This window comes from Paraperlucidibaca baekdonensis, from assembly GCF_003387535.1.
Taxonomy (GTDB): domain Bacteria; phylum Pseudomonadota; class Gammaproteobacteria; order Pseudomonadales; family Moraxellaceae; genus Perlucidibaca; species Perlucidibaca baekdonensis.
Genome location: NZ_QUNR01000002.1, coordinates 463,686 through 521,356, shown reverse-complemented (window position 1 = coordinate 521,356; position 57,671 = coordinate 463,686). Strand labels below are relative to the sequence as shown.

The window sequence follows — 57,671 nt, the reverse complement described above, 5'->3', positions numbered from 1 at the left end:
TGCGGCAGACATCACCACTCTAGCGAGGGTGCAAACCGAGGTCGATAGGTATAGCGTAGAGATGAACAGATGAGGAGATTGCCATGCAAAGTGTTCATCATTCCATGAGCGAGCTGTTTAAGCAGCTCGGCCTACCCGACTCCGATGCGCAGATTCAACAATTCATTGCGACGCATCGGCCGATTGCCGATACCTGCCCACTGCCGGAGGCTGTGTGCTGGTCGGACTCGCAAGCCAGCTTTCTGCGCGAAGCGGTGGCGCTAGACTCTGACTGGGCGGTGGTGGTTGACCAGCTCAGCCAGGCCTTGCGCAGCGCAGACTAGGGTTTCGCGACGCGACAGTTTGCAGGAATCTGGCGCGCCGCCGTGAGTACGCCATTGAGAATGTGCGTTTTGAAGCTGTTCAGGCGATACATATTGTCGCCATGACCGAGTGCGGTATACCACGCCACGCCGCCTAAATTGTCATGACACCAAACCATCGGGTGGTCGCCCATGGTCCCCGACTCGCCAAATGGAAAGCTTGGCGAACCCGGCAAATTGGTGGTGTTGGGCGACTGCAAATAGCTCGATTCATCAATCGACATGAGCACGTTCACGCGCTCACGTGGGTTGCTTTGGAAACTGTAGAACTCCTCGTAAATCGTCCAACGCAACGGAATCGAGCGCATGCTCGGCTCAGTAGGCGCCTCGTTAATCAACGTGGCATATTGCTGCAATGGATGACATTTAAAGTAAGCCCCCACGAGCTGCTCATAAAACGGCCAGTCGTATTCGGTGTCAGCGGCCGCATGAATGCCCACATAACCGCCACCACGGCGAATAAACTGCTCAAATGCTTGCCGCTGAGACTCCTCCTCAAGCACCGTGCCGGTGGTGTTTAACCACACAACGGCTTGGTATTGCGCTAGATTCTCGGCCGTGAAAGCGCTCGCATCTTCCGTGGCATCGACACCAAAGTTATTTTCTAGGCCTAAGGCATTGAGCAGACGAATACCCTCGGGAATGGCGTTGTGGCGAAAACCTGCCGTTTTCGAGAACACCAAAATCTTAAAGTCCGAGCGCTCAGCACTCGCCACAGAGCTTGCCGGTGGCGCACTATCGCCCTGGCAGCCCGCCAGCAACATCACCAATACCACAAGCAAACGAGTCATGGTGCTACTCCGCCGGCTAAGGCTCGGCTAATCCGTAGTGAATTAGCTAAAATGGTCAGCGTTGGGTTGAAGCCAGGAAAGGTAACAAAGGTCGAACCATCGACCACGTGAACATTGTCAACATCGTGTAGGCGGCCCAAACGATCACACACCGAGCGCTCGGGATCGAGCCCCATCCGCGTGGTGCCCGCCTGATGGAATGTGGTCGGAGCGGCATCACTGAGCAATGGATTGGGCAGCACAGCCGCGGCAATAGCGCCGGGTGCAGCCAAACACATCAGCTCTAAACGCGGCGCCAAATAAGCCGCCGCCGCTTTTTCATGGGCATGCGGCGCATACGTCACGCGCGCCGCTGGCAGACCGCGAAAATCCTTCACGGTAGGGTCTAAATCGATACGGTTATTGGCCTGCGGCAAATCCTCGCCGACCATTTGTAGACCCGCAATACGCAGCCGCATAGGCGAAAGTTTCATGACCTGCTTATGCAGCAGACCATCGAGACCAAAACCCAAATAGTTCATCGCCTCAGTGACCAACGGCAAGCCGCTGCCAAGCTGCACAATCGCACCTTTAATATAGGGCACGCCCAAGGCTTTCACCTCGGGACCGGTAAACGGCCCCACAAATTCATCGACCTCTAAAGTCGTGCTTTGCGCGCGCAGACTTTGGATGTCTCGCGCAAAAATCGCACCGCCCATGGTGAAATTATGAAACATCATATTGCGGCCAACTTGATCTGAGCGATTACCCAGTCCTGTCGGATGCGCTGCATTGGCTGACATGAGCAGCAAGCGTGCGGTTTGAATTGGGCTCGCCGCCAGCAAGATATGGTCGGCGCTAATGCGCTGCGAGCGGCCCGCTTCATCGTAATAATGCACCGCCGTGGCCCGTGTGCCGAGACTATTCGTTTCAATTTTATAGGCCAGCGCACGAGCAATCACACGGACTTTTTGATTCAGCATGGATGGGTTCAAGTAGGCCGTGAGGCCATCATTACGGGCATTGATGGGGCAACCAAAACCCGAGCATAAGCCGCAGGAGTTACACGCTGGACGGCCATCGAAGCTAACCGAGTTGACCGCTGCCGGGTAAGGATAGGGTTTATAGCCTAGGGCCTTAGCGCCCTCCGCCAACAGTTGTGCAGCATAACCGGTGGGATTCGGCGGCATGGGGTAGTCGCGCGTACGTGGCGATTGCGCTTTGACAAACTCAGGGATTTTTGACAAATCACCCTGCACACCGAGGTGCTGCTCCACCTCATCATAAAACGGCGCAAGGTCATCGTAGCTAATCGGCCAGTCGGCCACCGTGGCGTTATTGACGGGGCCAAGATCACTGAGCTGCGTAAAATCTTGCCGCCAAAAACGAGGAAACTTGGCGTTGTAATGCATGGCCGTACCGCCCACCGCCGCGCCCATATTGACCACCAAGCCTTGAGCACTGCGGTCTACGCCTTGGGCGGCCTCAGATTGCGTGCGCCCGGTCATCGGCTCCATGCGTGGGTCCGGGAAGCCAAAGGCGCGCAGACCCTTGAGCTCATCACTGCCATAGAGGGTGCCTAATTCCGCACTCGGCTTTTCGCCCAAGCCCGGTCGCAAATTTCGACCACGCTCGAGCATCACCACCTCCCAACCGTTGCGCGATAGCTCCCACGCGGCGGCACTGCCAGCAGGCCCGGTACCAATGATAATGGCGCTCTTTCTCATGAGCCTTCTCCCGGTGCCTTTGGCTGTTTGGCAGTCACGAACGCAGTAATGCGCTCGCGGCTAGATTGACCATCAATCATCATCGCCAAACTAAATTCGTCAGATCCCATGGCAATAAGCCGCGTCAAAATCGCCGTAATAATGGGCACATCGGTAATCTCCGGCACAGGCAATAAAGCGCCTAATCGCGGCGTGTTACGCGGACCACCAACGCCCTGATTTTCACCGCGACGAATACCCAACAGTTCCAGCAAGCCGGGGTTATCGGGCTCAATCACTTGCTCGGGCGTATAGCCGGTGGGTTGTACATCGCCCTCATATTGCGTGTATCGCCAGGCCACCAAGTCGGCATTGCCGCCGTATTCGGGCGCGCCATACATAAACTCCATGGTCTGCGTCACGGCAATATCCATCATGGCGACAATCGCCGCATCGCTCGTGGTTTTCAGCAGCAGTGTTTGCGTGATGGCGGGCATCTGCACAAAGCGTAAGCCCAGTGGCGACAGCCCATCAAGCGCAGCTAAGCCCTCGCGATAAATGCTCTGCCAGCCGCGCTGCTCACCATTAAATGTGCGCTCGCTCTGCCCTTGCGTGCCTTCAATGCGCAGCTTCCAAGCCAGCGTTTCATAGCTATCGAGCTCAATAAATTGCTCGAAATGATTGACCGATGAACCCGCGCGATTTGAAAACGGCCCGCCAGCAAAAATCATCGGCGGCGAAAAAGAAAACGCCGACAACAAAAGCTGAATCGCCTCCGCACAGCCCGCGCTATCGGCGCCTGGGGCGGTGTCGGCGGGCACAATGGTGGCCACCAATGCACGCAGCTGTTGCATCTCGGCGTCGCTCAAGAACATCGGCCCGGTTTGCATGGGTAGGCTCAGCTTTGCCGTAGGCAAGCGCCGATCAGGGCGGCTCGTTGAGTCATCTTGGCAGGCTGTGAGCGGAATACCCACGAGCGGCACAGCGGCGGTAGCTAATGCCGTCTTTAATAATTGACGACGGGGGATGGCGGGTAACGTCATGTGGCACCTATTGTTATTTTAAGTGAGTACCGATGGGTTGTGCTGTTAAGCCACGGCAGCCTCATGCATGGCATCGGCCGCGGCGATGGAGTCGCCGGTGCGCTCAAAGGTCTCGAGCCAGGCGGCGTAGTTATGCACGGTGGGGATGTGATTGGGATGAAAGCCGGGGCGATAGTAACTCGCCAACATGGGCAATAGACGCGGCAAAATGCCCTTGCGCGGACCAAACATCCAGCCTAAGTGCTTGCCATAGAGCTTCAGACGCTCCGTTTTCGAATAGCCATCCATCGCCAACATAAACCACGGTGACACCACGGTGTAGAGCGAAAACAGCACACTGGCATGCGTCATGGCGGTCACACGTGTGGCGTAACCCACACCAGCGACTTGCTGCATAACATCAAAAGCCACGGCCTTGTGCTCCATCTCCTCAATGGCATGCCAGGCAAACAATGCGCGAACGCGCGCATCAGCGCCCTGCATCATAGTTTTTTCCGCAAAAAATAAGTCGGCCATCATGGCGGTGAAATGCTCAAGCGCGGCCGTCATGGCGATGTTGTATTCCGGCGATAGATTTTTTAGGCGACGTTCCGTGATGACCCGAGTGCGCCGTGTAAACGCATCAATATCAATACCTTGGCGACGCAGTCGGTCGTTGTAGCGGGTATGAACCTGGCCATGCTGGCCCTCTTGCTGCGTGAAATCTTTCACGTCGGCAAGCAATTTAGGGTCCGTGATACGATCGCGAAATGCGCGAACGGCCGAGATGAAATAGCGCTCGCCATCGGGAAATGTCGACTGCACAGCGTCGAAGACACGCGTCATAAAGGCGTCACCCGCCATCCAATAGCGCGGAATGTCATCGTGACTGAGCCCGAAATCTAAATCTCGACGCACCACAATCGCTTCTTGATACTGTTGACGTGCCATGAGCTATCTCCCGCAAAGTTAGGTAACACCAACATACTAGGTGGTAACTTACGGCTCTAAGGCTATTATTACGACAGCAAAGGAGCATATAACGACAGTGAGCCATCTATTAAATCTGCATTTTTTGAGCTTACTGACCACGGCGGCGGCTCGCTCAGGCAGCGATTTACGCGCCGTGCTGGCCAGTCTTGAGCTAGGCATTCACACCGATGAAGGCAAAGCGCCAATTTTGCCGCTGTCGGTGCTCGTGGCGCTGTTTGAGCAATTGGAGGCTCGCGCCACCACCGGTCGATTTTTGTTCGCCTATACCGACATCTACAATTTTGACACCATTCCAGCGCTCTCCGCATTTTTGGCCAGTGCGCAAAGTTTGCGCCAACTCAAGCCGGTGCTCGACTGGGTGCCTGTGTTGGTGCATCCCGACTTAGTGTTTGAGATCAATGATCATGGCGACGCCATGAGCCTACGCCCGAAAGTCACGGCCAATGACCCGAGACTCGTTGATCACCCGCTCTTGATTGAAATGATGATGGCCATTGTCATGCGCATGGGCCATCAAATTGCCGATTCGCGCGGCTACATCACGCAGATCCGCTTTAAACATCGTCCACTGTGTGACCCCTCAGCGTATGAAGCCTACTTCCAGTGCCGCATTGATTTTCAAGCCAGCGACAACGCCATGGTCGCCGACAGCCATTTGCTCGATGGCGCACTGCCCGGCAGCTTACCGTTGGCACACAGTCGCGCCGAGGCGAGTATTCGCCAATACGTCTTGGGCGATGGCATCGCACCGCCGTTGGCCATGCAGGCCGAGATGCAGTTACGCCAACACCGCGCGCTGCTCGGTGAGGGCCTCGATGGGCTGGCTCATGCCCTACATATTCAGCCGCGAACGCTACAACGCGCGCTGAAAAAAGCCGGCAGCAGTTATTCGCAATTGCTCGCGCAGGTCAGAAAAGATATGGCCACGGCGATGCTGCGAGACAGCGACTTAGACATCGACAGCATTGCCTTGAAACTAGGCTTTAATGAGCGCCGCAGCTTCACGTTGGCCTTTCGACAGTGGCAAGGCATAACACCGACTGCCTATCGCATAAAACTCACTCAATGAATCCGCCGCTAAAAAAACAAATGCCGCTGGCCCTCGCGCGATAAAAGCGCCGGCCGATACCCCCAATGCGCCTCAATGCTGTCGCGAGTGAGAACCTCCGGCGGTGGCCATCTGCTCACTGCGTCATGCGCATCACATCGCGTAGGCGAGCGCGCGCCGTGGTTGCCGACATGCGCGATGGCCATACAACACGGGCAGTGGCATAAGAGACGCTGGTTGATGCCATCAGTCGCGAAGCAAGCTCGCCTTAATAGAAGGTCACGAGCTTTTGTCGTGACCAATGCGCAACAGCAAGCTGTGACTGTGCAGGAAAGGCATTGGCATGAAACCGGAGATACGTCAGCGCGGCATTGAGCGCTTGCTTGGCGGTCATAAAAATCGGATCCATGGTTTCGTGCAGGCGCTCCATGCCGTTGTTGATCACCAGCGTGCATTGCCATTTGTTGGTTACCGATAAACGGATACCGATCTCGATACAAATACGTGACTCACAAAGATTTAATTTGTAATTCATGGCGATGACCAAAATAATCAATGCAATGGAAATAAGCGCAAGCACATTTTTACGAACCGGCGTATTTTACGCTGCACAGACGCCATAACATTTTGACAATTCCAGACAGACTCGTAACGCATTCGCTCAACATCGGCTGTGGTTTACGTGAGTGCCTCACCACTAGAATCCCGCCAGCGCTGAGGCGGCATGCCGGTCCAGCGACTAAATGCCCGTGTAAATACGCTATGTTCTGAATAGCCCAAAAGCCAAGCGACTTCATTGAGCGACAAGCGCCTGTCGCGCAGATGAACTTTCGCCAAGTGCACTAATGTATCGTCACGAAGTTGGCTAAACTTTAGCTCCACTCGCGCTAATCGTCGGTGCAGCGTGCGAGATGTGATGTGCATTTGCTCAGCCACCTGCTCAATGCTGACCTCGCCTGAACGCGCCAAATTCGCCACGGCTTCGCGCACACCACGCTCCAAATGATCCATTGCCGGCATACTGGCCAGCAGCGTGCTGACCTGGTGCTCCATCATGGCCAGCAAGGTGGCATCGGGCTGTAACACGGGTTGTTGCAATAGGCCGAAATCAATCCGCAAACTGGTGACCGGCTGCGCAAATCGCACCACACCACCGAAATAGGCTTCATACGCGCTGATGTCTTTTGGCGCAGGATTGACAAAACAAACCTCGCTCACCGCCGCACATTGGCCAATGAGTCGCCGCGAAAACTCGACAATCGCAGTCAGTGCGGCCTCGTCGATTAACGGGCCTAAGTCCTTAGGCGCATTAACAAACACAATTTCAACGGCAACGGGAGATAAGGTCAGAACGGAGGTTTCCACATTGCTGATCAAGCGCTCGTATTGCTGCCAGCGCAGCAATGCCGCGCCTAAATGTTGGCACGCCGTAAAAACGTAACCGAGCGCACCTAATGTCGCCGGTTCAATGGTTTGGCCAACGTGAAGGCCTAAGAGCGAGTCATCCAACGCTACCGCGGCGCGTTGCAATAAACATTGCCATTGCGCACCGGTAAACACCTGCAGGCTGTTGCCACCTGATGGGCGTGGCTCGCCCAGCACGTCTTCGGCATTCAGACCTTGCGCTGCTACATAGTCAAATAGCAAGCCAACGTAGTTGCTTGCGTAGTAAACCGTTTGCAGGGTGGGCTGAATTTTTGACATGTCTGAAAATGTCAAAACACTGTCGCCTCTGCAAGCAACCGCATTCATCAATATCAGCCATATGACCCATATCATAATCAGCCAAATGGCCTATCTTTTAGTGTGTCGCAAGCCCTAGAGTGACGAGGTCGAAATCTCACAGGAAGGAAGCATCATGAAACGTGTCGTCTTAGCAGCCGCCTTAATGGCTTTTTCGGTTTCCGGCTTTGCCCGTGACATCACCAAACCCTTAAACGCTGAAACCCAAGCCGCACTCACGCCAACGGAAGTCGTGCAACTCATGAAAGATGGCAACAAGCGCTTTCTCGACGACAAACCCCTAGAGCGTAATTTTGCTGAGCAAATCAAAGCGTCTGCCGGCGGCCAATACCCCATGGCCACGGTACTCGGCTGTATTGACTCACGCGTGCCGCATGAAATTGTCTTCGATAAAGGCGTTGGCGATATTTTCTCCGCCCGAGTTGCTGGCAACTTCATCAACTCAGATATTTTGGGCAGCTTGGAATTCGCCACGGCCGTGGCTGGCTCCAAGGTCATCGTGGTTTTAGGCCACACCGAGTGCGGTGCGGTGAAAGGCGCTTGCGATAATATCCAAATGGGTAACTTGACCAGCACCTTGTCTAACATTGCCCCCGCGGTGTATTCGGTTGGCCACAAGCACGAGGTTAAAACCTCGAAAAACAAGGCCTTTGTCAATGACGTCGCACATGCCAACGTCGACTTAACGGTACGTAATATTGCTGACCGCAGCCCGATCATTCGTGATCTGATTGCCAACGGCAAACTCATTGTCATCGGTGCGATGCACAATGTTAGCACCGGCAAAATCGAGTTTTTTGATGACAAGAAGCTCGACCATAAAAGCATATAAGCGGTAATAAAAAGGCTTCCGGCGCCTAGGCGTCGGAAGCTTTTTTATAGCTAGTTCACCTTCAATCGGCGGGCAAACGCCGTGTAGAGGCTCAACGGCAAAAACCGTTTTAAATACACCGCAATACGCTCTTTGCCGGCAATCATTACCTCTTCTTGATCACGCTCAACCGCCTGCCAAATGCGCTCAGCGCAGGCACTTGGCGCCATGCCCTTGCCAATATCGGGGTCAAGCTCACCAAAGGCTTTGCCATCGGGGCCTAAGGCATTGATCGATACATTGGTTTTCACGAAGCGTGGGCAAGCCTGGCGCACTCGTGCGAGCTCCGATTCACGCCGCGCCGTTAAGATCAACTTCGCGCCACGCGCCGCCGCGGCGAGCGCCAACGCCTCGCCAATGCCACCGGACGCGCCGGTGATCCATACCACTTTATTTGTCAGTTGCGTCATGCGCCTAGTTCCTGCAATGCGTTTAACTCGGCGAGCAAGCGATTGTGTAAACGCTGCGTGAGTATTGGCTGGAGGCGATCGCTGGGATAGCAACGCGAGAGGCCAACGTGCGAAATGTTGTCATCGCGGGTGAAGGCAATATTTTCGATGCGCGTGGTCTCAGCCAGAGCGCTGACTAAGTTGTCGTCGTGTCGGCGATCAGAGCCCATGACATCGCCCTCGGCAAAATAGTTCAGGCACAGCGTGACATTTTCTGGCACATGGCGCATATCGGCACCCCAGCGGCGCGGCAGTAAACGCCCGATGCCACGCGCCGCAATGAGCACCATCAAGTCAACGCGAACGCCGCGCTGCTTCAGCTCGCGCGCCACGGTCATGGCCTCAAAGCCGCCTTGACTGAAGCCAATCAGCACAATGGGTCGTCCCTGACTCGCGGCCTGTTGCAGATCATCGGCCATCAAGCGTGCTTGTGCATGACCATAGAGCGTGGTGTCGGAGTAGCCCGCCGCACGCACAAAGGCAAGCAAATGCCGCTGCATATGCTCACGCGAGGCAAAGCCATAAATCGCGGCAATACAAGGACCACGAGCGGCCTCTACGCGCTGAGGACGGTCTGGAAACTGCAGGATAGACAACATGATTTTATGTCCTTATCAGAGCGCGGCTTCAGCGCGCCATGGGTCACCGACTTTGCCAGCGCATCGCGGCAGCATAGACTGATGCATTTGCGCTGCAGCGCAGATCAAACGCACAAAAGGATAATACCTGCCGATGGTTAAGCCAAACGCGCTCTGGCACAGACTCGTCTCTGGCCGTCACAGCCTCGATTTTTGGCTGCGTTCAATGCCCGCGAAAGCGCCGCGCCTGCCTAGCCTCGCCGACATGCGCGCCGGCCTGCCGAATGCACCGGCGCTCAACCCGACCCAATACGCTCATGCGCTGGCACAGCAGCAGCGGCTATGCGCGAGCCATCCGGCGATGGCGACCTGGCCCACCGACTTGCCACCGCAAGTGCTGGCCGACAGCTTAAGCGTTGTTCATCACGGCCATGACTGGCTGCTGCCGGCACTCGCCCCGCGCGCAGAACAGCCGCTACGCTGGCTTGATATTGGCTGCAAAAATGCGGCCTATGCGCTCGGCTTGGCCACGCTGGCGCTGGCGGCGCTGCCCTCGCCGCGGCAAGGCTTGCAGCTCGATGCCCTCGAACTCGATGGCGGCCGGCGTTACCGTGATGGCTTTACGCGCGCCGGCTATGCGCAGGCGCTCTTGGCGTTGACGCAGGATTGGCTGCGCCAGCAACGCCCCGCCGCCGATCTGCACGGCCGCTTCCTGCAGCGCGATATTCGTGACCATGCCGAGTCCTACAACGTCATTACTTGGCTGATGCCCTTTGTCTTTACGAAACCGCATTTATCGTGGGGGCTGCCGCTCAATTACTTCGATCCCGCGGCGCTCACCGAGCATGTACTGGGCCTCCTCAAGCCAGGGGGGGTATTAATGACATTGCACCTCAACCCGGCGGAGGCCCACGCGCAGGCGGCCTGCTTTCATCAAGCCCGTGTTGCTCACGAGATCATTGCGCACGGCCCAATAGATGACCCGTGGCTATACCTCGGCGGGCAACGTCAAGTTTTCGTCGTCAAACGGCGCTAAGCACAGGCATTCGGACGCCGTTAATAGCCGGCTTTGGCCTACCGCCAGATCGCCTAATGACAGGCCACCTACCGAGCGCCGATGCAAGCGCATCACGCGGTTGCCAAGCGCCGCAAACATGCGTTTGACTTGATGATATTTGCCCTCGGTCAACGACACCGTGGCCGTGTAAGGCGTGTGAATAATCAGCTCAGCGGGCTGCGTGGTGATATTTTCATAAGCGAAATACATGCCCTGCGCAAACGCGGCAACGGCACTTGCGTTCAGCGGCTGCGCCAGCGTCACTTCGTAGCACTTAAGGCAGCGACTCGCCGGCAGGCTGATGCGCCGTGACCAAGCACCATCGTTGCTGAACAACAGCAAGCCGGTGGAGTTGATGTCTAAGCGGCCAACAATATGCAGCTGATCTTTGTGCGGATGATCGATCAAGTCGAGCGCAGTGCGGTGCTGGGCATCTTGCGTGGCGCTGACAACGCCTTGCGGCTTATGCAGCATCATATATAGCCGCTCACGACCATCTTGCAGGCATTCGCCATCGAGCGTTATGCGGGAAAATGGTGTGACCACTTGTTGCACAGAATGCGCACACTGCGCATCCACTTGAATGCGCTGTTGGGCGATGAGCGCGCGAACGGCGCTTTGCGGAAATGAACTGTGGGCGCGGATAAAGCGATCCAAGCGCGTGGCACTGCAGCGCATAGGCCTTGCATCACGTCAAACCAATAATGGCAGGAATTAAAATACAAATCGGTGCCAAAGGCTACCGAGGCCAACTTGCCAACCTAACAAACCGATTATCAATATCCACGAATAAAATAACGCTTTCATCTACTGACTTCCTCTGACACAAACGGGTTAGCTGATTGCGTGTTTTCAGCGGCGCGGATGGTAATTGAGGCAGTATTTGAGCGTCTGTCTTGGATTTGTTTTTGGCGGCCATTAGAGTGGTAAAGATGTAAGCGCCTGTAGGTGTTTTGCAACAATGCACCCACAAGCGCCCACGGGTTAGTCGCGCTTAGCGACTAGGTTTGGCAAAGCGCAGGTAAGGTAACTGAATGTTTAAATTGCCAAAACGCTCAGTGGCCTGCGCATCGTTGAGGCTCAAACCAACAATGACATCTTCACCTGGTACCCAGCCCGCCGGCGTCGCAATCGGCACACCATCGGTGATTTGAATCGCATCTAAGGCACGCAAAATCTCAGCAAAGTTACGCCCCACAGACATCGGATAAGACATCGTCAAACGGACTTTTTTGTCGGGACCAATAATAAATACTGTGCGCACAGTAGCGCTATTTGCTGGCGTACGGTCATTGGGTAAATACGCACCGGCAGGCAGCATGTCATAGAGTTTTGAGACCGCTAATGACGTGTCATCAATGATCGGGAAGTCCGCTGGCGCGCCGGAAAACGCGGCAATATCACGCTGCCATTTGACGTGCTCTTCAACGCTGTCGACTGACACCCCCATGACCTTGGTATTGCGCTTGGCGAACTCCGGCGCCAGTTGGGCTACCGCACCAAACTCCGTGGTGCACACCGGCGTGAAATCTTTTGGATGCGAAAATAAAATCGCATAACTTTCGCCCATCCACTGGTGCAGGCTTAACTGGCCAATGGTGGAATCGGCAGTGAAATCAGGGGCAATATCATCAAGACGAATAGACATAGTTACATTCCTTTTTAAGTGTTTTTTGATTCTGCCAGTCACACTGTCATTGGGCAATCTTCATTTTAGATAGATTTTAACTATCGCGTAGATACCGCTCAAATGGTCAATGCGCTGACGGACTTTTAGCGAAAAATAGCTGACTCACAGAGAGAATCACGCGCGCCAAAATATAGCCAGTATCGACATTTGCCACCGACTCATTGCCCGCCTCCACACGTAACTGCACGCTAGGGTGCACCTGTACACCGACCGTGGCGCTGCTGCGATACGCCGGCTCATAAGCCAATAAACCCGCTTCATTGACGAGTAAAGCGGCGCCCACACCGCTAAGCGTATGCGACGCCTCCAGCCGCTCTACACGCACACCGGCATCGACGCGCGGCGAAAACTGCCACAGCGCATCCAGCCACCCACCGTAGGTATCACCCTGATACGCCACCGTGCCATTACGCGAAAATAGCGCGCCATCGTCTTCGCGCCACCATGCCGCCGCGGACACCGTCAGTGGCCACATGGCAGCCTGCCACTGACCGCTCAGGCCAGCTAAATGCGTATCACCGCTAAAACACACGACTTCAGTGAGCGCAGCATCGCAGCGTGGGCTGACATGCGTATGGCCACCGGGCGCATTAGCAACTCGCGCGCCACGACCTTGCGGTCGCAGCGCCGCATAAAACGCATCAAGCACCAAGCCCGGCTGCGCAACCGATAAATGCACAGATGGCGCCAAGCCAGCATGGTCACGAGCACCAGGAAAGGCACGCCCTTGCCATAGGCCAAGGTGTGTTTTAAAGGTGCTCTGCCCATGCTGGTGCTGCCAAGCAAGCTCGGCACCGTCATCAACCCAGTCACCATTGACAATGGCCGCCTTCGCCAGCGGCACAAGACCAAAACGATCGAAATGGCCGGCAGCCGTGAGCACCTGGCCAAGCTCAGGCCGCTGGCGCCCCAGGCTCAATGACCAGCGATTATTATGGTCATCGCGAAAGCCCATTTGTATGCGAGCAACCTGTGTTTCAAGCGGATCACTGTAATGCTGACCGACAGCGTATTGCACACCTAGATGCTCTGAGAAGCGATAGGCTAAATCGACTGTCGCATGCTCCAAGTTGACGCCATCAATGGCCTCGCCGGGGTCGCCCTGGACTACAAAGCCGCGCAAAGCCTGCGAAGGCAACACGCGCTCATCAAGGTCCAAATAAGCTGTGGCGACCGTGGCGCTGACTAACAAACCTGGGGACTCGGGCAAGGCGCTCGCCGCCCCGCCCCCGTGCGCAAACGCAAAGATTGGCAGCCACGCAAGCGCTGCGCCAACATGACAACACCGTATCGACATATATGTGCGGCCTAAAAAGGATTACTGAAGGCGGAGTTACTGACAAACTCGTGATCGGTCAGTGTTTTTAAGAACGCCACAATGTCGCTTTGCTCTTGTCTCGATAAATTGATCAGTGTCACCAAGTCGCTTTTGTTAGGGTGCATGCGCCCATCCCCCGCGTTTGGACCACTGCTGATCACCCGCCCGCCCGCCGCGTAAAACTCCAGCACCTCCTCTAATGAGCTGATGCTGCCATCGTGCATGTAAGGCGCTGTTAACTCGACATTACGTAATGACTGGGCGCGGAATAAGCCGCGATCGCGCGCTTGTGCCGTGAACTCAAACAGCCCCTGATTACCCTCAGGGAAATTGCCTGTGCCGGCAATGTTATAGAGCCCTGTGTTATGAAATGGCGTGTCGAGCACGCGCGTGGAAGCGTGCACCACTTGATCATTGAAGTTAAAGCCGACGTGACAATGAAAGCACTCCGCCTTTTCGCCAAAAAACAGATTTTGCCCACGCTTCTCCGCTGCACTCAGCTGCGTTTTACCCTGCAGGGCTTGATCAAAGCGGCTGTTACCCGAGATCAGCGTGCGCTGAAAGCTGGCAATGGCACGGGTGATATTGCCAAACGTAATGGGTGACTCGAGCGCCGGAAAAGCTGCCTGAAATAGCGTCGTGTAGCGTGCATCGGCACCAATACGCGCCAACACCTCGGCCATATTTGACTCATTGATACCCATCTCGATGGGTTCCTCGCCAAACAAAGGCACCTGCATTTGCGACTCAAGGCTAAGCAGTGACGGGTTCGCCCACGTAAAAGTAATGTTATAGACCACGTTGGCGAGGCTTTGCGCGTTGCGCGGATGCAATGCCTCAGTGGAGCCTATCGAGCGTGCCAAACCATCGGTAAAGGCTTTGTCTTGATGATGACAACTGGCACACGACTGCGTGCCATTGCCTGACAGGCGCTTGTCATAAAACAGAAACCGTCCGAGCTCGACCTTTTCAGCGCTCAAGGCGTTGTCGGCGGGTAGGCGCGGGGCGGGGAAATTAGCGGGCAGCACCATCACGTCATTGCTGGTGCTGTCGTCTTGCACCGAGGTGCCGCCGCCACCGCACGCCGAGAGTACTAGGCCAAGTACGAGCCAAATCGATTGTTTCATGGCGCAGCGACTACGCTAAATACACGCTGCTGCCCCGTGACGGCTGGGCTGCCTGTGGCGTTATCGAGACCGAGCGCTTTGAAGACATCATTACATTCGGGATCGGCTTGTGCCGACATACAGCCTGATGGGCCGCCGGCATTTTGGGTGACATCGTTTTGACCGGCAAAGGCCAGCACATCGAGACCAATGCGCTGCGTATCGGCATCAAAACGCTCAAATCGTATGGTCATGCGATTGGGTCGATTACAGCCGGCCACTTCACCGGCGGCGGTATTTGCCGCTGATGTTGAGCCAAAGCAATCGGTCGACCCTAGATGTAAGTTGTAGGTTGTCGGCGTCCACGTGGGCACCTCGGCTATATCCGTTAACTCAACTCGTGTGAATTTTCGTCCACCAGCCCAAGACCACGCCATGCCGGGGTTGACGCCGTTATTAATGACGGCAGGCGTGACCGCGGTGCCAGCGCTTTGATCGCTATGGTTAAACGCAAGCGGCACCCCCAGCGTCATGGTAATGCCCACATAATCACCGTCAGCCACGCTGCCATTGATGCGCTTGTTCATCGCCACGGTGCCGGCACAGGCGCCGGTTTTGTCCTCGAGATCGATGAGCGTTACTCGATCTTTGCCGAGCGTGGCATTCCAATCATCATTAGGCCCAAGCTCTACGGGCTGCAGAGCACCACTGCGCGTAATGAGCTTTACGTTGGCAATATAGAAGCGCAGATCTTTGATACCACCGGTGGCGTTGGTGCTGCCAATATTGGTGATGACATCGCCACAGGAGACAGGCTCGCTGCCCGCCATCGCGACAAACTCCACGGATACCGCACGCTGCGCACCGGCGCTTGGCGCATCAGCACGGCCTGTAGCCACCGTCTCGCGCTCACCGCCGCCCCCCCCACACGCGCTCATGACAACAACGGTCAAAAAACTGCTGGCAACAAACCATAGCGCGCGGTACTTTTTCATTAGTCTCTCACTTACATTATTTAAGTTATGTAAGCACATTAAATGAAAAGCAACGTCGCACTGCGCGACAAATTGTCGCAGTTTGCCGGATAGAATATCGCCACGATGGCTCAGGTATACTGTCCCGCTAGTGCAAGCACTTACCGAGCTGCAGCGAGGCTCTCGCGCACTTTTTCGCCGCTTTTAGGATCCCTGCATGGAAAAAATTATCGAACGCTTAATGTATGCCTCACGCTGGATCATGGCGCCTATTTATTTGGGCTTAAGCCTGGTTTTGTTCGCCTTGGGCATCAAGTTTTTCCAAGAAATCTTTCATATTTTGCCAATCATTTTTGAGATCGGCGAAGTCGATTTGGTGCTGGTCACCTTGTCATTGATCGACATTGTCTTGGTTGGCGGCTTAATCGTCATGGTGATGTTTTCGGGCTATGAAAACTTCGTCTCACGCCTCGATGTGCACGAGGATGCCGAAAAGCTCGGCTGGCTCGGCAAGCTCGATGCCGGTTCGTTGAAAAACAAAGTCGCCGCGTCGATCGTGGCCATTTCATCGATTCATCTGCTGAAAATTTTTATGAATACCGAGAACATCGATAACGATAAAATTCAATGGTATTTGCTCATCCACATCACCTTTGTGGTGTCGGCATTTGCCATGGGCTATTTGGATAAAATCACCCGCGGAAGCGATTAATGTATCGCCTCATAACCGCGCGCCAGGCGCTCGGGCTGAGCAAATGCTTGCACGCAGAAATCAATAAATAGCCGCACGCTAGGCAATAAGCCACGGCGGCTAGGAAAAGCCAAATGCAATAAGCCGGGGCGTGGCTGCCAGCCCGGCATCACCTCCACCAAACGGCCCTCCCGCATAGCCTCGCGCGCCATCACCAGCGGCAACGCCGCCACGCCAACGCCTTGCAGCGCCGCGTGGTAGAGCGTGCTCATGTCATTGGCCATGAGTTTAGGCTGATGGGTAATGGTCAACGCCCGATCATCGGGGCCGAGCAGATGCCACTGCGCCTGACCATCGCCCAAGTGCAAACTCGCCAAGTCACTAGGCTGCACTGAGCCATCGGCCGCAAAGCACGATGCCAGCGCCTGCTGCGCCGCCTCACGCTTTACAGGGGCCACCAACCAGCGCTGACTGCTCCACGCCAAATGCCGCACCACCAAATCGCTGTCGGCAAGCGGCGGGAAACGCACGCGAATCGCCACGTCCAGCCCCTCGCGCTGCACATCGACCATGCGATTGCTGACCTCGACCTGCACATTGACGCGCGGATACGCTGCCATAAAGGCCGCCAAAAGCTCGGCAAACTCACTGTTCATCAGTGCCGGCGGACAACTCAAGCGCAGCGTGCCTTGCGGCTCCACCTGCAACTGCGCGATTTGCGCATCGGCGGCATCGGCCTCAATGAGCATGGCTTGGCAATGCTGAACATATGCCTGACCTTGTTCGGTAAGCCGAAACAGTCGACTGCCCCGATGCAAAAGCTGCACATTCAGACGCGCTTCCAAAGCTGCCACGCGCCGACTCAGTGTAGCTTTCGGCACACCGGTGGCTCGGCTCGCAGCGGCATAGCCGCCATGCTCGGCAACCCAGGCGAAGTACTGCAGTTCATTGAGATCACGCATGATTTATCGCCCAATTAACATCCGCTAATTGTTCCAAATACGCAACGATAAGTCTATTAAATGACTATTTCTAACTCGGCGTTCCAATAATACAGTAGCTACATATCAGAGCAGGAGCGCATCATGAAACAGATTAAAGGCATCTACCCACCACCGCGCCGCCACTGGGTCGGCGATGGCTTCCCAGTGCGCACGCTATTTAGCTATAACGGCCACGCCAACGACATCAGCCCTTTTCTTCTGCTCGATCACGCTGGCCCTGAGCATTTCACCGCCAGCGATACCCCACGCGGGGTGGGCGTGCATCCGCATCGGGGCTTTGAGACCGTGACTATTGTTTATGATGGCGAGGTCTCGCATCGCGACTCGGCCGGCCATGCCGACACGATTTACACCGGCGATGTGCAGTGGATGACGGCCGGTGCGGGCATCTTGCACGAGGAGTTTCATAGCCAGCGTTTTACCGAGCATGGCGGCAGCATGGAGATGGCGCAGCTGTGGGTGAACCTGCCGGCCAAAGATAAGCTCACGCCGCCGCGCTATCAGGGCATCAAGGCGCAAGCGATCCCACAGGTGGCGCTCACCAAGGGCCATGTGCGCGTAATCGCCGGCAGCTATGGCGATCAGCACGGGCCGGCACTGACCTACTCGCCGCTGTCGGTTTGGGATGTCACGCTGGCCAGTGGTGCCTCGCAAGACTTTTCAGTGCCCCCAGGCCATAGCCTCATTGTGGTGGTGTTGCGCGGTGAGCTGCGAGTCAATCGTGAGCATGTGGTGAGTACCGACCACAGCGTTATTTTCGCGCAGCACGGTAGCGACTTCAGCCTAGATGCACTGGCCGACTCGCAAGTGCTGATGCTGAGCGGCGAACCGCTGAATGAGCCCATTGAGGGCTACGGTCCGTTTGTGATGAACACGCGGCAAGAAATCAACCAAGCCGTTGATGATTTCAACCACGGCCGCTTTGGCCACCTGTAATTGACATGAAGAGGACGCCCTGATGAAACCCATCCACGTACTGACTATTTCCGGCAGCCTGCGCAACGCCTCACTCAACACCCAGGCTTTGCGCGCTGCCGAGCAATTAGCGCCCGATGGCATGGTATTTAGCCACGCCGACCTGCATGGCCTGCCCCACTACGACCAAGACCTGCGCGATGCAGAGATTCCTGAGGCGGTCATTCGCCTCGATGCTCAGGTGCGCGCCGCCGATGCGCTGCTAATTGCCACGCCTGAATACAACTACTCGATTCCGGGCGTATTGAAAGATGCCATCGACTGGTTATCGCGCATGCCTGACCAACCGCTCAATGGCAAACCGGCTGCCCTGCTGAGCGCCAGCATGGGCGCACTCGGCGGCGTGCGCGCGCAGTATCATTTGCGCCAAATGTTGATCTATATCAATGTTCATGTGCTCAATCGGCCTGAAATTATGATTGCTAGTGCGCATGAGCGTTTCGATAGCCAAGGCCAGCTTATCCATGCCGCCACCGCCGAGATGATGCGCGAACAACTCGGTGCCCTAGCGCAGTGGACAAACACACTACGCGGCAACTAACGCTTACCGGAATCACGCACAGGCCACAGGCGCTTACAGACTTGCTGTAGACGCCCGTGGTCATTGACAATTTTTTGCAATCCTCTGCTGTATTTCTCCCTAATAAATCAGTCATCTAGACATATTGTGTAGATATGCCTATTTGAGCTGATTTTTCGCTGGCCGCGCCAGTAAGGGAGTACGTCATGACCACTGCAACACCACAAAACCTATTGGCCAGTGCCGAACAAGCGGTCCTGCAAAGTCATTACTTAATGCTCATCGACAGCAGCAAAAAGCAGATCATTAGCGTTAGCGATAATCTCGCAGCGCGCTTGGGCAAAACCGTGGCTACGCTCAACGGTGCGTCTCTAAACGATGTCTTTGCAAACAGCCCTATCGACGGACTCATTAAGCAGCTGAAATCACAGACCAGCGTTGAGCAGCTCATGCAATTGACGCCCAAAGAAGAAGCGCCATTTTGGCTAGAATCTAAACTCACCGCCACGACCGAAAAAAACCAACTACTTTGGATGGCTCAAGAAGTGAGCCAATCGGCCAAAGAGCGCAATGAGTTACTTGGCAAATACAAGGCGGTGAATCGCGCCCAAGCCGTGATTGAGTTTGATTTAGACGGTCTGATTCTCACCGCCAATGATAACTTTCTAGACTTAGTGGGTTACAGCCTCGATGAAGTCAAAGGCCAGCACCACCGTTTATTTTGCGAGCCCAGCTACGCCGCCAGCGACGAATACAACACCTTTTGGCAGCAACTGCGCTCCGGCCACGTCGAAGATGGCGAATACAAACGCCTAGCCAAAGGCGGCAAGCCGGTATGGATTCGCGCCACCTACAACCCCATCCTCGATCTCGATGGTAAGCCCTACAAAATCGTCAAATACGCCCTCGACGTCACGCCCAGCAAACTCTCGGGCGTGGAGCAGTCTGGCAAAATCAATGCTATTAACCGCAGCCAGGCCATTATTGAATTCGATATGAGCGGTAAAATCCTCACCGCTAATGACAACTTCTTGTCGCTGATGGGTTACTCCCTAGCCGAAGTCCGCGACAAACCGCACAAGCTATTTTGCGAGGATGAATACGCCAACAGCCCCGACTACCAGCTGTTTTGGGCACGCCTGCGCGAGGGCGAATTTGAAAGCGGCGAGTTTAAACGCGTCGGCAAAGGCGGCCGTGAAATCTGGATTCGCGCCACCTATAACCCCATTTTAGGGCTCGATGGCAAACCCATTAAAGTGGTGAAATACGCACTCGATGTCACCGATTCAAAAGCGCGTAACGCCGAATTTGAAGGCAAGGTGCAGGCTATTAGCCGCGCACAGGCGGTCATTGAATTCGATCTCAATGGCACCATCATCGATGCCAACCCAAACTTCCTCAAGCTCATGCAATACAGCCGCGAAGAAGTCATTGGTCAGCATCACCGCCTATTTATCGATGAAGACAGCGCACGCTCACCGGCCTACCAGCAGTTTTGGAAGAAACTCTCGCGCGGCGAGTTCGATGCCGGCGAGTACAAACGTCTGAATAAATCCGGCCAAGAAGTCTGGATTCGCGCCACCTACAACCCGATTTTCGACCTCAACGGCAACCCCATCAAAGTGGTGAAATTCGCCATGGATGTTACCGAGTCGAAAATGCGCAATGCCGAGTTTGAAGGCAAAGTGCGCGCCGCCGAACGCGCGCAAGCGGTCATCGAGTTCGATATGTCGGGCAATGTCATCAATGCCAACGACAATTTCGAGAAACTCACCGGCTACACCGTGGCTGAAGTGCGCGGCAAACATCATCGCTTATTTGTCATGCCCGGCTATGCCAATAGCGAGGCGTATCAGGAGTTTTGGCACAAATTAGGGCGCGGCGAATTTGATTCCGGCGAGTACAAACGCGTCGGTAAAGATGGTCGTGAAATCTGGATCCAAGCCACCTACAACCCCATTTATGACCTCAATGGCAAACCCTTCAAAGTGGTGAAATTTGCCACCGACATCACCCTCGACAAGCTGCGCAATGCCGAATTCAAGAGCAAAGTGCAGGCGCTGGAGCGCGCACAGGCGGTGGTGGAATTCGACTTGAAAGGCAACATCATCGACGCCAATGAAAACTTCCTCAACCTCATGGGCTACCGCCTAGAGGAAGTGCGCAGCAAACATCACCGCATATTCTGCGACTCCAGCTATGTGCAAACCGAGGAGTACAACAGCTTCTGGGACAAGCTCAGCCGCGGCGAATTCGACGCCGGCGAGTACAAACGTGTCGCTAAAAATGGTAACGAGATTTGGATTCAAGCCACCTACAACCCCATCATGGACATGGATGGCCGCCCGGTAAAAGTCGTGAAATTCGCCACCGATGTGACCATGTCAAAGCTGCGTAATACCGAGTTCCAAAGCAAGGTCAACGCCATGGATCGCTCACAAGCGGTCATCGAGTTTGATCTCGAGGGCAATGTCGTTGCCGCCAATGAGAACTTTCTGCGCACCATGGGTTACTCGCTGCGTGAAGTGCTCGGCCAACATCACAGCATGTTCTGTCAGCCCGACTACATCACCTCACTGGAATATCGCGACTTTTGGCTAAAACTGGCAAAGGGCGAGTTTTTAAGCCAACGCTTCCAACGCATTGGCAAATACGGCCGCGATGTCTGGCTGCAAGCCAGCTACAACCCTGTGCTCGACCTCAAAGGCACGCCCATGAAAGTGGTGAAATACGCTGCCGACATCACTGAACAGGTGCATATGGAGCAGCGCGTTTCCACCAAAACGGCGGCCATGTCGAGCTCGGTGCAAAATCTGGTCGATGCCATTAACGATATTTCAACGAGTACCAGCGAGGCCACCACGCTCGCCGATGAAACCCAAACCAACGCCACCAATGGCTTTGAGGCGCTACAAAAATCCATTGAATCGATTGCCATGATTCAACGCTCGTCGGTGGAGATTACCGAGATCGTTAAAGTGATTGGTGATATTGCCGGCCAGACCAACCTGCTCGCCTTCAACGCCGCCATTGAGGCGGCGCGCGCCGGTGAGCACGGCGTCGGCTTCTCGGTGGTCGCCGGAGAAGTACGTAAGCTGGCTGAGCGTGCCAGCACGGCAGCACGGGAAATCAACAAGCTCATCGACGAGTCATCAAACCGTGTCAATCAGGGCTCGGTGGTCTCGCTGCAAGCCAAAGAGGCATTCGAGCACATTGTTCGCAGTGCCAATAAAACCAATGACTCGATTCGTCGCATTGCCAGCTCCGCCATCGTGCAACAAGAGGTGTCTGGGCGCGTCAATGTCCTCATCAATGAGTTAGTGAAAGGCTAAGGTCATGAGCGCAGAAGCAGGCGAAAGCACCTACGGCGTATTACGTATTGGCGAGGCGCAAGTGGCGCTGCCGATTAGTCGGCTGCGCGAGGTGGTGCCCTGCCCCAGCCATTTTGCCAAATTACCCACGCGGGCGGCTGGCCTGCTGGGCGCCATCAATGTTCGGGGCAAAGTACTGCCGGTGTTTGATTTGCGCGAAACCCTGGAGCAGTCGTTAAGCTTGTCGGAGACACAAGTAGTGGCCTTGTTATATCAGGAAGGCAAGGCATTGGGGCTGGTTGCCGACAGCTTGGCGGGGCTGACGATTGTTGAGAATGAGCAGATCAATCGCATGGCGGCGCACAGCGGCGAGCTACTTTTTTCCGGCAGCTTTGTGCGCCACGAAGATCACAGTATTGTCAGTGTGTTATCGATTCAGGCGCTGATGTCGCAGCCAGGCATTCCGCTGCTCAATGACGCACAGGTCGCCAATATGCTGGAGCCAAAAGTCGCCATTGGGCAAACCCGTGCCCTGATGCTGCTACGCTGTGGCGAGGTCGGTATTGCTATGGATGTCACCGATATTCATACCATTTTGCCCATCGTCTCTGTCACGCCCTCATCGCTCAATAGCGCCGTGTGTCGCGGCGTCATTACCCATGCTGGCAAAGAGATTCCCGCCGTTGACCCGTTAGCGTTGATGTCTTTGGGGCAGACGCCACCAGAGGCGAGCTGTCAGGCCTTAGTGATCAACTATGAAGGCGGTTTGGTGGCGCTGCTGGTCAATCAGGTCATTGAAATTGCCCACGCCCGCCCGGAGGAGCTGCTGCCCATCCCCGCGCTGACCGTGAAGCGCCGCGACATGTTATCGCACACCCTAACACTGCCCGATCGTGGCCAGTTTTTGGTGCTTGCCGACAACGCATTGGCCAATGATGCCCAGCTCACGGTACTGGCCTCGCTCAATACCGAGCTGGCCAAGCAGCCTACACAGGGCTTGAGCTTAACGACATCGGGCGCGTCTACGGTTGATCGCAGCGTGAATTATTCGGTGATTACGTTTGATTTAGGCAGCGAAGTGGCGGCCAAACTCGATCATGTGGTGGAGGTCATGAAGCTGCCTGAGCACTTCGCTGAGCTGCCGGGCATGCACGCTGCGGTGAAAGGCTTGGTGTCATTGCGCGGACGTAGCATTGCCTTGGTTGATTTGGGCGAGGCACTGAATCTCCAGGCTGCTCACGATGATGACGCCTCACGCGTGTTGGTGGTCAAGCACGAAGATATGCACTTTGGCTTTATCGTGCGGCAACTGCATCATGTTGAAAATGCCACCTGGGAAGAGCCAGCACGCGAGGCCACTAAAGCTGCGAAGTCGCCCAATCCGCTCAATCGCCATGCCATTGTTGAGCTCGGCGTGGGCGAGAGTCAGCGCACCTTGCCATTGGTCGATCTGAAAAAACTCGCGGCCACACTGGCGGGCACGCAGGCGAGTTGCGCCGCCTAGCTTTTTGCGCGGCGCTGTGGTCTAAGTGGTCAGATCTTTTGCGATGAGCACTGCCATGACCCACCCCACTGCGCCTTACTCGATGGCCGAAGAAGTCGCCAACGCCTTAACCCACGGCATCAGCATGGCGGCGGCCATTGTCGCCACCACGCTGCTGCTGGTGAAAGGCATGCCTACGCTGAGCGGCGCGCAGCTCGCCGGCGTGGCGATCTATGGCGCCAGCTTAATTCTGCTGTTTTTGTGCTCCACGCTCTACCACAGCATCACCCACGGGCCGAGCAAAGCCGCGTTTAAGCGCTTGGACCATTGCGCGATTTACCTGCTGATTGCCGGCACTTATACGCCACTGCTGACCATCACGCTGGCCGATAGCGCCTACGCGAAAATACTGTTGGTGGTGATTTGGCTGCTGGCGTTTGCCGGCGTGCTGTTTAAGGCGTTTTTCATCCACCGCTTTAAAAAGCTCTCACTGATCGCCTATTTGCTGATGGGCTGGCTGTCGCTGGTGTTGATCAATGAGCTATGGGCAAGTCTTGCGCGGCCGGGCTTTTGGCTACTCATTGGCGGCGGTCTGTGCTTTACCGTGGGTGCGGGGTTTTATGCGGCTAAGCAGCTGCCCTACACACACGCGATTTGGCATGTTTTTGTGGCGGCTGGCGCGGCCTGTCATTGCGCGTTGATTGGCCTCTATGTGCTGCCTTAGCGGCTTAAGCCGGCAAGGCCAACATGGGCGCATCGAAATGCCCGACCTTCACGTAAATCAGCGCGCCCTCATCACGCGTGAATGGCGTGTGGCGACTCCAGCGCGGGTTGCGTAGCCAGCTGCCGGCGGGGTAATCGCCCTGCTCATCGCGAAAGACGCCCTCGAGCACGAAAATCTCTTCGCCGCCAGGATGCGTGTGCGGGTTGAACTGCGTATTCGGCGCCCACTTCACCAGCGCGGTATCGACGCCATCGCAGCTGTGCAGCGGCAACACGCTCAAGCCCTCGACCATGCCTTGGCGCCAGGCCATAGCGTGCGTGTTGAGACGCACGGACTGGTCATCGGCCTTGGTAAACTGCCAGAGCTTGACCAATAGCGTGCAGCCCTCACGCGAGAATGGCGCATGCGCGCTGCCCGGTGGGTTGCGCAAATAACTACCGGCCGGGTAGTCGCCCTGCTCATCGGAAAAGATGCCCTCGAGCACAAAAATTTCTTCACCGCCGCCATGCACATGGGTAGGAAACTGCGCGCCCGGCGCATATCGCACCACGCTGGTGGCACGCGCGACCTCACCGCCGACGCGATCGAGCATGTGGCGTGTCACGCCGCCGCTGGGCGAGACGTGCCACTGGGCATCGGCGGCGTGGCAAACTTCGCGCTGAGAGAAGTCGGCTCGAATGAGCGGCTGAGTTAATGATTTCGTCACCAGATGACCACGCTTAATGAACTAAGATCTAAGCTTGGCCCGCACGCAGCGGGCTTTCAATAGCACACGACCAATCGCTGACCCGCGATGCCCTGAGTTTCGTTACACTAGGTCGCATCTTTTCTGGAGTCGCTGCATGAATCGCCTGAAATCTGTGTTTATTTCGCTGTATATGACCCTGCTTGCGGCCGGTATTTTTTATTCGGCGTTTCGCATTGCCATCGAGGGCCCAACGACGCCGTGGATGGGTCTAGCGATTGCCTCGATTGTGCCCGGCGCGTTTTTCATGCGCTTATTTTTGGCGCCGGTGGCACGCACCAGCGAGCGCTTAAGCTGGATGCCGCTGATGGGTTTTATCGCCGCCTGTATACCGGCCACCCTAGCGCCCAACCAACCGTGGGCGTTGATCTCAGCACTGATCAATGGCGTGCTGGGCCCGGCGCTATACATTCGTTGGTACTCACGCTTTGGCACCCGCGACAACGCCACCTTAGCCACCGGCAAACGCTTGCCGCGCTTTGATCTAGTCGATGCCTCAGGCCGGCGCGTGACTAGCAAAGACTTGAGCAAGGGCACCACGCTCTGGCTGTTTTTTCGCGGCAATTGGTGCCCGCTGTGCATGGCACAAATCCAAGAAATCGCCTGGGATTATCAGGAACTAGCTGCGCGCGGCGTGCGCGTCTGTTTGATTAGCCCGCAGTCAGAAAAAAACACGCAAAAACTCGCCAAGCAGTTCGATGTGCCGATGGAGTTTTTCACCGACCCCAATAACGCCGCAGCAACTGCGCTAGGCATTTTAGCTAAAGGCGGTCTACCCGCTGGCTTGCAGGCCTTGGGCTATGACTCCGATGTGCCGATGCCGACCGCGCTCATTACGCGCGCCGGTGGTGAGATTATCTACAGCGATTTGACCGAGAACTATCGCCTGCGGCCTGAGCCACAGGCGTTTATGGCGGCCATCGATGCGGCGGGGCTTGGCAACGTGAGCTAAGCCACAAGCAAGGGCTGCGGTGAGCTCGGAAAGGCATGTGGCTGACTCGTCATTCACGCCGCTGACTGGTCGCCATTAGGCCGCCATGAGATACTATGCGCCACTTTTTTGCGGCAGTTCGCCTGCCCTGTTGGAGTCTCCATGACGCTCGTGCTCGATGGCAAAGCCTTATCTCTGCAAATGGAAGCGCAACTACTCGCGCGCGTGACACGCCTGCGTGACAGCACCGGCCGCACGCCAATTTTGGCAACTATTTTAGTCGGCGATGACCCCGCCTCCGCGACCTATGTGAAGATGAAAGGCAACGCCTGCCATCGCGTTGGCATGGACTCGATCCGCCGCACCTTGCCCAGCGACACCAGCACAGAGCAGCTTTTGGCGGAAATCGCCGCGCTCAATGCCAACCCCGATGTGCACGGCATTTTGCTGCAACACCCGGTGCCTGAGCAGATCGACGAGCGCGCCTGCTTCGATGCCATTGCGCTGGAAAAAGACGTCGATGGCGTGACTTGCTTAGGCTTTGGCCGCATGAGCATGGGCGAGCGCGCTTATGGCTCGGCCACGCCTGCCGGCATCATGAGCCTGCTCAAGGCGTATGATGTAGCACTGGCCGGCAAACACGCGGTGGTGGTGGGCCGCAGTGCGATTTTGGGCAAACCCATGGCCATGATGCTGCTCGGTGCCGATGCCACGGTGACCATTTGCCATTCGAAAACACTCGACTTACCGGCGCTCATTAAACAGGCCGATATTGTCGTCGGCGCCGTGGGCCGGCCTGAGTTTATTAAAGCCGAATGGATTAAGGATGGCGCCGTGGTGGTCGACGCCGGGTATCACCCCGGTGGCGTTGGCGATATTGAATTAGCCCCGCTGATGGGCCGTGTGAGTGCCATCACACCGGTGCCGGGCGGCGTTGGACCAATGACCATCGCCACGCTGATTGAGCAGTCGGTGAGCGCCGCGGAGCGCTAGATCAAGCGCTGAAAACTCAAGCCCGCGTGCTCGCTGAGGCGTTGCTGTAGGCGGTCGCCCATCAAGCTCGCGGGCGTCCAGAAGCCGCCAGCAAAGTCGGCTTTTGGCGTATCGAAGGCCAAGCACATGGCCGCTTGCGCGAGCATTTTGCCGGTGGAGCCGTAGCCGGGATCTTTGTCGCCAACAACTTTCACGGTCATGGACTGACCCGAGGCCGTGCGGCCAATAAAGCGCAGATCATAGAAGCCATTCTCTTGCTCCTCCGGGCTGGGGCCCTCGCCGGGTGCTGGCAGCACTTTGCCGAGCAGCGCGCGCGTGGGCGAGAACGCTGAGCCGACCATGACGCCGGCAATGCCAGCGGCCATCACGCCAGCAGCCAACGCGCCTTTGGCGCCAACACCGGTGCACATGGCTTCGTCGTAGGTGAAGCCTTCGCCCCATGGGTGGCCTTGCAGGGCATGGCTGCGATGCACCACGCGGGTGTTCACGGTGGCCATCACGAAGGGGCCGACCCAGCGCTTAAAGTCGGCGTCGAACTGCACGCCTTGCACATTCGGTTGGCGCACGCGCTTGGCGCCATCATCGGGGCAAATGGCATAGGGGTCGGCCATTTCGCGGCGCACCGCGGGGTCAGCGGCGGCTTCTTTGACGGCGTTCATGAGGCTGGCCACGGTGCCACCGGAAGCGCCACCGCGCATCTTGTAGACACGCATTTTTACCGAGTTGCAAGGCTCGCCTAGGCTGGCCTCGGCTTGTCTCTGGAGAAAATGCACGCCTAAGTCTGAGGGGATCGAGTCAAAGCCGCAGCAATGCACAATGCGCGCGCCGCTGGCTTTGGCCTGCGCCTCATAGCGCTTGATCATGCGGCTGGCCCACTGAATCTCGCCGGTTAGATCGCAATAGTCCGTGCCGGCCTCCACGCAGGCGCGCACGAGCGGCTCGCCATAGAGCGCATAGGGGCCAACGGTTGAAGCAATGACCTTGGTTTGTGCGCATAGCGCCTTGAGCGAGGCTTCATCGCTAGCATCGGCAATGAGTAAGGGCACATCGACGCCAAGCTCAGCGCGCAGTGCATCGAGCTTGGTTTGCGAACGCGCGGCCATGGCCCAGCGCAGCGTGCCCTCGGGCTGACCCGCCAAATAGCGACTTAAAATCTGACCCACAAAGCTGGTGGCACCAAAGACGATGACATCGTAGGACTTGCTCATATTCATCTCCCATTAGCCTGCTATTAGCAGCGTTATTCTTTTTTAAAAAAGCCTATAAAATTAAGCGCTGGGGCGACTCACCAGCAGTTTATCGATGCGCATGCCGTCCATATCAACGACCTCCATGCGCAGTCCCTGCCACGTTAGAACATCGCCGGTTTGCGGAATACCGCCCACCTCAAACAGCACCAAACCCGCTAGCGTTTGAAAGTCGCGACTGGCCTCGAGCTCTTCCGCTTCAAGCGGAAATAAATCACGGAAACGCTCAATCGACAGCGCACCATCGAGCAGCCACGAGCCATCGTCGCGAGTGACCACATCGGGGTCGCGTGAGCTGGCCTCCGAAGGCAGCTCGCCGACCATGGCTTCGAGCAGGTCCGTGAGCGTCACAAGCCCTTGAATATCGCCATACTCATCGACCACCAACGCCATGTGTTGACGGCGCGTGCGCAGCAACTCCAGCAAGGCCATCGGGGTCATCCCGACCGGCGCAAACAAGCCCGGCTTGGCCAGCAGTTCAATATCCCAACCACCACCTTGCAGCTGATGCTGGAACAGCAGTGGCAGAGACATCACACCGACAAAATTACCTCGGCCATCACGACAAACCGGCAAATGGCTGTAGGGCGTTTGCGCGATCAATGCTTTTTGCTCATCAATACTGTCGGCAAGATCCAGCCACGTAATATCAGGCCGCGGCGTCATGATTAGGCCAAGATTCCAGTCGTCCATACGGAAGACATTGGCTACTAGCTCGCGCTCACTGTGATCAAAAATTCCAGCCTGCGCGCCTTCGGCCATCAGCACCTTGATTTCCTCTTCGGTCACCGGTGGGTCATCGACACGTTTTACGCGCAGCAAATCCAGTACCAGCTCGGTCGACCAACTCAAAAAGCGCACCGCTGGATGCGTAATAAAGAGCACGCCACGCATAAATGGTCCAATGACCCGAGCGATACGTTCCGGCGATTGCATGGCCAAGCGCTTCGGCACTAACTCACCGATAATTAACGAGAAATAAGTTATTGAGATAACCATGCAAGCGGTCGCCAAGGGGCTGGCATAGGCCGCTAAGACCGGGATACCCTCGAAAATGGGGCGCAGGCGATCGCTAATCGCGCCCTCGCCAAAAGCACCGCTCATCACGCCAATTAAGGTGATGCCGATTTGTACCGTGGAGAGGAAAAATGTGGGTTGCTCGGCGAGTTTAAGCGCGGCTTTTGCGCCTTTGTCGCCGGCATCCGCCATGTGTTGCAGACGAATACGACGCGACGACACAATCGAAATTTCGGAAAGTGCAAAGACACCATTGAAGGTGATTAACAACAGAATCAGCAGTATGTCCATGGATGGCGGCGGGTAGTGACCGGTAGCGTGGATACGCCGCGCGGGCATCATAACGCGCCACCGCGGCAACGCCTAGCGCTGTGCGACTGACAGCACTCAGGCCGCGAGTCGCACAGCGGCTATTAGTCGCTGGCTTTTAGTCGCTGGCTTTGCGCCAACGCACGCCGTCGCGGCTAAACTCCACGGCCACGCCCATGTCGGCGAGTTGCGCGCGCAACTCATCGGAACGTTGGAAGTTTTTCGCCTGACGCACCTCACGAATTTCCGCCACTAAGGCTTCAACTGTTTCCGCAAATGCCGCATCGCCGGCACCAGCTTGGCGGAACGCCTCAGGCTCATGCTGCAACAAACCCACTATAGCGCCCAAGCGCTTCAGCAGATTGGCGTAGGCGCTGGCCTCTGCACGCGCACCGGCTTTATCGCAACGATTCGCCTCGCGCACCAACTCATACATCACCGCCAAGGCTTCTGGGGTGTTGAAGTCGTCGTTCATGGCTGCTGTGAAGCGCGCCTCGAACTCCGCGGCGTTGGTCGGCTCGCCCTGTGATGGATCGACCAACGCCCCGAGCGTGGCGTAAAACCGCTCCAAGGACTGGCGCGACTGATCGAGCGCGGCATCGGAATAATTCAGCGGACTGCGGTAGTGGCTGGCGGCAATGAAGTAGCGCAACACCTCGGGGTGATAGTTTTTGAGCACTTCACGAATGGTGAAGAAGTTATTCAGCGACTTCGACATTTTCTCGGCATTGACCTGCACAAAACCGACGTGCATCCACGCGTTCACATAAGTCTCGCCGGTGGCGGCTTCCGATTGCGCGATTTCATTTTCATGATGCGGAAACAGCAAGTCGCCGCCGCCACCATGAATATCAAAGCCTGAGCCTAGGCAGCAGGTCGACATCGCGGAACACTCGATATGCCAACCCGGACGCCCCGCGCCCCACGGCGATTGCCACGAGGGCTCATCGGGCTTCACGGCTTTCCACAAGACAAAGTCGAGCGGGTCGGTTTTTAGCTCATCGACCTCCACGCGCGCGCCAGCTTGCAGGTCATCGAGCTTTTTATTCGATAAGCGGCCGTAGCGCGGGAAACTCGAGACATCGAAATAGACATCGCCATTTTTCGCCGGATAGGCATGGCCCTTGTCGACCAGCGTAGTGATCATATTCAAGATGTCATCGACGTGATCGGTGGCTTTGGGTTCTAGCGTCGGCGCCAGTGTGCCGAGCGCGGCCGCATCGTCATTCATCGCCGCAATAAAACGCGCGGTGAGCGCGTCGATGCCCTCGCCGCTCTCATTGGCGCGGCGAATGATTTTGTCGTCGATATCGGTGATGTTGCGCACATAAGTGACCTTGAAGCCAAGGTGGCGCAACCAGCGCGTGATGATGTCAAACGACACCATGACCCGCGCATGACCGATATGGCAGTAGTCATAGACCGTCATGCCGCAGACATAGAGGCTGACCTCGCCCGGCGTGCGCGGCACAAACGGCTGCTTACGGCGCAGCTCGGAGTTATGCAGCACTAACTGTGTGGCGGCAGGATTCACGAGGCTTTACCCCAGGTATCGCGCAAGCTCACGGTGCGATTAAAGATCAAGCGGCCATCGGCTTGATTATCCAAGCAAAAATAGCCTTCACGCTCGAATTGATGGCCCTGCTCGGGCGCGGCATTGGCCAATGACGGCTCCACGCGGGCATCGGCGTAGACCACCAGCGACTCTGGGTTCATCAGCTCGCGATAATCCACTTCGCTGCGATCTGGCGCGGCATCCATAAACAAGCGGTCATAGACACGCACCTCAGCCGGCAGCGAATGACTCGCCGAGACCCAATGCACCACGCCTTTGACTTTACGATCGGTCGGATTCACACCTAAGGTGGCAAGATCGACCGAACATCTGAGTTCGGTGACTAAGCCATCGGCGTCTTTCACGACGTCATCGCAGCGGATGATATACGCGTTACGCAGGCGTACTTCACCGCCCGGAATGAGGCGCTTAAAGCCCTTCGGCGGCACTTCCTCGAAATCGCTGCGATCGATAAAAATCGTTGGCGTGAAGGGGATTTCGCGCTCGCCCATATCGACGTTCGGGTGGCGGCTAGCATGCAACATCTGCAGATGATCTTCGGGCAAATTGGTCAGCGTGACGGGTAAAGGCTTGAGCACGGCCATGGCGCGCGGGGCGGTGAGTTCGAGCTCATCGCGCATGCAAAACTCCAACATGGCCATATCCACCACGCCATCGCTTTTACTAATGCCAACACGCTCACAAAAATTACGCAGCGCCGCCGGTGGGCAACCGCGCCGGCGCAGGCCCGAGATCGTGGGTAGGCGCGGATCATCCCAGCCGCTGACTAGCTGCTCATCGACCAATTGCTTGAGCTTACGTTTGCTAGTCACCGTGTAGTTCAGGTTCAGACGCGCGAACTCGATTTGCTGTGGATGCGGCAGCTGCGGCAACTTGTTAAGTAGCCAGTCATAGAGCGGTCGGTGCGCCTCAAACTCGAGCGTGCACAGCGAGTGCGTGATGCCTTCAAGTGCATCGGAAATCGGGTGCGTGTAGTCATACATCGGGTAGATACACCAGGTATCGCCAGTCTGGTGATGCTGCTGATGACGAATGCGATAGAGAATTGGGTCGCGTAAATTCATATTGCCCGAGCGCATATCGATGCGGGCACGCAAGACCAGCGCGCCATCGGCAAACTCGCCGGCTTTCATGCGGCGAAATAAATCCAGGCTCTCGGCCACTGGGCGCTCGCGATACGGCGAGTCCATGCCGGGCTGCACCAATGTGCCGCGGCCTTCGCGAATTTGCTCCGGCGTTTGCGAGTCCACATAGGCATCACCCTGCTCAATGAGCTGCTCGGCAAAAGCGTATAGCTGATCAAAATAGCTGGAGGCATAGCGCACCGCACCGCCCCATTGAAAGCCCAGCCACTGCACATCCTTGGTAATAGCATCGATGTATTCTTGCGATTCTTTTTCCGGGTTGGTGTCATCGAAGCGCAGATTGCAAACGCCTTCGGCCTCGCGCGCCACGCCAAAATTCAGGCAGATGGATTTGGCATGACCAATGTGCAGATAGCCGTTGGGCTCAGGCGGAAAACGCGTGACGACTTGCGCGGTTTTACCACTCGCCAGATCGTCGGATATTCGGGTTCGGATGAAATCGCTAGCTTCTAACATGGTCTGACTGGCAAAATTAAAGCAGGGAGTCTACCCCGCGGCTTATCAGCCACTCAACCAATAAGGCGCTTTTGCCGCCGCTAATCACTTTGGAGCACTCGCATGAAAGTTGCGCTCAACACCAACTACGGCCAAATCGTTTTAGAACTCAATGCCGATAAAGCCCCAAAAACCGTGGCGAACTTTGTCGAATACGTGAAAAGCGGTCATTACAACGGCACGATTTTCCACCGCATCATTGACGGTTTCATGATTCAAGGCGGCGGCTTCGACGACAAAATGAAGCAAAAATCCACCAATGCGCCCATCGAAAACGAAGCCGACAACGGCCTCACCAACGACATCGGCACGGTCGCCATGGCGCGCACCATGGATCCGCACTCCGCTTCGGCACAATTTTTCATCAATGTTGGCAACAACGGCTTCTTGAACCACAGCGGCAAAAACCCCCAAGGTTGGGGCTATGCGGTGTTTGGCAAAGTCACCGATGGCATGGATGTGGTCAATAAAATCAAAGGCGTACCCACGGGCAATGCCGGCGGCCATCAAGACGTACCGCGCGATGGTGTGGTGATTGAATCGGCTGAGCTGCTCTAAGCCGTGATGAGTTTTTGCTTGCAGGTACGCGCATGAGCCAGACGCTACTGGTCTCCGATGTGCACATCAGTGCCGATCTGACGCGCGTCAACGCCGGCTTTATTGGCCTGCTTGATGCGCTGCCAGCCGACTGCCAGCGCGTCATTGTGCTCGGTGATTTGTTTGAGGTGTGGGTCGGCGATGATTTCAGTTCGACCACGTTAAGCGCGGTGGAGGCGGCGTTTTCGCGGCTCAGCCAGCGCGGCGTGGACTTGCTGTTTTGCCATGGCAACCGCGACTTCCTCATCGATGCCGGGCCGGCAGGCGCAAAGCCATTTACCGAGCGCGTCGGTGGCCGGCTATTGGCTGAGGCCGAGGTCATGGATTTACATGGCACGCCGGTATTGCTCATGCACGGCGATCAGCTCTGCATCGATGACGAGGCCTATATGGCCTTTCGCGCGCAATCGCGCAGCGAGGCGTGGCAGCACGGCATACTCTCGCAGCCGCTGGAACAACGCGTGCAAATTGCCGAGTTCTGGCGTCTGCAAAGTCAGGCGGCCAACAGCAATAAGCCGGAAAACATCATGGATGTGAACGACGCCGAGGTCGTGCGCGTGCTGACTGAGGCCGCCGTGACGACTTTGGTGCATGGCCACACGCATCGCCCGCAACAACACAAACACGTATTAGCCGATGGCCGCGACGCATCGCGCTTTGTCTTAGGTGATTGGCGTGAGTCTGAGGGCAGCGCTGTGATCGCTTGGGCTAATGACAGCGGCGTGCATTTGCAGGACTACCGCTTCTAAAGGCTCAGCCCTCTTTCGGTGGCCGCAAATCCAGCAAGCCGTTAACGTCTTCTGCCGGATCTTGCATCGGGAAGATCTCCGCTGGCGCTTGCGCCGCCGGGCCGCGCGCAGTTTCGACTACCGCCAGCACATCAATCGTGCACAAGGACTGAATGGATTGGTCCTGAATCCGCGCATTGACCTCTTTAACGATTTGATCGCGTACCACCGGATGCACCAGCTTCATTTTATCGAGCACTTCGCTGGGCGGATTTTCGCCAACCAAAACAATATTGACACTTTTGCTGGTGACTAGGTGCGGCACTAAGCGCAGCATCACCGGCTCATACGTCTCGACATCAATATTGACCGAAATGGTGACATCGAGGGCATAGCGCAGGCTCACGCCAAAGATTTCAACATCGAGTTTGAGCGCGCCCTGCACGGCCAGTAAAAAACTGATTTCTGGCAACTTCGCCAAGTCCGGATCGACACGAATATCTTTCAACTCAAAGACATACGAGACGACAAAAAGCTCAGCCGGCAGTTTGCGAATGGAGCCAGCAATGGTGGACTCCAGCGCGGCTTCAATTTCAGTACCAATGCGCCGTGCCGTGACCACCTGATGAATAAAGTTGTGGCCAAACTCCGCGTAACTAATTTTTTTACCCATGCTCACCAATCACATCGTATGTTTTTATAAAGCAGCATTGTGCGCTAATCCGACAGCGGTTTAGTTAACACTAACACGCTAAAAGCTGCCTCGGTGTTCAAAGTTGCCATCGCGGCGACCTGCCTACGGCGCTCAGGACTGGCCTTGTAGGCGTAGGGCGTCATGTCCAGCAAATCAATGATGGCGGCCTGATTGAGGCCTATGTCGTAGCGAATCTCCTGCTGCGACACCATCTGAAAGTGCGGCTGGGAGGCCTCGGCGAACTTGCTCGGCTCATGGTCACGCACCTGCCCAAACAGCGCCTCACGGTAGGCAAACAAATGCGCCGGTGCTGGCGTCACGATCAATGCTCGGCCGCCCGGCTTGAGCAAGCGCCGCATTTCCGCTAAGGGCACCGGCGCGAAAATGCTGGTCAGCACATCGGCGCAGGCATCGGGCAATGGCACGGCCGCGCCGCTTGCCACCGCACATCGTAAGTCAGGGTAGGATTTTGCGGCCAAACGCATGGCTGGCTTGGCAATATCAAAGGCAATAACCTGTGCAGCAACAGTGGCCATCGCCGCACTGTAATAGCCCTCGCCACAGCCCACATCAATGACCACATCGGCGCTGCTGAGGCGTTGCGCGAGGTCATCACGCAGCGGCTGATAATATCCGCCCGCTAGAAATCGTCGGCGCGCTTGCAGGCTGGCGAGCGTGTCACCCGGTGATAGTGACTTTTTCTGCTGCACTGGCAGCAAATTCACATAACCCTCGCGCGCCACATCAAAGCAATGACCGGCGCCGCAACGATAGCTGCGCGCCGCTCCATCGGCACTTAATGCCAGCGCCTCATCAGTCGCGCATAGCGGGCACTGCCACGCGATCATGCGGCCACCTGCGGTATTGGCACGCCGCTGTGAAAGCGCATTTCGGTGTCCGGCTGGTCAATAAGCGCCGCTTCAACTTCACGAAAAAATGCCACACGCTCACCAATCGGCTCGTCGCTATAACGCTCTGCCAGCCCCAAATAATGCGTGAAATGGCGCGCTTCAGAACGCAACAAAAAGGTATAGAAGCGCTTGAGCTCATCATCGAGGTGCGCCGCCACAGCAGCAAAGCGCTCACAGGAACGCGCCTCAACAAACGCGCCAATAATCATCAGGTCGACCAAATGCGCGGGCTCATAGGTGCGCACATGCTGGCGCAGGCCATTGGCGTAGCGGCTCGCCGACAAAGGCTTATAGCTGATGCCGCGCTTGGCCATGAGCACGCGCACCTGCTCATAATGCAGCAGCTCTTCACGCGCCAATTGCGTCAGCTCAGTTTGCAGCTGTTCGCGGTCGTTGTAGCGAAACAGCATGTTCATGGCCGTACTGGCCGCCTTTTTTTCACAATTTGCATGGTCTTGCAGCAGCGTCGGCACGTCGGCCACTGCCGCCTGCACCCAGGCATCGGTTGTTGCCACACCGAGAAAGTCGCGGACCGGCTGAAGAAAATCACCACTCATGGTTTTGCCATCATTGCTTCACAGGCGCGCAGTATAGCGAATGTCGCCACTGACTTGGGCGCAACATCCGCCTGACCGCCAGCCCTCAGCGCGGTGGTCGATCTTGGTGCACTGCCAATCATCGTCTATGCTTGCGCGACTCGATTGGGTATTTTTTATGACAGACACCTCGCTTTCGCCAAATGACTTGGCTTTCAAAGACCGGCTATCGATGATGGCACTGAAGTGGTTGGCCAAGTTGCCACTGCCGTTATTACAGCGCTTAGGGCAAGTGATTGGCCAATTCGTCGCGCATTTTCCGCATACCGGCATGCATCAGACGGTCTTGCGCAATGTCGAACGCGCCTATCCGCAGCAGAGCCGCCAATGGCACCTGAACACCACCAAAGCCAGTATTGTCAGTACCGCCATGACGGCGCTGGAGTTCACTAAAACGTGGGGCATGCCACCTGCCTTTAGTTTGTCGCAGGTGCGCGAAGTGCATGGCCAAGCACTATTTGATGAAGCGCTAGCCTCCGGCCGAGGCGTGATGTGTATCGTGCCGCACTGGGGCACATGGGAAGTCCTCAATGCCTGGGTCAACAGCTTTGTCGCGCCAACTATTATGTATAAACCCGGCAAACAACCTGGTGTCGATGCGCTGGTGCTCGAAGCGCGCGCCCGCCTGCGTGCCACTATTGTCCCTACCGATGACAGCGGCGTGCGAGCCACCTTTAAAACCCTGAAAAAAGGCGGTTTCACGGCGATTTTGCCCGACCACACACCGAAAGATAACGGCGGCATCTTTGCCCCATTTTTTGGCACATCAACATGGACTGGGGTCATGGTGCCGAAGCTCATTCAGCGCACCCAGTGCGCCGTGGTTGTCCTCGGCTGTATGCGCCGAGCAGATGGCCAAGGTTATGATGTCTATGTATTGCCGGCAGACCCCGCCGTCCACGACGAGGACTTAGCCAGCGCGACGGCGGCCATGAACCGCTCCATGGAAGCATTAGTTGCTATCGCGCCAGAGCAATACCAATGGACCTACAAGCGCTTCAAAAAAAATGAGCATGAGCCAGATTTTTATCGCAAGCAGGTGTAGTCGGCGAGCAATATATTAACTGTAACGTCTGCAATGACTTAGGCCGTAATGATCAGCGGGTGTTGCGGTATCGTGGCGATATTTTAGCCAAGCCTTATAGCAAAATAATCTATCGTGTCGCCTCACATTGGCGCCAATTTCTTACAAGCTCAAATCTAAAACAGCGACTTAAGCCGGCCTATCGACCTAAGTTTCATAGCACGATTTGTTTTTGGTCAGCCGCTCAGATCCGTGCCACAGTGACATCTCTTGACTGAACGGGAGAGCCAAATGACGGTGCTGATGGGTGTGGGCGTATCGATGTTAGTGGCTTTTAACGTGTGGGCAATGATTGCAGAGCCCATTGAGAGTAATCGTTTTACAAAACCGAAGGCGTGAAGCAAACCACTGATCATCCGACCAGTGGCAGTCAAACTCTCTTGTGACGCGTGCCTATCTCGCTATACTGTACACATGAACAGTATAGCGAGATAATCTGATGAATAGCCTAGCCTCTGCCCTCACCCTTATTCTTCTCATGACCAGTGTTTGGGCCCTCATTATGAATAAGCCCGACCTAACGCCCTCTACCGACAACACCAGCGCAAAAAACTAAGCACGGCGTGCAGCGCTGCGCTAACCTCATGCGATTTGTCATTACACCTAGACCCACTACAGCCGAGTAAAGTGCCCTCACACGCTGACTAAATTATTGGTTGGTTTTGTATAAGACACTTTTACTGCACGAGCTGCTAGGATGCAAAAAATAGCAATAAGGACGCATCGTATGAGCGCTGTAACATTTACCCATCTTTGTGCCCGCACACCTGCCCTCGATACCCCAGATACCGCCAGCCTGCGTGAGCAAATTCGCTTCTATTTCGACAGCACCTTCACACTCTATGAGCGCTTGTTTGACACGCTCGCCTGCGATGAGGCCTATTACAAGAAGCCCATCAGCCTGCGTCATCCGCTGATCTTCTATTTCGGCCATACCGCAACTTTCTTTATCAATAAGTTTTTGCTCGCGCGTCTTATCGATACTCGCATCAATGCCCGCTTTGAATCGCTCTTTGCCGTTGGTGTTGATGAAATGAGCTGGGACGACCTGAACGATGCGCACTATGACTGGCCCACCGTGGCCGAAGTCGCCGACTACCGCAAACGCGTTCGCCAAACAGTATTGTCCATCATCGACAACACGCCACTCACCGGCCCGATCACCTGGGATCACCCATGGTGGGCCATTATTATGGGCGTTGAACACGAGCGCATCCATTTGGAAACGTCGTCGGTATTGATTCGTCAACATAGCCTCGACATGGTGAAACCTCAGGCCGCGTGGGCGCCTTGCCGCCAACACGGCCCCGCACCAAGCAACCGTCTGCTGCCAGTAAGCGCCGGCGACGTAGCACTGGGCAAAGACTGGCAAGATCCCTACTACGGCTGGGATAACGAATACGGCCACCATCAACCCCATGTGGACACCTTTCAAGCCAGTGAATTCTTAGTCAGCAACCAAGAGTACCTCGCCTTTGTTGAGGCTGATGGCTACAGCCAAGCACAGTATTGGAGCGATGAAGGCTGGCACTGGCGAACCTACAGCTGCGCGACCATGCCGACTTTTTGGCGTCTCGATGGTGACCAATATCGCCTTCGCCTGATGACCGAAGAAGTGGCGATGCCATGGAACTGGCCAGTAGAGGTTAACTGCCTGGAAGCCGAGGCTTTTTGTCGCTGGCTCAGCGCCACATCGGGTCAGCGCATTCAGCTGCCCACAGAAGATCAATGGCATCGACTAGCTGATGTCAGTGAGCGCCGCGAAGTCCCCCTGCGCACAGCCGCCAACGCCAATATTCATCTCGACCATTACGCATCGTCGTGCCCCGTAGATCAGTTTCAACACGGTGATTTCTACGACGTCTCCGGCAATGTCTGGCAATGGACACAAACACCGACCTATCCATTTCCCGGCTTCGATGTGCACGGCATTTACGACGATTTCACCACGCCAACCTTCGATGATCGTCATAATTTAATGATGGGCGGCTCGTGGATTTCCTGCGGCAATGAATCGCGTCGCAGCGCCCGTTACGCTTTTCGTCGCCATTTCTTTCAACACGCCGGCTTTCGCTATGTGCAAAGCTCACAGGAGCCCACCGTGACCCCGCAATACTACGAAACCGACCGCCAGCTCGTCGAATACGCCGAATTTCATTACGGCGATGAGTACTTTAACGTCGCCAACTTTCCCAAGGCGCTGGCCGATATAGCCATTGCCGCTTGCGCTGGTCGTCCCATGCGGCGTGCGCTTGATTTAGGCTGTGCAACGGGTCGCTCCAGCTTCGAGCTAGCGAAAGCCTTCGATGACGTCACCGGCATTGATTTTTCAGCGCGATTTATAGACCTGGCGGTGAACTTAGCGACTAGCGGCAGCGTGCGCTACACCCTCGTCGATGAAGGCGAACTCGTCAGCTATAAAACCCGCACACTCGAAGCGCTCGGCCTCGCGTCAAATGCTGCTAACGTGCAGTTTAGCCAAGGCGACGCGTGTAATTTGAAGCCGCACTTCACTGGCTATGACTTAATCTTAGCCGCGAACTTGATCGACAGACTCTATGATCCTGCGCAATTTACACGCCACATTCATGAGCGCTTAAACATTGGCGGCGTCTTGATGATCACCTCGCCCTACACGTGGCTGACCGAACACACGCCGCGTGCTGACTGGCTCGGTGGCTTCAAAAAAGATGGTGAAACCTACACCACACTCGATGCCTTACATGAACACCTCAGCGCCCACTTCGAGCCATTACAAGCCGCGCAAGACGTGCCCTTTGTGATTCGCGAAACACGGCGCAAATACCAACACAGCGTTAGCGAGGCGAGCTTCTGGGTTCGTGTGCGGTGAGCATCGACTTCGATCAGCGCATTAACCGCGCCGGTACCGGTAGCGAAAAGTTTGATGCGCGTGAGCGTATTTTTGGTCGCCACGATGTCATTCCGCTATGGGTCGCCGACATGGATTTTGCCGCGCCGGCCTGCGTGGCAGAAGCAGTGCAAGCGCGCGCCCTACACCCGATTTATGGCTACAGCGTGGTGCCCGAGCGGCTTTTTCATCACCTCTTAAATTGGCTCGATGAGCGCTTTAACTGGCAGCCAGCCCGCGAGGACATACTGCTTTCGCCGGGCGTCGTGCCCGCGCTCTATGCCGCGGTCAACGCCCTAACAGCGCCGGGCGACGGCATTATCGTCATGCCACCCGTGTATCCGCCGCTATTTCGCGCAGTGACTGACAATCAACGCCAACTCATTCTCAACCCGTTGCGACTGGTAGAGGCCAGCGGCCACGCACCGCACTACGAAATCGACTGGGATGGCCTTGAGCAATGCGCCACGAAAGCGACAATGTTGCTGTTTTGCTCGCCACACAACCCCGTTGGTCGCGTTTGGCGGCGTGATGAGCTCACTCGGCTGCTCGATATTGCCGAGCGCCACGACCTCATTATTGTCTCCGACGAGATTCACGCCGACCTCACGTTCACGCCACACACGGTATTGGCCAGCCTGCCCGGCGCGGCGCGGCGTGTCATCACCACCATGGCACCGAGCAAAACATTTAATGTGCCGGGCTTAGGTCTGGCTTGGCTGGCTGTCAACAATAGCCACCACCGTAGCGCCATTAGTAGGCAATACGCAGCGCTTGCCATCCATGTCAACAATCCGCTGTCTTTGGTTGCTGCGGAGGCAGCCTATGGTCATGGTCAAGCCTGGCTGAATGCCCTACTCACCTACATTAAAGGCACGCACGACCACGTGGTGGCGCGCTTGGCCGAGCACCCACAGTTGCCGCAAGCCATCGCCGCTGAGGGCAGCTACTTACTTTGGCTCGACTGCCGACACCTCGGCCTCACAGATGCCCAACTACATCAACATTTTGTAGAAAAAGCAGGCCTCGGCCTCAGCGCTGGTGTGTTTTTTGGCGACGCCGGCAGCGGCTTTATGCGCCTTAACCTCGCCTCGCCTCGCGCAGTCATCGACACGGCCATTAGCCAGCTCATCGACAGCTTTTAGGCAAATAATCGTTGCCAGAATCCACTGCCTTCGCTATCATGCGCGCCACTTAGACGCTTAGCTCAGTTGGTTAGAGCACTACCTTGACATGGTAGGGGTCAGCAGTTCGAGTCTGCTAGTGTCTACCAAATACCGAAACCCGCTAAGCCTTGCGCCTAGCGGGTTTTGTGCTTTCTGGGGTTTGAAAAATCTGCAGGCCGCGCAGCCTTAAAAGCCATCTGGACCAAATCTGGACCAGATCTTGACCATTATTTCTGATTAGCTTGAGGGAGTTGATCAACTCCCTCAACTTCGTTGGTCAGAAGATGACCAACTTTGACCCCTACCCTAAAATGTCTTTTCTGCAGCTAAAGCGCGTGAAAATCATTCAGCTTCTTTTTGAGGTGCACTTGAGTCGAACTCGAGTAGATCTTTAACTTCGCACGCAAATAGACGGCAAAGCTTATCTAGCGCATCCATATCCAGTCGTTGCACTTCATCTTTGTACATCAGCGTCAGCATTGTGCGTTTGATGCCTGTCTCTCGCATCACATCAGCAATGTTCATTTTACGCTCGCCCATTAAGCGCCCTAGATGACAACGAATCATAGATAAATCCAAATAATTACACTTAGGATGAAAAAAGTACTTGCAGAGTCTAATTGATTCAGTTAAATTCAACTTAGAGTGAAATTTTGCTAAATCAATAGCACTTTCTCCACTCAGTTGATGATCAACCAGAGGGTACAGATATGCAAGACCTAACGTTTTTGACCACCGAAGAGCTAGCGAAAAAAATCCGCTACTCAGCGCGCTACATTCGTCGCCATCTTGTGGATTACAAGCTACATGAAGGCGTGCATTACACACGCCCTTTTGGCGGAAAAAAAATGCTGTTTATTTGGGAGCGCATTCAAGAAGAGATGAATGTAGACCAAATGAGCATTCCTCTCGCATCAGGAGGAATCTGCCATGGGTAACATTCGCGTGCAGCCAAGCGGCAAGCTGTATTTTGATTTCCGCTATCTTGGGAAGCGTTGCCGCGAGGTGACTGCTCTGCCAAACACAGCTCCTAATCGCAAACGATTAGAAGCTGTCATGGGAAAGATCGAAATCGAAATTGGTAATGGCCGCTTTGATTACGCCGCCTACTTTCCAACGAGTTCGTTTCTGAAAACAATTCTGCTAGAGCAGAAGCGTTCTGATCAGGGCCGCCTTGGAGAAGAGCTTCCAACATTCGAACGTATGGTCAGATCTTGGCTTGCCGAGCATGAGGTTGAATGGCGTGCTAACTATCGAAATACGATTTTTAGTCTTTTCGAAAAGCACATCATTCCTTTTCTAGGTGGCCTGCCAGTTGATGCCATCACTCGAGATGACCTCGTGGATTTTCGTAACTCACGAGTGAGGTATCGCACCCCAGGCGGGATTGCTCTTCAAACCGGCTCGATCAACCGCATGATGACGCTAGTCAAAGCGGTGATTGAGGAAGCTTGTGCTCGCTACAAGATTCCAAACCCTTACGAGCGTATTAAGAAGCTCAAAGAAGAGAAGCGGCACATCACACCATTCACGCTCGATGAGGTGAGTCGCATCCTTGAGGATGTACGAGCGGACTTCCGAGACTACTTGATCATCAAGTTCTTTACCGGCATGCGAACGGGTGAAGTCCATGGGCTACGCTGGAAGTGTGTCGACTTTGACCGGGGCTTCATTGCCGTTCGTGAGACACACGGAAAGTCCGGGTTTGAATACACCAAAAACGACCCATCACAGCGTGACATCCGCATGTCCAGCAAAGTGCGTGAAGCTCTACAACGACAATTTAAGATCACCGGCCATTACGGGCGTGACGGCTTAGTGTTCTGTAATAGAAACGGCCTACCAGTCGATGATAAGAACTTCTGCAATCGGATCTGGAAGCCGATGCTAGAAGACCTAGTCATCCCCTACCGTCGGCCTTACGACACACGCCATACCGCTGCCACGCTGATGCTCGCCTCCGGTGAATCACCAGAATGGATTGCTAATCAGCTCGGTCATAGCAACACCAAGATGCTGTTCTCCGTATACAGCAACTTCGTCCCTAATCTCACACGCAACGACGGCAGTGCGATGGATCGACTCATCACCACATCCGTATCTAATCTCTAAGGTGCCCACTATGAACGTGATCAACCTCGATGCAGTTCGTCTGCAACATCGCAAAGAGTGCAGTAATCGCATTGTGCTTCGAATGGCACAAGCACTGCTCAACACCTATTCAGTGAGCCCATTGCTAGACCTTGCTGCTGTGCTTGGTTACGAGCAATCACTCACCAACCAAGAAGCACTGACTCGATACATCAAAGAGCAAATGCGCATGGTTGATGAGCCACTGGCCAGTGCTGTTTTCAACATCATGTGCGATCGCCTTCAATACACGCTCAGTCGCCTGCCTTCACATCAGCATGGAGGACTTTGATCATGCTGATTAATACCTCCCAGCTTCACGATCACGTCGGTGACTCGATCTCCATCCAGGGGCGATTAGTAGGCCTTGAGCAATGCTTGGCGAAGAATGGGCATAGCTACTTTCGGCTCAAGCTTGTCGATAGCGCAGGAGCCATTAAAGCCTATGTATGGCCTGAAGCATCGCTTTATGAGTTCATTGAAACCATCAATGTTAGTGAGCAGCATTTAGTTGAGCTAAATGGCCGAGTAACCCACTTGAATGGGTGTCATTTTTTGAAGCTCAGCGAGCTGTATGTCGTTTCAGCTAGCCATGTGCGCAATGGTGCTGCCCTGCTCCCTTTGCCATTGGTTCCTGTACGCGCTAGAGAGGCCTTGGACTGGCTTATTAACTTCATTGACGAGCTAAGCAATGAGCCACTTCGTGCCTTTCTGACCGGCATATTGATGGATCCAACCATTGGCCATCGATTCATTCGCTGCCGAGCCAGTGCTAGCTATCACAGTGCGTACCCTGGCGGATTACTTGTGCACTCCGTGCAGGTAGCTCAACTAGCAGGAAGTTGGGCGGTAATGCTCGGTGAATCGGAGCTCTTTATTGCACTCACTCAAGTCGCTGCGTTGCTACATGACTTAGGCAAAATCGATACGGTCGGCGAGAAGAATCCACGCCCGATGAACCCCTCGTTGTACCAGCACGAAATACAGACCGTTCACCTCTTGGCACCACACATAAGTCGGTTAATAGCGGATGCGCGTATTGAGGGTATGGTGATATCACATTTGATAGGCCGCCTTGCCTCTACCAAGCACTATAGAGAGCAGTCGATGATCGAAGAGCTTGTTCGGTTTGCCGATCAGGCATCCGCTGGGCACCAGCAAAAGCAGTCGCTAGAGCAACTGATTAAGCTGCTCCCGCAACAATCTAGCAATGATGATAGCTTCTATAACCGCTTCTGTGTCTAGTCAGACAACATTGTGTGACTAGCGCCTTCGCCTAAATTAGTGTCTATAGAAATAGGTCCGTATCACAACGGCTCGCCACAAGTAGTGCTGCTTTCCGTTTATCCTGATAAATACCTCATCAAGATATAATGTATCACCGAACCCGCCATGCTTTTGTTTATGTCTGCAAGCATAGGCAGGCCCGAATTTGACACACCACAATCGGATCGCCTCATAACTGACAGAGATACCCTTCTCTGCCAGCAAGCCTTCGATATCACGAAAGCTCAGGTTAAAGCAGTAATAGATCCAGACTGCGTAGCTGATGATGCTGGGGTGAAATCGATGACGCTTGTAGGTACTCATGGCAAATTATCTCAGCAGTCGAGTTAACTTGTCAGTACCGTGCTACTCCTGACTTAATGTTTATCCGGAATAAAGGACATGGCACGCTCAGCCAGAGCAGTGATGGTGAGGCTTGGGTTTACCCCTAAATTTGCCGCAATTACTGACCCATCAATCACATACAAATTTCGGTAGTTAAACACCCTGTGCTTCGCATCTATAACACCGTCTTCTGCGCTACTCGCCATGTTGCAACCACCCATGCAGTGAGCCGTCATTGGGACATTAAAAAATATTTCGCTAAGAGAGCTCATGCCTACTCCACCCGTGGCAGCGGCAGCTTTTCGTGTAAATTCATTTGCCGCAGGGATAAAGGTAGGAATGGGCGCGCCATGAGTGCTTAATGTCTTCTTAAAAGGCCAATACCACGGCCGAGTCCACCGCATATCGAGATGACCTTCCAGAGCCTGCATCACTAGGAAAATTACCGTTTCACGCGAGAAGCGATAAGGAAGTACAGAGCGAATTGCGGTAATTGGGCGAGTTAAAAGCAGGCGAATAAACGCCAAGAGCCAGTACAACGGTCGGCTGGCTCCCTGTCTCCCTGCCGTCAGAGTTGTTAGCAAGCTGCTCAATAGATTGGAGCCATCCGCGTAACGAACAGCTTCAACATGTGTATGTTGATCTATATAAATTCCAGAGCCGATTGCCACACCTTTGGACATATCTTCTTGGCTGCCGGGATAGCGGACACCCAAAATAGATTCAGCATTTGTACGAACACGTTTGCCAAGGCTGACAGAGATATTTGGTAATGACCCAGAGTCACGCAATGAAAATAATAGTGCCTGACTACCCAGTGATGATGCTGAGAAAATCACCTTGCCTGCTGTTATATGTCGAACTTTAGGCTTCCAACGAGAGAATGTTGGAACAGTAGAAACGACATAACCATCAGCACCATCCGCGCAGTCATTCAAAGGCCTCACATCAATAACTTTTGTTTCAGCGCAAACAGTTACGCCTCGCTTCTCTGCCAAATAAAGGTAATTTTTATCCAATGTGTTTTTAGCATTGTAACGACAGCCCACCATGCAACCACCGCAACCTATACATGAGTTACGCGCAGGGCCATCACCTTTAAAGTATGGGTCGGGGTACTCCGTCCCAGGATCATCACCTTCTTTGCCAAAGAAGACGCCTACATCGGTATAGTAGAAGCTACCCCCAACTCCCATGGCATCTGCCATTTCTTTGAGTTTCGCATCAGCTGCAGCGGGGCGCTTATTGACCGTAACACCGAGCATCTCCTTCGCACGCTCATAATGCGCCGGCATCTCCGCATGCCAATCTGAAATCCCTGCCCAACTACCTTCTGCCCACACACTCGTTGGCGGGACCAACAGAGTCTGAGCATAAGTAATAGATCCGCCGCCAACAGCATTGCCATGCAAAATCATGACATGTCGAAAAAGACGTAAGCTAAGAAAGCCTCGAAAGCTAAGCACGGGCTGCCAGAGATAGTCCCAAAACTTCCAATTCGTCGACGGAAGGTTTTCTGGTGTCCAGCGCCGACCTTGCTCCAAAACACATACGCGATAGCCTTTCTCGGCTAAACGTAGGGCTGAAACACTGCCACCAAATCCGGAGCCAATAATTAGGTAGTCGTAATCAAGATGGTCTGTTTTACTCATAGCTTGCTCTTTGAGTTTTATTATTGATGTGAGTGTTCTTCAAAAATTAACGTCTCTCGATTCCTAGCGCAGCATCATTTAAACCTGATGCTCACCCACCAAGAATCCTAAAACCGCGCCGCTAGCGATCAGCTTCCATTCATCCTGCTCAAAAACGGGCCGTAGCACGCCTTCAAACTCCTCTGTCGTCATTTCCTGCATCTTACTGACCAATGTATTACGAACATCCATTGCATCATCTGCATATTTTTCGACATGCGTTAATGTTGCTGGTAATCGCTCAATTAACTTCCCAGCGATATCTTTCTTCATTTGTTGATAGCTTTCGCTTTCAACCGCTAAAACCACCAATGGCTGCGCTAAACCAGCCTGATCGTACACTAAGTCCTGAACATGCTTTTGAATTACATTAAATAACTTGTCAGAAAGTGGCCCTCTGAGCACTACCTAGAATATATTGTGATCTGCTATAGCTTCATCAGCGAGCATTGCGCCATACTCTGTAGCAACTTCTTTACGGCGCTTTAGAAATAACCCTTGCTAACTAATGAGTCAAAAAATATTTCTGCTTTTCTCTGGGTCGGAAAATCATTTTAAGAGCCATCCAGTCAGAGAACCTCCCAACGAAACCACCAAATAGTGGCATTATCCAAGCTGAGTGAGTAAGCGCCCATGCAACTTCCTGAACACAACCAACAGCAAAACCGAAATAAATGCCTGATCACCGAATAAGTTGAAACTACCCACGGCCGGCTTTTTGAAATTTTCTATTAATAAGCTCTTTATCTCTAGATAAATAAACCACCGCCATGTCTTTTAGATCAATTATATTACCAATATTTCCTTGAATCTCTCTCGTCATATCTTCTACTGTGCCCGTGGCTTCAGCCTGTACACGCTAAATCAATCGTTTGCGAATCACTAATGGCATAGAGTCTCAGAGCCCGGGTCGATAATGAGACATAACCTCATGAGTAATATCTTCGACAGCATCTAGAAGCGGAGTTTAAATTTTATGAGCAACACGTTTAGGATCAAGCTCCCTTGAACATCCGCTGCAATTTCAGCCCATGTCATAATGATGCTCCTTATAAGCACTTAATATAATTAGCTAGCGCATTTATTTTTATATATGCCAAGCCAGTTTATTAACTTTCGGCTGATGTCACACTAATTTATTCCACCAACAATGTGCAGAGCAGAAGTTGACAAAGATGGTTCATTTATTGACAATCAAAGAAAAGGCTACAATCATGATCGATGATGAGCTCTATCTAGCCTCTCAATACATTCATCAAATTGCTGAACAAGTCACGCGCATGGGCTCCCCCCTACCTGATTGGTTTAGTCAATTACAGCAGATGGGTCCAACAGGCGAACTTGAAATTCAGCAATTATCATTGCCTGACTTCAAGCGGTTAATTTTGGAAGCAGTCAATGTAACCAATAACACTGCATTTGGTTTATTGGTTGGTGAGCGACTACTCATCAGTAGTCATGGGTTACTGAGCTATGTGTCCTCAAAAAGTGTCTCTCCGAAAGAAGCACTTGAGTTGATCGCTCGCTACCTCCCACTAAGAACATCTTTAATGACTGCCAAGCTAGAGCATACAAAAACTCATACTCGCTTCGTACTCATCGAGAACTGTGATCTAGAAGAGGCATCACAGCCCGTAATAGAGGCCATCACACTAACCATTAAGAACTTGTTTGAGTACGTCACCATGGGGCTTTGCAAAGTGGATGGTGTATCCATTGCCTCTAATACCCCATCTCATCTTTCACTCTCCGAGCAACTTTTTCGCTGCAATGTTACCTATCAAGCAAGCTGGAATGGTTTTGAAGTTCCACACGAACTGCTCAATATTGCAGTACGTGCCTCTAGCAGCAAGGCACTTTTTGAAGCCGTTCATCGTTGCCAAGATGAACTAACTCGGCTCGCAAAGTCTCAAAAGCTCTCGGCGCAAGTCAGAAGCATAATGCTTGAAAGACAAAACAACCTTCCCTCTCTTGCAGTAATTGCACGGATGTTAAACCTGACGCCTCGAACGCTTCATCGGCGGCTTATTGATGAAGGATCCTCCTACCGAGACATCATCGAATATGTGCGCCATCAGTTAGCCATGGATTACTTACTAGATCAGCAGATAACCATAAAAGAAATAGCATTCATGCTCGGCTACTCTGATTTAGCAAGCTTTCGTCGAGCATTTAAACGCTGGACAGGAAAAACTCCTAGTGAGTATAGGACCAACTCCGTAAAGCTCACTTAATCTTGCTTTGGACCACAACAAGATAAAACACCTATCTTGCCTGTGCCCTCACAGCAACTCCTTAACCGCAACGCCGTCATCGACCAGGTGCGAGACATCCAGCGTAAGACCCTCGGCAATCACTCGCTTACTGAGCATGAACTCTTGTGGCCTATTCACGCAGTCGGCGGCAATGAGCTTGCCTGCCTGAAAGTAAAATGCGGCAAAGCTTCGGCCAGTCTCTTTATCACCACGAATAACTAGTTGATCGTAGCCTTGACTAAGACCGGCAATTTGCAGCTTCAGATCATATTGATCGGACCAAAACCACGGCAGGCTTTTGTATTCCTTGCTCAGTCCACACATCGATGCGGCGGCGGCCTTGCCTTGCTCACCGGCATTAGGCACAGACTCGAGGCGAATGCGGCGCTGATAAACCTTGCTGAAATGATTGGCGCAGTCGCCAGCAGCAACTATCGATGGATCATTGGTGCGGCAAAACTCATCGACAATAATGCCGTTTTCCACGGCAATGTCAGCCGCTTCCGCAAGCTCAACATTGGCGATAACGCCAACGCCAACGACCACGATATCGGCAGGAAAAATAGCTCCGTTGCCGCACAGCACACCTTCCACTCGGCCATCGCCAAGTATGCTCGTAATCGACACGCCGGTTTGAATTTGCACACCTTCTTCGCCGTGCACGCGGGCGTAAAATGCCGACAACTCAGGCGCGGTGACACGCTGCAAAATGCGCTCAGCCATCTCTAGAACAACCACCTGCAGGCCTTGTTTACGCAGCGATGCCGCGGTCTCTAAACCAATATAGCCACCGCCAATAATCACGGCAGTTTTGGCCTGAGCCAGCTCGGCTTGAATGCCTTCGACATCGGCAATATTGCGTAGGTAATGAACACCTTTGAGCTCGCTGCCGGGCAACTCAACTCGCCTCACGCGAGCGCCCATGCACAAAGCCAACTTGTCATAGGCCAACTCTGCGCCATCACTAAGCGTGATGGTTTGGCGCTGCCTATCGATCGCCGTTACACGACCTTGGCGAAATTGGATGTCATTCTTTTCATAGAAAGCTGAAGGGCGTATCGCCAACTCAGCAGTGGTTTTATCGCCCGCCAAAAATGTCTTCGACAGCGGCGGCCGATGATAGGGAAGATGCGGCTCCTCCCCTATCACCACGATATCGCCATCCCAGCCCTCTTGGCGCAGGCTAGTGACTACTTGCGCACCAGCATGACTGGCACCAATAACAAGGGCTGTTTTCTTCATGATGATCTGCCTTACTTCTTCGCCGTCAGTGTGACCATCATCTTCGAGTAGCCACGGACAAAGTTTGATTGCACTAACTCAGGCTCTGACACCACCTTGATGTCGTCGAAGCGCGCCAACAGTTCTTCCCAAAGGATGCGAATCTGCATTTCGGCCAAACGGTTGCCCATGCAGCGATGCACACCAAAGCCAAAGGACAGATGGTTACGAGCATTTTTTCTATCAATGATGAATTCATCAGGCTGATCGATCATGCGCTCATCGCGGTTGCCAGAGGCATACCACATCACTACCTTGTCGCCCTTTTTAATGACCTTTCCATTGAGCTCTACGTCCTGCTTAGCAATTCGACGCATATAGGCCAGTGGGGTTTGCCAGCGAATAATCTCCGAGACCATGTTCGGAATCAGGCTTGGATTCGCTTTAAGCTTAATAAACTCATCTGGAAAACGATTGAGTGCCAACACGCCACCGGTCATCGAGTTCCTCGTAGTGTCATTTCCGCCAACAATTAGCAGTGCGAGATTGCCCAAAAACTCCATCGGGCGACGGATCATGTCTTTTGTATCCTCGTTCGACAGTAGCAAGCTCATCAAGTCAAAACCAGGCTTCTCTCCGGCAGCCTTTCTCGCCGCCTTTGAATGCCAAAGGTCTGAAAATTGCTTGGCCATATCGGCAACGCCAATGAAAGTATCATTTATATCGACATCACCACCCGTCGTTTCAGGGCTTGCTGCAACGATATCTGACCAGTAAACGAGCTTATGACGTCTCTCGTAGGGGAAATCCAAGAGCGTTGCGAGCATACGTGCGGTGAGCTCAATAGAGACCTCCTGAACCCAATCAAAAGGCACACCTATCGGCAGGTCATCTAAAACCTCTTGAGCGCGAGTACGAATTAAACCTTCCATTTCTTTCAGGTTTTGCGGGGCAACAACGCCTTGCACTGCCTGTCGCTGCAAATCATGTTTAGGCGGATCCATGGAGATGAAGTTAGCCAACTCCAATCCATCTGGTGTGTTGCCAATGACGATAATGGGCTCAGCGGAGAACAGGTCGTGATGTTTATCAACAAACACAATGTCCTCATAGCGCGTTACAGACCAAAATGGACCGAATGGACTTTTCTTCTGAAAGTGTACTGGCGCTTCATCACGCAGGCGTTTGAAATATGACAGCCAGCGCCCCTGTCGATACAAAAATGGATTGCTGACATCGATATCTTCAATGGCTAGGGTAGAGACGTCCGGAATGGGTGCTTCGACAAACCCAGGAAATGCCGCCCCTTTGACAAAGCGCCGCTTCACACGCTGAAACAAGTGCGCGCCCTTTACTTGCAAATGAATAGGAACGGCAGCGACTGCACCTTCAATTACTGAAGTTAAATTTGTCATATAAATCTCCTAATACGCAGATACGAAGCAGGCATAAAATCTACTTACTCGACGACTTACATTTGGAACTCAGGAAGATGCAGCACCATGCCAGCCATAGCGTCTGACATCTTAATCTGACAAGAAAGCCGCGATGTGTCGGCTTTTTCTGGTGTCATATCTAGCATCTGCAGTTCTTCAGCAGATGCACTCCCAGTTCTATCCATCCAACTTTTCTTAACAATGACATGGCATGTGCCACAAGCGCAGGCACCTCCACAATCGGCATCAATACCCGGCACGCCATTGTCCATAGCGATCTGCATTAATGACTTTCCTTCCTCAATCTCAACCACATGCTCTGTGCCATCATGTTCAACAAATGTAATGTTGTTCATAGCTCTATCTCCGATCTATCAACTACCAGTTTTCAGTATTTGCACTGCACTCTGAGTCAGCCGAGCTGATGCTGCAGCGAACGCGCTTGATAATCTTCAAACCAGGCTTGTCATAGACGCCCTGTTCGGCAATAGCTATGCGTGAATCACGCAGCATGATGGTGTACTTGACCATATTCTCAGGGGTCAAATCACCCCAAGTTGATGCCGGGATATCTTTCTCCGCCTTATTCACTAGTGTCATCGCACGATTAAATTGACCAAGCCAGTACTGGCGAGACTTCAAGCCAAAGCCCTCAGGAAACTTCGTCTCGTTGATAATGATTTGATAAGTCAAAATAAGAATTGGGAAGCGTTGAATAGCACCTTTAGTGCCAATGCCGCGATAAAGCTCTAATGGACGATAAGCCATGGCCGGAGCAGCAATGAAATCCACAGAACCATTATTAAACTTACCGGCAAAGTTAGTAATATCAGCTGAAACCGGTTGCGCGCCAATTTTCTGAATCATGATGGCCTGCGCTTTATCATAATCAAACGAGGCAATCCGCTTACCAGCTAACGCCTCAACCGTATTAATTTTGCGATCATTAACCACAGGATATGCGGTGCCGAACGGAATAATGCCAGCGACCTCATATCGGCCATTGACCATCAACTTACTAGCAGCAGGTGATGAAAATGTTTGAATTGTTTTTCGTACTGTTTCGTAGCTCGCCGGCATATCGACTTTGCCATTACGAATAATGGTCGACACACCTAACGAGTCTAACGCAGCGGCTGTTGGGTTAAATTGGCGAGTACGAAATCCGGTTGCCATCACCGCATCACATTCTCCAGCCTTCAAATCTTCGGTGGCTACACGCTCATCGGTGTATGCCTTGATTGATATTTTAGCGCCCATGGATTGCGCTGCTAATGAGTAGTCTTTAGCGATATTGACCATATCGCCAGCACTACCCAGTAAGTCATAGACACAAAGTGTTTGGTTTGCCTGCGCGAATGGCGCCACCGAGGCTGCGACTAAAAATGCAGGAAGAATCAGTTTGTTCATGTGCTTTTTCCTTTTTATTATTGAAGCCTTATATTTAATACAAGCAATTAAACTGATGGCATCAGCTTCGATATCCAACAGATACCTATCCTAGCCAGTCAATCCGCCGATAGAGGGATCATCTATTGACATATGTGGGATATTTATTGACAAACATCATAGAAATCCTGCTTCACAGAGGTGCTGACTAGCATCTGCATCAGCTGCAAGCGCTCTGATAGGTACTGAAGCGGTTACTGCTTCGCAAGCGTGAGAATGAGCTGTTCATACAGAGCCGAAGCTCAGCAGGTAGCCGCAGCGTCTGTGACATGATGTGGCAGCAACATGGCATTGCCATAGGTCGTTTTAAAGTGGCTAGACTAATGGAAGAGTCAGGTCTAATCAGCATACAACCTGGCAAGCATGCCTATATACAGGCGACTGTTGAACGATCAGATATACCGAACATGCTGAATTGCGAGTTTGCTGTCTCGGCGCCTAATCAGGTCCGGTGTGGCGATATCACGTATCTGTGGGAGCAAGGGGCATTGGTGCTACTTAGCGGCGGTGTTGGCTGGACGCTCCCCGAGCATCTCGATGCTGACCTAGTGACTAAGGCGCTGGACATGGCCGTTGAGCAGTGAGGGTGTGATGCTTCACTCGGACCAAGGTAGCCAATATGACAGTCGCCGGTTCCGTCAGCGCCTATGGCGCTATCGAATTCAGCAAAGCATGGGTCGCCGTGGAGATTGCAGGGACAATGCGCCAATGGAGTGGTTGTTTAGAAGCTTGAAAACTGAATGAGTGCCGAGTGTTGGCTAAATGACTCGGCGAGAAGCGATGCAAGATGTGAGTTACTTGGTGGAGCGTTACACCTGGGTCAGGCCGCACCAGTTTAATGCTGGTTTGGCACCGACAGTAGCGGAAAAAAAACTTAAAACTGTGTCCGAGATTAGTTGACCACTACACTTGCCAACAGCTCGCAACAAAAATTATCTATTGACTGCTTGACCGTGACCAACCAGTCATGACACATTAAATGGAACATTACAAAATGTCACATGAGGTATACTATGGAATCATCCACCAACATCAAGTCATCAGGTTTAGCTGGTGCCAGCGTAGGCATCCCACCTCGCAATATTAAATTTTCCCATGATTACTACAACTCACATCGCTACCCCATAGCCAATAATGCCTTTGCATCCAGTTTTATTGCCGTGCTTTCGGGATCATTCCCACCCGGTGAACGTTTTTTTGTCGAATCTGTACGTCACTTTCGAGAGCAAATCACTGACTCCGAGCTCAAAGCCCAAGTTTCAGGCTTCATTGGTCAAGAAGCCTTACATGGTCGTGAGCATGACCGTCTGAATGCGATTTTTAGCGAGAAAGGTATTCGCGTCGACTTCGTCGATAAAGGCGTAAAAATGGGTCTTTACTTACTAGAACGATTCTCGCCAGAACAACAACTAGCTTGCACCATCTTCATGGAACACTTTACCGCTATTTTTGCCGAGTCATTTTTACAGGATAGTAAGTTCCGTGAGGCCTGTGAGCCTGAATCATTAAAGCTTTGGACTTGGCATGCGCTTGAAGAACTAGAGCATAAATCCGTGGCTTACGATGTATATACGCGAGTTAGCAATAGCTGGCGCTTAAAGTTACAAGCTGGACCACTAGTTGCTGCGGCATTAGTACCCGTCCTGATAGGGAGCTTGGTGGCCATTTTGGCCCATGACAATCAGTTACAAAAGCGACATATCAAATCGCACTTGAAAGGGGCTGCGATGTTGTTTGGTAGGCATGGTCTTTTAAAGCATGTACCTCGACGACTACCAGACTTCTTCAAAAGAAACTTCCATCCCACTCAAGATGACACACGATCATTAGAGCAGCAGTGGCGGGAGAACCTTTTTGGCTCGCAAGGGCTCCTAAGCGACATCTATGCATCTCCCACTTTGCAATAACTAAGATTTGCAAGTTACGAGTTATCGCATCTCAGCCTGCTAGGGTGATGGCTTATCACTAGGCCATCGCTTTGGCTTAGGTGGAGCCGCAACTACTTCAGGCTTAACTGCGACCTTTCCCTGCAATAAGCCTGACCACAGCCTTAAATAATGATCAGGCGCAGCAGAACTGCTCAGCAGGTGTTGATCGATTGTCATGCCACGGATCAGCCAGTGCGTCAAAACAAAGTAATCACTCACTGGATCTTCACTACTTCTACTCACAAAGTAATGTTTGGCTGCATTGTCCAGCATGTCAAAGCCTGCGAGCCCAAGCTTTCGCATCACCTCGGCCAACTCAGTATCGCGGCGACTAGCAAGCGTCAGCTCCAACAACGCAATGGTTTCCTGCTGATTAAATAATGTGCTCCAGCCAATTTGAATCATTTCAGTCAAACGGTTATCTGATGATGCAAGGCCGCTAAATGCTTTACCCAATTCGATATATAGCCGTTGAATGAGACGCGTAGCAGCTGCTTCCATGAGTGCAGCCTTGGTGGCGAAATGATGCAATGGCGCACCCAATGACACATCTGCTTCAGTCACAATGGATTTGAAGGTGGTGCCTGCGTAGCCATCACGATCTAAACAACAGATGGTGGCACTGATTAAGCGCTCACGCATGGCATGGCTGCGCTCAACTTGCGTGCGACGACTGGGCTTCTCAGGTGCCTTTGACGCCATGCGGCCTCTCCAATTCAGTTTTCTTCGAAAGCTAATCATACATCTGACTGATCAGTCATAATTTTATTGACAGATTGGCGCGTCGTGACCTATAAATAATACATGTTGAACGAACATATTGTAAATATTATCAGCGAGGCCCACTTCATGGCATTACGATTTGATCAACGCGTGGCGATTGTCACCGGTGCAGGCAATGGCTTAGGCCGATCACACGCACTTCTTCTTGGCTCACTAGGGGCCAAAGTAGTTGTTAACGATCTAGGTGGCGGCGCACACGGCGATGGCAAGTCTTCCACTGCTGCCGATGCGGTAGTCGCTGAAATTATCGCCGCTGGTGGCGAGGCAGTGGCTAACTACGACTCCGTAGAACATGGAGAGCGTATTGTGCAAACCGCACTAGACGCCTTTGGTACAGTAGATATTGTTATCAACAACGCCGGCATTTTGCGAGATGTTAGCTTTCATAAAATGACTCAGGCCGACTGGGACCTGATCCTCAAAGTGCACTTAACTGGCTCAATGAGTGTGTCACACGCCGCGTGGCCGATCATGCGCGATAAAGGTTATGGCCGTATCATCATGACTACTTCAGCCGCTGGCCTTTATGGCAACTTCGGCCAAGCCAACTATTGTGCGGCGAAGCTCGGCCTTGCTGGACTGGCGAACTGCCTAGCTGAAGAAGGGCGTAGCAAAGGAATTCAAGTCAATACCATTGCGCCAATCGCCGCCTCACGTCTCACCGAAACGATCATGCCGCCGGAACTGCTAGCTAATCTCAAGCCCGAGCATGTCAGTCCATTAGTAGCATGGCTATGCCATGAAGATTGCGAGCAAACCAAGGGAATATTTGAAGTTGGCGCTGGCTATATTTCGCAACTTCGCTGGGAGCGTACACAGGGGCAATCATTCCCACTGGGGAAAAACTTTAGCGTCGATGATGTGGCGAATAAATGGAACACCATTGGCGACTTTACCAACGCTGGCCACCCCGCTACCGTCAACGACTCTTTCGCGCCCATCCTGCATAACATCAATAACCCACGCTTAGGTGGCAACGAATTTATTGATCTAGATGAAGCAGTAAAATGCGAGTTGGTGTTGGAAAATAGCTATGACGAGCGCGATGTAGCTCTGTATGCCCTCGGTATTGGCGCTGCGCGTGACCCACTAGACAAAGCTGAACTAAATTATGTCTATGAGATGGGTAGCGACTTTGCTGTACTTCCAACTTACGGCGTGATGCCACAATCCAACGCCATGCTACAGGCAGCTAAAGCAGGTGGCTTGAAGTTACCCGGCCAAAATTATGGTTTTGATCGCATCCTGCATGGTGAGCAATACACTGAAATCAAACGTCCATTACCGACGAATGCAAAGCTCAAGCACATCTTTAAATTTAAAGAGGCCTGGGATAAAGATCCACACGCTGTGGTCACTTTTGCTGTGCACACCCTCGATGAAAGCGGTGAGGAAATTGCTTATAACGAAATGACCTCATTTGTGCGTGGTGCTGGTGGCTGGGGTGGTGATCGTGGGCCAAGCGCAGACGTCAACACACCTCCAAACCGAGAGCCCGATGCTGTTATTGAAGAGAAAACCGACGCCAATCAAACGCTGCTGTATCGCCTCTCCGGCGACTGGAATCCGCTACACGCCGACCCAGCATTTGCCAAAGCGTTTGGCTTCGATAAGCCCATCCTTCACGGCATGTGTACCTATGGCTATTGTGGTCGGCACGTTATTAAAG

Annotated in this window: 52 protein-coding genes, 1 tRNA gene and 3 pseudogenes (1 of these 56 only partly in view); 26 read left to right on the top strand and 30 right to left on the bottom strand. The window is 53.8% G+C overall.

What is annotated here, in order from left to right; genetic code table 11:
• Positions 1–83: 83 nt before the first annotated feature.
• Positions 84–323, top strand: coding sequence for a DUF2789 family protein (locus tag DFR26_RS06490; protein WP_116208128.1), 240 nt, complete (start codon positions 84–86; stop codon positions 321–323).
• Here DFR26_RS06490 and DFR26_RS06485 read toward each other — a convergent pair.
• From DFR26_RS06485 to DFR26_RS06470, 4 genes are read right to left on the bottom strand one after another with little or no spacing between them, the layout of a single operon-like run.
• Positions 320–1,153, bottom strand: coding sequence for a ThuA domain-containing protein (locus tag DFR26_RS06485; RefSeq protein ID WP_116208127.1), 834 nt, complete (start codon positions 1,151–1,153; stop codon positions 320–322). The genes DFR26_RS06490 and DFR26_RS06485 overlap by 4 nt on opposite strands.
• The gene (locus DFR26_RS06480; RefSeq protein ID WP_116208126.1) at positions 1,150–2,859 is read right to left on the bottom strand and encodes a GMC family oxidoreductase; all 1,710 of its coding nucleotides are present in this window, start codon (positions 2,857–2,859) and stop codon (positions 1,150–1,152) included. The genes DFR26_RS06485 and DFR26_RS06480 overlap by 4 nt, the downstream gene beginning before the upstream one ends.
• Positions 2,856–3,881: a gluconate 2-dehydrogenase subunit 3 family protein gene (locus tag DFR26_RS06475; RefSeq protein WP_116208125.1), complete on the bottom strand. Its 1,026-nt coding sequence runs from the start codon at positions 3,879–3,881 to the stop codon at positions 2,856–2,858. The genes DFR26_RS06480 and DFR26_RS06475 overlap by 4 nt, the downstream gene beginning before the upstream one ends.
• A 45-nt stretch (positions 3,882–3,926) precedes the next feature.
• Positions 3,927–4,811, bottom strand: a complete 885-nt coding sequence (locus tag DFR26_RS06470; protein WP_116208124.1) for a metal-dependent hydrolase — start codon at positions 4,809–4,811, stop codon at positions 3,927–3,929.
• Positions 4,812–4,908: 97 nt separating this feature from the next.
• Between DFR26_RS06470 and DFR26_RS06465 the strand changes: the two genes are divergently transcribed.
• Positions 4,909–5,922 (top strand): helix-turn-helix transcriptional regulator, encoded by a 1,014-nt coding sequence (locus DFR26_RS06465; protein WP_181899002.1) that lies wholly within the window; start codon positions 4,909–4,911, stop codon positions 5,920–5,922.
• 247 nt (positions 5,923–6,169) lie between these two features.
• On the opposite strand, the gene DFR26_RS06460 is transcribed toward DFR26_RS06465, so the two are convergent.
• Complete coding sequence (locus DFR26_RS06460; protein WP_147300273.1) at positions 6,170–6,436, bottom strand: hypothetical protein; 267 nt, start codon at positions 6,434–6,436, stop codon at positions 6,170–6,172.
• Positions 6,437–6,579: 143 nt separating this feature from the next.
• Complete coding sequence (locus DFR26_RS06455) at positions 6,580–7,605, bottom strand: AraC family transcriptional regulator (RefSeq protein WP_116208121.1); 1,026 nt, start codon at positions 7,603–7,605, stop codon at positions 6,580–6,582.
• A gap of 154 nt (positions 7,606–7,759) precedes the next feature.
• Here DFR26_RS06455 and DFR26_RS06450 point away from each other — a divergent pair, with 154 nt between their 5' ends.
• The gene (locus DFR26_RS06450; RefSeq protein ID WP_116208120.1) at positions 7,760–8,476 is read left to right on the top strand and encodes a carbonic anhydrase family protein; all 717 of its coding nucleotides are present in this window, start codon (positions 7,760–7,762) and stop codon (positions 8,474–8,476) included.
• A gap of 302 nt (positions 8,477–8,778) precedes the next feature.
• On the opposite strand, the pseudogene DFR26_RS11340 reads toward DFR26_RS06450, so the two are convergent.
• Positions 8,779–8,925, bottom strand: a pseudogene (locus DFR26_RS11340) (SDR family NAD(P)-dependent oxidoreductase); the annotation flags it as partial.
• Positions 8,922–9,563, bottom strand: coding sequence for an alpha/beta fold hydrolase (locus tag DFR26_RS06440; protein ID WP_116208118.1), 642 nt, complete (start codon positions 9,561–9,563; stop codon positions 8,922–8,924). The pseudogene DFR26_RS11340 and the gene DFR26_RS06440, both read right to left, overlap by 4 nt.
• 133 nt (positions 9,564–9,696) lie before the next feature.
• Between DFR26_RS06440 and DFR26_RS06435 the strand changes: the two genes are divergently transcribed.
• Positions 9,697–10,578, top strand: coding sequence for a hypothetical protein (locus tag DFR26_RS06435; RefSeq protein ID WP_116208117.1), 882 nt, complete (start codon positions 9,697–9,699; stop codon positions 10,576–10,578).
• Here the strand turns inward: DFR26_RS06435 and DFR26_RS06430 are convergent.
• The 5 genes from DFR26_RS06430 to DFR26_RS06410 form a co-directional block, all read right to left on the bottom strand.
• The gene (locus tag DFR26_RS06430; RefSeq protein ID WP_116208116.1) at positions 10,531–11,277 is read right to left on the bottom strand and encodes a pseudouridine synthase; all 747 of its coding nucleotides are present in this window, start codon (positions 11,275–11,277) and stop codon (positions 10,531–10,533) included. The genes DFR26_RS06435 and DFR26_RS06430 overlap by 48 nt on opposite strands.
• 316 nt (positions 11,278–11,593) lie before the next feature.
• A complete protein-coding gene (locus DFR26_RS06425) occupies positions 11,594–12,247 on the bottom strand; it encodes a peroxiredoxin (protein WP_116208115.1) in 654 nt (217 codons plus the stop codon).
• Positions 12,248–12,353: 106 nt separating this feature from the next.
• Positions 12,354–13,499: a hypothetical protein gene (locus tag DFR26_RS06420; protein ID WP_147300272.1), complete on the bottom strand. Its 1,146-nt coding sequence runs from the start codon at positions 13,497–13,499 to the stop codon at positions 12,354–12,356.
• 98 nt (positions 13,500–13,597) lie between these two features.
• A complete protein-coding gene (locus DFR26_RS06415; RefSeq protein WP_116208113.1) occupies positions 13,598–14,734 on the bottom strand; it encodes a methanobactin export MATE transporter MbnM in 1,137 nt (378 codons plus the stop codon).
• Positions 14,731–15,708 carry an MbnP family copper-binding protein gene (locus DFR26_RS06410; RefSeq protein WP_181899001.1) on the bottom strand — a complete coding sequence of 326 codons (978 nt, stop codon included), beginning with the start codon at positions 15,706–15,708 and terminating at the stop codon, positions 14,731–14,733. Before DFR26_RS06410 ends, DFR26_RS06415 begins: the two co-directional genes overlap by 4 nt.
• A gap of 196 nt (positions 15,709–15,904) precedes the next feature.
• Between DFR26_RS06410 and DFR26_RS06405 the strand changes: the two genes are divergently transcribed.
• The gene (locus DFR26_RS06405; protein WP_116208111.1) at positions 15,905–16,399 is read left to right on the top strand and encodes a TIGR00645 family protein; all 495 of its coding nucleotides are present in this window, start codon (positions 15,905–15,907) and stop codon (positions 16,397–16,399) included.
• Here the strand turns inward: DFR26_RS06405 and DFR26_RS06400 are convergent.
• On the bottom strand, positions 16,396–17,340 hold the full coding sequence (locus DFR26_RS06400) for a LysR substrate-binding domain-containing protein (protein ID WP_116208110.1): 945 nt from the start codon (positions 17,338–17,340) through the stop codon (positions 16,396–16,398). The genes DFR26_RS06405 and DFR26_RS06400 overlap by 4 nt on opposite strands.
• Positions 17,341–17,463: 123 nt before the next feature.
• On the opposite strand from DFR26_RS06400, the gene DFR26_RS06395 reads away from it, so the two are divergent.
• From DFR26_RS06395 to trhA, 5 genes are all read left to right on the top strand, one after another.
• Positions 17,464–18,318: a pirin family protein gene (locus DFR26_RS06395; RefSeq protein ID WP_116208109.1), complete on the top strand. Its 855-nt coding sequence runs from the start codon at positions 17,464–17,466 to the stop codon at positions 18,316–18,318.
• A 22-nt stretch (positions 18,319–18,340) separates the two neighbouring features.
• Positions 18,341–18,898 (top strand): NADPH-dependent FMN reductase, encoded by a 558-nt coding sequence (locus DFR26_RS06390; protein WP_116208108.1) that lies wholly within the window; start codon positions 18,341–18,343, stop codon positions 18,896–18,898.
• Between the two features lie 185 nt (positions 18,899–19,083).
• Positions 19,084–22,209, top strand: a complete 3,126-nt coding sequence (locus DFR26_RS06385; RefSeq protein WP_116208107.1) for a methyl-accepting chemotaxis protein — start codon at positions 19,084–19,086, stop codon at positions 22,207–22,209.
• Positions 22,210–22,213: 4 nt separating this feature from the next.
• Entirely contained in the window at positions 22,214–23,692 is a 1,479-nt protein-coding gene (locus tag DFR26_RS06380) for a chemotaxis protein CheW (protein WP_116208106.1), read from the top strand.
• A 55-nt stretch (positions 23,693–23,747) separates the two neighbouring features.
• Positions 23,748–24,395, top strand: a complete 648-nt coding sequence (gene trhA, locus DFR26_RS06375; protein ID WP_245953027.1) for a PAQR family membrane homeostasis protein TrhA — start codon at positions 23,748–23,750, stop codon at positions 24,393–24,395.
• A gap of 4 nt (positions 24,396–24,399) precedes the next feature.
• Here the strand turns inward: trhA and DFR26_RS06370 are convergent, their stop codons facing one another.
• Positions 24,400–25,101 carry a cupin domain-containing protein gene (locus DFR26_RS06370; protein ID WP_245953026.1) on the bottom strand — a complete coding sequence of 234 codons (702 nt, stop codon included), beginning with the start codon at positions 25,099–25,101 and terminating at the stop codon, positions 24,400–24,402.
• Between the two features lie 136 nt (positions 25,102–25,237).
• Here DFR26_RS06370 and DFR26_RS06365 point away from each other — a divergent pair, with 136 nt between their 5' ends.
• Both DFR26_RS06365 and folD read left to right on the top strand, forming a co-directional pair.
• The gene (locus DFR26_RS06365; RefSeq protein WP_116208104.1) at positions 25,238–26,092 is read left to right on the top strand and encodes a peroxiredoxin family protein; all 855 of its coding nucleotides are present in this window, start codon (positions 25,238–25,240) and stop codon (positions 26,090–26,092) included.
• A 141-nt stretch (positions 26,093–26,233) separates the two neighbouring features.
• Entirely contained in the window at positions 26,234–27,064 is an 831-nt protein-coding gene (gene folD, locus DFR26_RS06360; RefSeq protein WP_116208103.1) for a bifunctional methylenetetrahydrofolate dehydrogenase/methenyltetrahydrofolate cyclohydrolase FolD, read from the top strand.
• On the opposite strand, the gene DFR26_RS06355 is transcribed toward folD, so the two are convergent.
• From DFR26_RS06355 to DFR26_RS06340, 4 genes and pseudogenes are all read right to left on the bottom strand, one after another.
• Positions 27,061–28,278 (bottom strand): saccharopine dehydrogenase family protein, encoded by a 1,218-nt coding sequence (locus DFR26_RS06355; RefSeq protein ID WP_425453356.1) that lies wholly within the window; start codon positions 28,276–28,278, stop codon positions 27,061–27,063. The genes folD and DFR26_RS06355 overlap by 4 nt on opposite strands.
• A gap of 54 nt (positions 28,279–28,332) precedes the next feature.
• Positions 28,333–29,667 carry a hemolysin family protein gene (locus DFR26_RS06350; protein WP_220375723.1) on the bottom strand — a complete coding sequence of 445 codons (1,335 nt, stop codon included), beginning with the start codon at positions 29,665–29,667 and terminating at the stop codon, positions 28,333–28,335.
• 88 nt (positions 29,668–29,755) lie between these two features.
• A complete protein-coding gene (cysS, locus tag DFR26_RS06345) occupies positions 29,756–31,171 on the bottom strand; it encodes a cysteine--tRNA ligase (RefSeq protein ID WP_116208102.1) in 1,416 nt (471 codons plus the stop codon).
• Positions 31,168–32,826 (bottom strand): annotated as a pseudogene (locus DFR26_RS06340) (glutamine--tRNA ligase/YqeY domain fusion protein); the annotation flags it as partial. The pseudogene DFR26_RS06340 and the gene cysS, both read right to left, overlap by 4 nt.
• A 90-nt stretch (positions 32,827–32,916) precedes the next feature.
• On the opposite strand from DFR26_RS06340, the gene DFR26_RS06335 reads away from it, so the two are divergent.
• Positions 32,917–33,411 (top strand): peptidylprolyl isomerase, encoded by a 495-nt coding sequence (locus tag DFR26_RS06335; RefSeq protein ID WP_116208100.1) that lies wholly within the window; start codon positions 32,917–32,919, stop codon positions 33,409–33,411.
• 32 nt (positions 33,412–33,443) lie between these two features.
• Positions 33,444–34,199: a UDP-2,3-diacylglucosamine diphosphatase gene (locus DFR26_RS06330; protein ID WP_116208099.1), complete on the top strand. Its 756-nt coding sequence runs from the start codon at positions 33,444–33,446 to the stop codon at positions 34,197–34,199.
• A gap of 4 nt (positions 34,200–34,203) precedes the next feature.
• On the opposite strand, the gene DFR26_RS06325 is transcribed toward DFR26_RS06330, so the two are convergent.
• The 3 genes from DFR26_RS06325 to DFR26_RS06315 are packed head-to-tail and all read right to left on the bottom strand — an operon-like array spanning position 34,204 to position 36,340.
• Positions 34,204–34,851, bottom strand: coding sequence for a hypothetical protein (locus DFR26_RS06325; RefSeq protein ID WP_116208098.1), 648 nt, complete (start codon positions 34,849–34,851; stop codon positions 34,204–34,206).
• A gap of 44 nt (positions 34,852–34,895) precedes the next feature.
• On the bottom strand, positions 34,896–35,720 hold the full coding sequence (locus DFR26_RS06320; protein WP_116208097.1) for a putative RNA methyltransferase: 825 nt from the start codon (positions 35,718–35,720) through the stop codon (positions 34,896–34,898).
• Positions 35,717–36,340 (bottom strand): MiaE family protein, encoded by a 624-nt coding sequence (locus DFR26_RS06315; RefSeq protein ID WP_116208096.1) that lies wholly within the window; start codon positions 36,338–36,340, stop codon positions 35,717–35,719. The genes DFR26_RS06320 and DFR26_RS06315 overlap by 4 nt, the downstream gene beginning before the upstream one ends.
• Before the next feature lie 40 nt (positions 36,341–36,380).
• On the opposite strand from DFR26_RS06315, the gene DFR26_RS06310 reads away from it, so the two are divergent.
• From DFR26_RS06310 to DFR26_RS06295, 4 genes are all read left to right on the top strand, one after another.
• Complete coding sequence (locus tag DFR26_RS06310) at positions 36,381–37,424, top strand: lysophospholipid acyltransferase family protein (protein ID WP_116208095.1); 1,044 nt, start codon at positions 36,381–36,383, stop codon at positions 37,422–37,424.
• 766 nt (positions 37,425–38,190) lie between these two features.
• Positions 38,191–40,314, top strand: a complete 2,124-nt coding sequence (gene ovoA, locus DFR26_RS06305) for a 5-histidylcysteine sulfoxide synthase (protein WP_116208094.1) — start codon at positions 38,191–38,193, stop codon at positions 40,312–40,314.
• A complete protein-coding gene (locus tag DFR26_RS06300; protein ID WP_116208093.1) occupies positions 40,311–41,477 on the top strand; it encodes a MalY/PatB family protein in 1,167 nt (388 codons plus the stop codon). Before ovoA ends, DFR26_RS06300 begins: the two co-directional genes overlap by 4 nt.
• A gap of 51 nt (positions 41,478–41,528) precedes the next feature.
• A tRNA-Val gene (locus DFR26_RS06295) sits at positions 41,529–41,605 on the top strand.
• A 235-nt stretch (positions 41,606–41,840) separates the two neighbouring features.
• Here DFR26_RS06295 and DFR26_RS06290 read toward each other — a convergent pair.
• Positions 41,841–42,065, bottom strand: a complete 225-nt coding sequence (locus DFR26_RS06290) for a helix-turn-helix domain-containing protein (RefSeq protein ID WP_116208092.1) — start codon at positions 42,063–42,065, stop codon at positions 41,841–41,843.
• A 143-nt stretch (positions 42,066–42,208) separates the two neighbouring features.
• Between DFR26_RS06290 and DFR26_RS06285 the strand changes: the two genes are divergently transcribed.
• Genes DFR26_RS06285 through DFR26_RS06270 form a run of 4 tightly spaced genes read left to right on the top strand, consistent with a single transcriptional unit; the run spans position 42,209 to position 44,873 of the window.
• Positions 42,209–42,436 (top strand): hypothetical protein, encoded by a 228-nt coding sequence (locus DFR26_RS06285; RefSeq protein WP_116208091.1) that lies wholly within the window; start codon positions 42,209–42,211, stop codon positions 42,434–42,436.
• Positions 42,429–43,610, top strand: a complete 1,182-nt coding sequence (locus tag DFR26_RS06280; protein WP_116208090.1) for an Arm DNA-binding domain-containing protein — start codon at positions 42,429–42,431, stop codon at positions 43,608–43,610. Before DFR26_RS06285 ends, DFR26_RS06280 begins: the two co-directional genes overlap by 8 nt.
• Before the next feature lie 10 nt (positions 43,611–43,620).
• Positions 43,621–43,920, top strand: a complete 300-nt coding sequence (locus DFR26_RS06275; RefSeq protein WP_147300271.1) for a hypothetical protein — start codon at positions 43,621–43,623, stop codon at positions 43,918–43,920.
• Positions 43,921–43,922: 2 nt separating this feature from the next.
• Positions 43,923–44,873 carry an HD domain-containing protein gene (locus DFR26_RS06270; RefSeq protein ID WP_116208088.1) on the top strand — a complete coding sequence of 317 codons (951 nt, stop codon included), beginning with the start codon at positions 43,923–43,925 and terminating at the stop codon, positions 44,871–44,873.
• Between the two features lie 398 nt (positions 44,874–45,271).
• On the opposite strand, the gene DFR26_RS06260 is transcribed toward DFR26_RS06270, so the two are convergent.
• The gene (locus tag DFR26_RS06260; protein WP_116208087.1) at positions 45,272–46,891 is read right to left on the bottom strand and encodes a GMC family oxidoreductase; all 1,620 of its coding nucleotides are present in this window, start codon (positions 46,889–46,891) and stop codon (positions 45,272–45,274) included.
• A 78-nt stretch (positions 46,892–46,969) separates the two neighbouring features.
• Positions 46,970–47,272: a DUF445 domain-containing protein gene (locus DFR26_RS06255; protein WP_116208086.1), complete on the bottom strand. Its 303-nt coding sequence runs from the start codon at positions 47,270–47,272 to the stop codon at positions 46,970–46,972.
• Positions 47,273–48,144: 872 nt separating this feature from the next.
• Between DFR26_RS06255 and DFR26_RS06250 the strand changes: the two genes are divergently transcribed.
• On the top strand, positions 48,145–49,164 hold the full coding sequence (locus DFR26_RS06250) for an AraC family transcriptional regulator (RefSeq protein WP_181899000.1): 1,020 nt from the start codon (positions 48,145–48,147) through the stop codon (positions 49,162–49,164).
• Between the two features lie 48 nt (positions 49,165–49,212).
• Here DFR26_RS06250 and DFR26_RS06245 read toward each other — a convergent pair whose 3' ends face one another.
• Genes DFR26_RS06245 through DFR26_RS06230 form a run of 4 tightly spaced genes read right to left on the bottom strand, consistent with a single transcriptional unit; the run spans position 49,213 to position 53,330 of the window.
• Positions 49,213–50,427 (bottom strand): NAD(P)/FAD-dependent oxidoreductase, encoded by a 1,215-nt coding sequence (locus DFR26_RS06245; RefSeq protein ID WP_116208084.1) that lies wholly within the window; start codon positions 50,425–50,427, stop codon positions 49,213–49,215.
• Between the two features lie 11 nt (positions 50,428–50,438).
• Positions 50,439–51,821 (bottom strand): cytochrome P450, encoded by a 1,383-nt coding sequence (locus DFR26_RS06240; RefSeq protein WP_116208083.1) that lies wholly within the window; start codon positions 51,819–51,821, stop codon positions 50,439–50,441.
• Between the two features lie 56 nt (positions 51,822–51,877).
• Positions 51,878–52,198, bottom strand: coding sequence for a 2Fe-2S iron-sulfur cluster-binding protein (locus DFR26_RS06235; RefSeq protein WP_116208082.1), 321 nt, complete (start codon positions 52,196–52,198; stop codon positions 51,878–51,880).
• Between the two features lie 22 nt (positions 52,199–52,220).
• On the bottom strand, positions 52,221–53,330 hold the full coding sequence (locus DFR26_RS06230) for a putative solute-binding protein (protein WP_245953025.1): 1,110 nt from the start codon (positions 53,328–53,330) through the stop codon (positions 52,221–52,223).
• A 146-nt stretch (positions 53,331–53,476) separates the two neighbouring features.
• Here DFR26_RS06230 and DFR26_RS11195 point away from each other — a divergent pair.
• Together DFR26_RS11195 and DFR26_RS06215 are read left to right on the top strand one after the other, a co-directional pair.
• Positions 53,477–54,191 (top strand): annotated as a pseudogene (locus DFR26_RS11195) (IS3 family transposase); the annotation flags it as partial.
• A gap of 113 nt (positions 54,192–54,304) precedes the next feature.
• On the top strand, positions 54,305–55,198 hold the full coding sequence (locus DFR26_RS06215; RefSeq protein WP_116208078.1) for a metal-dependent hydrolase: 894 nt from the start codon (positions 54,305–54,307) through the stop codon (positions 55,196–55,198).
• Positions 55,199–55,237: 39 nt separating this feature from the next.
• Here DFR26_RS06215 and DFR26_RS06210 read toward each other — a convergent pair whose 3' ends face one another.
• Complete coding sequence (locus DFR26_RS06210) at positions 55,238–55,921, bottom strand: TetR/AcrR family transcriptional regulator (RefSeq protein ID WP_181898999.1); 684 nt, start codon at positions 55,919–55,921, stop codon at positions 55,238–55,240.
• 102 nt (positions 55,922–56,023) lie between these two features.
• On the opposite strand from DFR26_RS06210, the gene DFR26_RS06205 reads away from it, so the two are divergent.
• A protein-coding gene (locus tag DFR26_RS06205; RefSeq protein ID WP_245953024.1) for an SDR family NAD(P)-dependent oxidoreductase crosses the window boundary here: on the top strand, positions 56,024–57,671 show its 5' portion. It continues 1,397 nt past the right edge of the window; only the first 1,648 of its 3,045 coding nucleotides appear in the window; the start codon lies at positions 56,024–56,026; its stop codon lies beyond the right edge, outside the window.

Bases quoted from the DNA above. Each gene is read 5' to 3' on its own strand.
- DFR26_RS06405 (WP_116208111.1), top strand. From the start codon at position 15,905: ATGGAAAAAATTATCGAACGCTTAATGTATGCCTCACGCTGGATCATG.
- DFR26_RS06480 (WP_116208126.1), bottom strand. From the start codon at position 2,859: ATGAGAAAGAGCGCCATTATCATTGGTACCGGGCCTGCTGGCAGTGCC.
- DFR26_RS06315 (WP_116208096.1), bottom strand. From the start codon at position 36,340: ATGAGTGGTGATTTTCTTCAGCCGGTCCGCGACTTTCTCGGTGTGGCA.
- DFR26_RS06410 (WP_181899001.1), bottom strand. From the start codon at position 15,708: ATGAAAAAGTACCGCGCGCTATGGTTTGTTGCCAGCAGTTTTTTGACC.
- DFR26_RS06235 (WP_116208082.1), bottom strand. From the start codon at position 52,198: ATGAACAACATTACATTTGTTGAACATGATGGCACAGAGCATGTGGTT.
- DFR26_RS06450 (WP_116208120.1), top strand. From the start codon at position 7,760: ATGAAACGTGTCGTCTTAGCAGCCGCCTTAATGGCTTTTTCGGTTTCC.
- DFR26_RS06260 (WP_116208087.1), bottom strand. From the start codon at position 46,891: ATGAGTAAAACAGACCATCTTGATTACGACTACCTAATTATTGGCTCC.
- DFR26_RS06440 (WP_116208118.1), bottom strand. From the start codon at position 9,563: ATGTTGTCTATCCTGCAGTTTCCAGACCGTCCTCAGCGCGTAGAGGCC.
- DFR26_RS06280 (WP_116208090.1), top strand. From the start codon at position 42,429: ATGGGTAACATTCGCGTGCAGCCAAGCGGCAAGCTGTATTTTGATTTC.
- DFR26_RS06415 (WP_116208113.1), bottom strand. From the start codon at position 14,734: ATGAAACAATCGATTTGGCTCGTACTTGGCCTAGTACTCTCGGCGTGC.
- DFR26_RS06240 (WP_116208083.1), bottom strand. From the start codon at position 51,821: ATGACAAATTTAACTTCAGTAATTGAAGGTGCAGTCGCTGCCGTTCCT.
- DFR26_RS06435 (WP_116208117.1), top strand. From the start codon at position 9,697: ATGGTTAAGCCAAACGCGCTCTGGCACAGACTCGTCTCTGGCCGTCAC.
- ovoA (WP_116208094.1), top strand. From the start codon at position 38,191: ATGAGCGCTGTAACATTTACCCATCTTTGTGCCCGCACACCTGCCCTC.
- DFR26_RS06385 (WP_116208107.1), top strand. From the start codon at position 19,084: ATGACCACTGCAACACCACAAAACCTATTGGCCAGTGCCGAACAAGCG.
- DFR26_RS06355 (WP_425453356.1), bottom strand. From the start codon at position 28,278: ATGAATATGAGCAAGTCCTACGATGTCATCGTCTTTGGTGCCACCAGC.
- DFR26_RS06310 (WP_116208095.1), top strand. From the start codon at position 36,381: ATGTCGCCACTGACTTGGGCGCAACATCCGCCTGACCGCCAGCCCTCA.
- DFR26_RS06215 (WP_116208078.1), top strand. From the start codon at position 54,305: ATGGAATCATCCACCAACATCAAGTCATCAGGTTTAGCTGGTGCCAGC.
- DFR26_RS06275 (WP_147300271.1), top strand. From the start codon at position 43,621: ATGAACGTGATCAACCTCGATGCAGTTCGTCTGCAACATCGCAAAGAG.
- DFR26_RS06425 (WP_116208115.1), bottom strand. From the start codon at position 12,247: ATGTCTATTCGTCTTGATGATATTGCCCCTGATTTCACTGCCGATTCC.
- DFR26_RS06365 (WP_116208104.1), top strand. From the start codon at position 25,238: ATGAATCGCCTGAAATCTGTGTTTATTTCGCTGTATATGACCCTGCTT.
- DFR26_RS06460 (WP_147300273.1), bottom strand. From the start codon at position 6,436: ATGAATTACAAATTAAATCTTTGTGAGTCACGTATTTGTATCGAGATC.
- DFR26_RS06390 (WP_116208108.1), top strand. From the start codon at position 18,341: ATGAAACCCATCCACGTACTGACTATTTCCGGCAGCCTGCGCAACGCC.
- DFR26_RS06475 (WP_116208125.1), bottom strand. From the start codon at position 3,881: ATGACGTTACCCGCCATCCCCCGTCGTCAATTATTAAAGACGGCATTA.
- folD (WP_116208103.1), top strand. From the start codon at position 26,234: ATGACGCTCGTGCTCGATGGCAAAGCCTTATCTCTGCAAATGGAAGCG.
- DFR26_RS06285 (WP_116208091.1), top strand. From the start codon at position 42,209: ATGCAAGACCTAACGTTTTTGACCACCGAAGAGCTAGCGAAAAAAATC.
- DFR26_RS06250 (WP_181899000.1), top strand. From the start codon at position 48,145: ATGATCGATGATGAGCTCTATCTAGCCTCTCAATACATTCATCAAATT.
- DFR26_RS06320 (WP_116208097.1), bottom strand. From the start codon at position 35,720: ATGATCGCGTGGCAGTGCCCGCTATGCGCGACTGATGAGGCGCTGGCA.
- DFR26_RS06325 (WP_116208098.1), bottom strand. From the start codon at position 34,851: ATGGGTAAAAAAATTAGTTACGCGGAGTTTGGCCACAACTTTATTCAT.
- DFR26_RS06245 (WP_116208084.1), bottom strand. From the start codon at position 50,427: ATGAAGAAAACAGCCCTTGTTATTGGTGCCAGTCATGCTGGTGCGCAA.
- DFR26_RS06270 (WP_116208088.1), top strand. From the start codon at position 43,923: ATGCTGATTAATACCTCCCAGCTTCACGATCACGTCGGTGACTCGATC.
- DFR26_RS06455 (WP_116208121.1), bottom strand. From the start codon at position 7,605: ATGTCAAAAATTCAGCCCACCCTGCAAACGGTTTACTACGCAAGCAAC.
- DFR26_RS06400 (WP_116208110.1), bottom strand. From the start codon at position 17,340: ATGCGTGATCTCAATGAACTGCAGTACTTCGCCTGGGTTGCCGAGCAT.
- DFR26_RS06350 (WP_220375723.1), bottom strand. From the start codon at position 29,667: ATGCCCGCGCGGCGTATCCACGCTACCGGTCACTACCCGCCGCCATCC.
- DFR26_RS06210 (WP_181898999.1), bottom strand. From the start codon at position 55,921: ATGGCGTCAAAGGCACCTGAGAAGCCCAGTCGTCGCACGCAAGTTGAG.
- DFR26_RS06485 (WP_116208127.1), bottom strand. From the start codon at position 1,153: ATGACTCGTTTGCTTGTGGTATTGGTGATGTTGCTGGCGGGCTGCCAG.
- DFR26_RS06335 (WP_116208100.1), top strand. From the start codon at position 32,917: ATGAAAGTTGCGCTCAACACCAACTACGGCCAAATCGTTTTAGAACTC.
- DFR26_RS06430 (WP_116208116.1), bottom strand. From the start codon at position 11,277: ATGCGCTGCAGTGCCACGCGCTTGGATCGCTTTATCCGCGCCCACAGT.
- DFR26_RS06470 (WP_116208124.1), bottom strand. From the start codon at position 4,811: ATGGCACGTCAACAGTATCAAGAAGCGATTGTGGTGCGTCGAGATTTA.
- DFR26_RS06490 (WP_116208128.1), top strand. From the start codon at position 84: ATGCAAAGTGTTCATCATTCCATGAGCGAGCTGTTTAAGCAGCTCGGC.
- DFR26_RS06290 (WP_116208092.1), bottom strand. From the start codon at position 42,065: ATGATTCGTTGTCATCTAGGGCGCTTAATGGGCGAGCGTAAAATGAAC.
- DFR26_RS06380 (WP_116208106.1), top strand. From the start codon at position 22,214: ATGAGCGCAGAAGCAGGCGAAAGCACCTACGGCGTATTACGTATTGGC.
- DFR26_RS06395 (WP_116208109.1), top strand. From the start codon at position 17,464: ATGAAACAGATTAAAGGCATCTACCCACCACCGCGCCGCCACTGGGTC.
- trhA (WP_245953027.1), top strand. From the start codon at position 23,748: ATGACCCACCCCACTGCGCCTTACTCGATGGCCGAAGAAGTCGCCAAC.
- DFR26_RS06330 (WP_116208099.1), top strand. From the start codon at position 33,444: ATGAGCCAGACGCTACTGGTCTCCGATGTGCACATCAGTGCCGATCTG.